The sequence below is a fragment of the Marinimicrobium sp. C6131 genome (genome assembly GCF_026153455.1).
In the GTDB taxonomy this organism is placed as follows: domain Bacteria; phylum Pseudomonadota; class Gammaproteobacteria; order Pseudomonadales; family Cellvibrionaceae; genus Marinimicrobium.
Genome location: NZ_CP110629.1, coordinates 403,701 through 459,699 on the forward strand (window position 1 = coordinate 403,701; position 55,999 = coordinate 459,699).

Consider the following 55,999-nt stretch of genomic DNA (forward strand, 5'->3'; position numbering starts at 1 on the left):
TTCAGCTATCGGCTGGCGTTATTGATGGCCAGTGCCGGCGCCCTCCATATGGTGTCTTTCGCCACTTGGCCGGGGGTCTACGTGATCATGGCGCTGCTCATGGGGGTGGGGATGGTGACCGTTCTGCTGTCCAGCGAGCCGGCGGTCGCCCGTCACTCGGATGCCGCCTTTCTGGAGCAGCGGGCGCAGGACTATCTGGCGCGCAGTGCCCATGTGGCGCGCCCCGTGCGCAACGCCATTGCCTGGTTTATCGGCGCGGTGGTGTGTCCTTTTGTGGACTTTCTCCAGCGCTATGGGGCCCAGGCGGTGCTGTTGCTACTGATCGTCGGCGCTTTCCGCATCACCGATATCAGCATGGCCTCAATGGCCATGCCCTTCTATCTGGAAACCGGCTATACCCGGGCCGAGGTGGCCAATATCAGTGGACTCTACGGTGCCGCCATGACCGTTTTGGGGGGCATTGTTGGCGGGGTTCTGGTGCCTCGCTTTGGCTTGGTGCGCGTTCTGCTGGCCGGGGCGGTTCTGGCGGCGGCGACCAATCTGCTGTATTCGGTCAACGCGCTGGTGGGGGCGGAGCTCTGGATGCTGGTGGTGACCATCAGTGGTGAAAATTTCTGCGGAGGATTGGCCATGGCGTCGCTGATCGCCTGGATGTCCAGCCTGGTCAGCAACGACTACACCGCGACCCAATATGCCCTGTTCAGTTCACTGATGACCCTGCCGGGCAAAGTCATCGGCGGCTTCAGCGGGGTAGTGGTAGAGCAGGTCGGTTTTTTCTGGTTCTTCGTCTATGCGGCGGGCCTTGGGGTTCCCGCCATCGTGTTGGTGCTCTGGCTGTTGCGCCAAACGCGAACCGGTTCGCTGTAGTCGGGCCGACCAAGTGTGGTAAAGTGCGCCTCCTTTGGACCAACTCCCGACGATGCATGCCGGTATACCTGACGACTCAACAGTGGCGATTGGTTCTGGTGGCGCTTCTGGCGCTGTCAGCCCCCGTATCCGCAGGAATGCTGGAGCTGAACAATGGCGATCGCATCGCCGGTGACTTTGTGTCGGCCAGCGAGGACAGCGTGGTCTGGCAGTCCGAGTCGCTGGGGCGGCTCACCATCGACAAGAGCAAAATCTACGACCTGCAGACCTCCAAACCGCTGAAAATCAATGGCGTGGGGGAACCCTGCATGGTGGAGGGCATGGAGGCCGAGCACCTGGTGTACCTGTGCGGCGATGACGCCGAGCCCCGCCGGGTGCCTCTGGTTTCCCTGGCCATGATCATTCCCTATCAGCAATTTCTCTCGGGAGACAGCAGTACGCTCAAAGGGCGGGTGAATGTCTCGGGCACCTACGCGCGCGGCAACGAAATCAAGGATGACTGGAAGATAAGCAGCGGCGTTGAGTACCGGCAGGTGGACTGGCGGCATAGCGGCAACTTTGAGTATGCCAGTTATTCGCGCGGCAAATCCGAACCCGACGTCCGTTGGGGAGGGCGTTACGTGCTGGACTGGTTCTTCCGGGAGCGCTGGTTCCTCAACAGTGACGTGCGGTACGGGCACGACGAGACCCGATCGATTGACCGCTACTACAACTTCGGTGCCGGTACCGGTTACCAGTTCTGGGAGAATTCCCGGACCGCGCTGGCGATGACGGGGGGCCTGGTGTCGGTCACAGAGCAATACGAGGTGCCCGAGAACCCCGCCCCGGATTTTGTCCGCAAAGAAGACCGGATTGCCTGGCGTCTGGGCACGGACTTCCGCTACAAGCTGCCCCTGGGGGTCTCATTTTTCCACCGCAACGAATACGTGCGCTCTTTCGAGCAGGACCGGGACTGGCAGCTCAACTCCACCACCGGTTTCAGCTCCATGCTGGTCTCTACGGTGTATTCAGAGGTCAAGCTCGATTATGAGGTGGACAATGACCCCCAGCCCGGCACCGAGCGGGAGGATATCCGTCTCGTGGTGGGGCTGACTTACGAGTGGTAGCGCGTCCCCGCCAAAATAAGCAAAAAAATCCTCGCCAAGCTGTTGAAATTCCTCTCCGGCATCCCCAATTACCTGTGACACACGCATTACGCCCGGCCGGCCTTGGCCGGCCGGGCACGCGGCTTCGGCTGCACACTAACGTCATCCGGGGCAACCCGGCTCATTTTCAGTGTTTAACACGCTAGTTGGAGATAAGAGTCCATGAAAATTCGTCCTTTACACGATCGTGTTGTGGTTCGCCGCAAGGAAGAAGAGGAAAAAACCGCGGGCGGTATCGTCCTGCCGGGTTCCGCCAAAGAAAAGCCCAATCAGGGCGAAGTGGTGGCTGTCGGTAATGGCCGCGTACTGGACAACGGCGAGGTCCGCCCGGTCGACGTCAAGGTTGGCGATGTGGTTGTGTTCGGCAAATACGCCGGTAGCGACACCATTGAGGTAGACGGCGAAGAGCTGGTCATCCTGAGCGAAAGCGACATCAAGGCTGTGCTGGCCTAAGCCCGGCACGGAATCTTTAACCGACTATTGTCTGAACAAGTTACTGGAAGGAAAGCACTATGTCTGCAAAAGAAGTTAAATTTGGCGACAGCGCCCGTCAGCGCATGCTCAAGGGCGTCAACGTACTGGCCGACGCTGTAAAAGCCACTCTGGGCCCGAAAGGTCGCAACGTGGTTCTGGAGAAGTCGTTCGGCGCCCCCACCGTCACCAAAGACGGTGTATCGGTGGCCAAGGAAATCACCCTGAAAGACAAGTTCGAGAACATGGGCGCCCAGATGGTGAAAGAAGTGGCGTCTCGTGCTTCAGATGAAGCCGGTGACGGTACCACCACCGCGACCGTTCTGGCCCAGTCCATCGTGACCGAAGGCCTCAAGTCCGTCGCCGCCGGCATGAACCCCATGGATCTCAAGCGCGGTATCGACAAAGCCGTCACCGCCGCTGTCGAGGAAATCCGCAAGCTGGCCAAGCCCTGTGAAGACAGCAAAGCCATCTCCCAGGTGGGTACCATCTCCGCCAACTCCGATCGCGACGTGGGCGAGCTGATCGCCAAGGCGATGGAGAAAGTCGGTAAAGAAGGTGTGATCACCGTTGAGGAAGGCTCCAGCCTCGAGAACGAGCTGGACGTGGTGGAAGGTATGCAGTTCGACCGCGGCTACCTGTCTCCCTATTTCATCACCAATCAGGACAACATGGCCGTCGAGCAGGACGATCCCTACATCCTGCTGGTGGACAAGAAGATCTCCAACATCCGCGAGCTGCTGCCGACGCTGGAAGCCGTGGCCAAGGCCAACAAGCCGCTGGTTATCGTCGCTGAAGACGTGGAAGGCGAAGCCTTGGCGACCCTGGTGGTCAACAACATGCGTGGCATCGTGAAAGTGGCCGCCTGTAAGGCGCCGGGCTTTGGTGATCGTCGCAAGGCCATGCTGCAGGATATCGCCATCCTGACCGGTGGTACCGTGATCTCTGAAGAAGTGGGTCTGGACCTGGAGAACGTCACTCTGGAGCACCTGGGCCGCGCCAAGCGCGTCACCATGTCCAAAGAGAACACCGTGATTGTCGATGGCGCAGGCAACAATGCCGACATCGAAGCGCGTGTGAATCAGATCCGTACCCAGATGGAAGACACTTCCTCTGACTATGATCGCGAAAAGTTGCAGGAACGCGTGGCCAAGCTGGCTGGCGGTGTGGCCGTGATCAAGGTGGGTGCTGCCACCGAGATGGAAATGAAAGAGAAGAAGGCTCGCGTTGAAGATGCACTGCACGCCACTCGCGCCGCCGTTGAGGAAGGTGTGGTTGCCGGTGGTGGTACCGCTCTGGTGCGCGCTGTGGCGGCCATTGCTGACCTGAAAGGCGAGAACGAAGACCAGAACGCCGGTATCGCGCTGGCCCGCCGCGCCATGGAAGCACCGCTGCGTCAGATCGTCACCAACGCTGGTGAAGAGGCCTCTGTGGTCGTGGATCGGGTCAAGAAAGGCGAAGGCGCCTATGGCTACAATGCCGCGACCGGCGAGTACGGCGATATGCTGGAAATGGGTATCCTGGACCCGGCCAAAGTGACCCGTACCGCACTGCAGGCTGCAGGCTCTGTTGCCGGCCTGATGATCACCACCGAAGCGATGGTGGCGGATGAGCCGGAAGACGAGAAGGCCGGTGGTGCCCCGGATATGGGCGGCATGGGCGGAATGGGTGGCATGGGCGGCATGATGTAAGCCGTCTCGAGCCCTGAAAGGGCGGGCCTTGGCCCGCCCTTTTGCTTTCAGTGATATACTGAGTGCTTTATTTTGTACCACCATACCAACAGCCAGGGGCCAAGCCCTAACTGGCGTTTCCCGGTCCGGATCCGGGCGACCCGTTCGGCCATCCGACTGTGCTAGGATTGAGCGGCTATTTCAGTGGGTTAACCCCGCCGCTACTCATTTTTTCAACCGTGTTCAGGAGAACGACTATGGCTTTTGAATTACCCCAGCTGCCTTACGCAAAAGATGCGTTGGAACCCCATATCTCCCAGGAAACCCTGGAATACCATTACGGTAAACACCACCAGACCTACGTTGACAAGCTGAATGCGGCCGTTGAAGGCAAGCCCGAAGCCAACAAGAGCCTGGAAGAAATCATCAATACCGCACCCAAAGGCCCGCTGTTCAACAACTCGGCTCAGGTGTGGAACCACACCTTCTACTGGCACTGCCTGAGCCCCAACGGCGGTGGCGAAGCCACTGGTGCGGTGGGCGAAGCCATCAACAAGGCTTTCGGCTCCTTTGACAAGTTCAAAGAAGAGTTCTCCACCAATGCGGCCAACAACTTCGGCTCCGGCTGGACCTGGCTGGTGAAGAAGTCTGACGGTTCCGTCGCCATCGTCAACACCAGCAATGCGGAAACGCCGCTGACCGACGAAAGCGTGACGGTTCTGCTGACCGTTGATGTGTGGGAGCACGCCTACTACATCGACTATCGCAACGCCCGTCCCAAGTACCTGGAAGCGTTCTGGAAGCTGGTCAACTGGGACTTCGTCAACGAAAACTTCGCCAAGTAAGTTTTATTGACGTAAGAACCCCGCCCGGCAAAGCCGGCGCGGGGTTTTTTTATACCCGGCCTAAATTCCCGTGATCAGACCCGTTCCCTTCTTTTTCGGGCCTAGAACTGCTATAAACGCTACCACGAAGTTCAGTGAATTCAGGTATGTCTATGGAACGCAAAGAGCCGACGATTTCCGGTACGATCAAGCCCGAGAAAGACGAAGTGGCGGCCCGCCAGGGGCGAGCATCGGCGACGCCGCCCAGCGGCAACGCCAATGGGCCCAAACGTCCGGGAGGCGGCGCGCCACCGCCGCCGCCACGTTCAACCAGTACGTCGCCCGGTGGTGGCCAGGGGCTGGCGATTGCCGCCCTGATCATTGCTGTGGCCGGAGTGGGGGCGAGCGGTTTTCTGGCCTGGAAGTGGACCGGCGCCGAACAGAACCTCTCCCAGGCCAATGAGCGGCTCGAAACCCTGGAACGACGCATCGCGATCACGTCCAGTGAGTCCAGCGAATACGTGGAGGAGATTCAGGAAAAGCTCGACTGGGCGGATTCAGAAATCCGCAAGCTGTGGGGTGTTTCCTATGACACCAACCGCAAGCGGATTGCCGCGAATGAGGAAGGCGTCGAGTCTCTGAAGCGGGAGCTTGCCACCGTGAAGGAATCGGCGTCCAGCGCCAGCCAGGGGTTGAGCAGCCTACGTTCTGCGTTTGATAAAACCGAGCAGCAGGTCAGCGAAGTCAGTTCGGCCATTGAGCGACTGCAAGCGGCGGCCGACTCGGTGGAAGAGCAGGGCCGACGCCTGCAGAACCTCTCGGAGGAAGTTGATCAGTTGGAGGAGGGGCTAGGGCGCTTGCGAGGGCTCGCGGACCGGGTAAGCACCAACGAGGAGGCCATCAAGGCCATCGACTCCTACCGGCGTAGCATCAACCGCGATATCCTGGCGATCAAAGAGCAGTTGTCCTCACCCTGATTGCCTCTTCAGCCGCGGGCCATGGAATAGCGAGGCCCGGTTCGGGCGGAGTCGGCGAGTGGTTCGCCTGCTGCTGTTTCCGATAGCGACGGGTCCCCAAGACGGACCGACGTCTCGTTCCAGAGACCGATGGCCCTCTCCAGGCTTTCCTGGTGAGGGCCTTTTGATTTGCAGCTCTGACAAACCACACAGTAATCCAAGCCACTGTGCGCCAGATGCAGGTGGGTGCTGTGGCAAAACGGACAGGGTTCTAGGGCCGTGGCCATAAGGCATACGCTCCAGTGCGTGAATCACTTGAAGGGTTTTGACGGGGGAGGGGGCTCTTGCCGGGCCGAGGGCTCAGCGGTGGTGGCGCGGATCTGAAGGCGCCGATTGGTAACCGGTCAGGACGGTAAAACCGTGATTGCCCGAACGGCTGATGGGCATCCAACATGATCGCTTAAACTCCAGAGGACCATATTCAGAGTGTAGCGCAGCGCACACCGATTGCAAACGGTTGCAGCGTCAAGAGGGAGCTGTACAACGGCCCTCTCCGGGCAAGTCTCCACCAATTCATGTAAAATTGCGGCCACATTGACAAGCTGTAGAGAGACTTCCATGACCACCGTGATTCGCCAGAACGACCTGATCGACAGCGTCGCCGACGCGCTGCAGTTCATCTCCTACTACCACCCCGTGGACTTTATCCAGGCGGTACACCGTGCCTACGAGCGCGAAGCCAACCCGGCGGCCAAGGATGCCATGGCCCAGATTCTGATCAACTCGCGCATGTGCGCCACCGGCCACCGCCCGATCTGTCAGGATACCGGTATTGTGACCGTCTTCGTCACGGTCGGCATGGACGTCCAGTGGGACGCGAACATGAGCCTCACCGACATGGTCAACGAGGGTGTGCGCCGGGCCTACAATCACCCGGATAACGTCCTGCGCGCGTCCATCCTGGATGACCCGGACGGCGCCCGGAAAAATACCGGCGATAATACCCCGGCCGTCATTCACTACAATATCGTTCCCGGGAATACCGTCGACGTTCATGTGGCGGCCAAGGGCGGCGGCAGTGAAGCCAAAACCAAATTTGCCATGCTCAACCCGTCGGATTCCGTGGTCGACTGGGTGCTGGACATGGTGCCCAAGATGGGGGCGGGCTGGTGCCCGCCCGGTATGCTCGGCATTGGCATTGGCGGCACCGCCGAAAAAGCCATGCAGATCGCCAAAGAGGCGCTGTTGGAACCGGTGGACATTCAGGAGCTGCAGGCGCGGGGCGCGAGCAACCGCAGCGAAGAACTGCGCCTGGAGCTGTACGAGAAAGTGAACCAACTGGGCATCGGCGCCCAGGGCCTGGGTGGTTTGACCACCGTGCTGGACGTCAAAGTGAAAGACTACCCGACCCATGCGGCCAACAAGGCGGTGGCCATCATCCCCAACTGCGCCGCCACCCGCCACGCCCATTTCACCTTGACCGGGGAGGGCCCGGCGCTGCAGACGCCCCCGAACCTGGACGATTGGCCGGAAGTGGCCTGGGAGGCCGGCGACAATGTGCGGCGGGTGAATCTGGATACCGTCACCAAAGAGGATGTGAAATCCTGGCAGCCCGGCGACACCATCCTGCTCTCCGGCAAAATGCTCACCGGCCGCGACGCCGCCCACAAGAAAATGGTGGACCTGATCGCCAAGGGTGAGGAGCTGCCGGTGGATATGACCGGCCGCTTTATTTATTACGTGGGACCGGTCGACCCGGTGCGCGACGAAGTCGTGGGGCCAGCGGGTCCGACCACTGCTACGCGCATGGACAAGTTCACCCGGACCATGTTGGAGCAGACTGGCCTGCTGGGCATGATCGGCAAAGCGGAACGCGGCCCGGCGGCGATCGAGGCGATTCGCGATAATGAGTCGGTTTACCTGATGGCGGTAGGCGGTGCGGCTTATCTGGTGTCCCAGGCGATCAAGTCGTCGAAGGTGCTGGGCTTCCCGGAGCTGGGCATGGAGGCGATTTACGAGTTCGAGGTGAAGGATATGCCGGTCACCGTGGCGGTGGACAGCAAAGGCGAATCCGTCCACCAGACCGGCCCGAAAATCTGGAAGGCCAAGATCAAAGACGAAGCGATCAAGGTCGTTTAAACCCTATCGTCTGTTGAGGTTTGGGCGCTCCGTACTGACTGCTGCGGCAGGGTAACCCCTTGTGAGACACGCCGTGAATACGTCCATGTAGGCTCATCACCCGCCGGTCCCCTTCGCGCTCCCGGCGCTTCGGGACACTTCCCACATCCATGTGGGGCGTCCAAGGCGGGTGACGGTCTCACAAGGGGTTACCCTGCCTCCGCTGTGCCAGCATTAAGTTCCGGGAACTAGCTAGTAAGAATCTATTTGATACCTCTGGGTCGTTTCCGTATGTCTCGACTAGAGGTGCTAGTTCCCGGTGCGAGACGTTAGCAGCGCGGAGGCTGGGTATACCGTTGTGAGACCGTAAGCGGAGGGACTCCGCGCGCCGAGCCCCCAGGGATGGGTTTACGGCGTGTCTCACAACGGTATACCCAGGCGTAGCACTCTAAGCGAAGTCGCCTTCGCAGACAGAATAGGTGAGCACAGAAAGGAGTTAAAGTCATGGCGCTGACCCAATACCAAGTCGATGCCTTCACCCGGCGTCCCTTCGAAGGCAATCCCGCCGCCGTCGTCCCTCTGGAACAATGGCTCGACGACGCCCTGATGCAGACCATTGCCAATGAGAACAACCTCTCGGAAACGGCGTTCTTTGTGCCCGAAGACGATGGCTTCGCGCTGCGCTGGTTTACCCCCGAGGCCGAAGTTGACCTCTGCGGGCACGCCACACTGGCCTCCGCCCACGTGCTGTTCGAACACATGAACTACCCGCAGCCGGGCATCCGCTTCAGCACCCGCAGCGGCGACCTTGTGGTCGAGCGAAGGGGTGACCGGCTGGCCATGGACTTTCCCGCGCAGCCGACTCAACCCGCTGAGTGCCCCGAAGCGCTCATCAAGGGCTTGGGGGTGACCCCGGTGGCCGTGGAAAAGAACGTGGATATCCTGGCAGTACTGGCCAGCGAAGATCAGGTTCGCGCCCTGCAGCCGGATTTGACCGAGCTGAAAAAACTCGATTGTCGCGGAATCATTGTGACGGCTCCCGGCGACAACAAGGATTTCGTCAGTCGTTTTTTTGCCCCGGCGGTGGGCATCGCGGAAGATCCGGTGACCGGATCGGCACACTGCGAGCTGGCGCCTTATTGGGCCAGGCAGTTGGGCAAAGATAACCTGTCCGCGCGGCAAATTTCCAGGCGCGGCGGTGATGTGGATTGCGAGTTGAAAGGAGACAGGGTGACGCTATTGGGGGCGGCGGTGACGGTGATCAAATCCGAGTGGATGGTATGATGTTGAGTTGATGGTGGATGACGGGGCAGTGCCCCTTATCCACCGTATCCCGGATTCGACATGCGCGGTGCTCTACGTCTCGGTAGTTTCCAACCCGTAATGACTCCCGCCCACCGCCTGCTCTTCCCGCCGGAACACAATCAGATGATCCGCCTCAATACGAATACCCACATGATCGCCGATGGCGTAGTCATGGTGACTGGGGAACGCGGACTGAATGCGGCTGCCGGTGGGCAACTGTAGCGTATACAGCGTGGCCGTTCCGGCAAATACCTTGGCAACCACCTCGGCGCGTTTGTCACTGCTGTCATCGTGAATGACATCGTCCGGGCGCAGCAGAATATCCACCGGGGTATTTTCCAGCCATTCGTAGCAGCGGTTGCCCTCGATATCGCCCAGTTCCGTGCGCACCGTATGTCGGTCCAACAGGTAGCCCGCGAGAAACACACCCTGCCCGACAAAGTTGGCCACAAAGCGTGTGGCTGGCTCATGATACAGATTGAACGGGGTATCCCATTGTTGTAATTGACCGGCATTCAGGACGCCGATCCGGTCGGCCATGGCAAAGGCTTCGGACTGGTCGTGGGTGACCATGATGGCGGTGATACCGCGCTCTTTCAGAATCGCCCGCACCTCGAGTGCGAGAGCCCGGCGCAGTTCCACATCCAGGCTGGAGAAGGGCTCGTCCATCAACAACAGTTTGGGCTCGGGCGCCAGAGCGCGGGCCAGGGCGATGCGCTGCTGCTGACCGCCGGAGAGCTCGTGGGGATAGCGGTGCCCCAGATCCTCGAGCTTGACCAACTGCAACAACTCGTCACAGATCCGGGCCTTCTCGCGGGCACTCTGGTTTTTCAGGCCAAAGGTCAGATTGTCCCTGACGTTCAGGTGGGGGAAGAGGGCGTAATCCTGAAACACCATACCCACCCGGCGCTGCTCCGGGGGAACCGATTGCTCCGCCGAGGCCAGCAGTTGTCCGGCCAGTTCGATGCGGCCCGCCGAGGGCTGCAGAAAGCCGGCGATGGCGCGCAGCACGGTGGTCTTGCCGCAACCGCTTGGGCCGAGCAGGCAACAGATGTCGCCTTCGGTCAACGACAGTGACAAGTCCTCGACGACCCGCTCGCCGTCGTAGCCACAACTGATTTTGTCGAGTTCCAGCAGCGCGGACATAAGTTACCGTGAGTGGTTGAACAGGAATTCGATCAGGGCCTTCTGAGCGTGCAGGCGGTTCTCTGCCTCCTCCCAGACCACGGACTCCGGAGAATCCAGCAGTTCGGCACTGATTTCCTTGCCGCGATAGGCGGGCAGGCAGTGCATGAACAGGGCCCGGTCGTGGGCGTGACTCATCAGCTCGGCATCAACCTGGTAGCCGGCGAAGGCCTGTTCGCGCAGTTTTTTCTCATCTTCCTGGCCCATGGAGGCCCAGGTGTCGGTGACCACCAGATCGCTGTCTTTCACCGCTTCTTCCGGCGTGCGGAAAATGCTCACCCGATCGCGCGCGGCATCGAGCAGGTCCTGGCGGGGTTCGAAGCCTTCCGGGCAGGCAATGCGCAGCTCAAAATCCCACTGCTGGGCGGCGTTAATATAGGACTGACACATGTTGTTGCCGTCACCGACCCAGGCGACCGTTTTGCCCTGGATGGGGCCGCGATGCTCAAGGAAGGTCTGCATGTCCGCCAGCAACTGGCAGGGATGGAAGTCATCGGTCAGGGCGTTGATGACCGGCACCCGGGAATACTCCGCGAAGCGCTCCACATTGGCATGCTCAAAGGTGCGGATCATCACCGCATCCACCATCCGCGAGAGTACCCGGGCCGAGTCCTCAATCGGCTCGCCGCGCCCCAATTGGGTATCGCGGGGCGAGAGGAACAGGGCGTGACCGCCCATCTGTGCCATGCCGGCTTCAAATGAAACGCGGGTGCGGGTGGAGGATTTTTCAAAAATCATCCCCAGCACCTTGTTCTTGAACAGCTCTTCGGACTCGCCGCGGGCCTGAATGGCCTTGAGCTCAATGGCGCGATCCAGCACCGCATTCAGTTCGGCGGGCTCGAGATCCATCAGGGTCAGAAAATGTCTTGGTTGGGCCATAACGGCAACTCGTTGTATTGCTTGGGGCCGGTTTCCGGCCTGTGAATTAAAAGGCGCGAATCAATTCCACCACACCGGTGACCAGCTGCTCGGCTTCCGCTTCCGTCAGAATAAACGGCGGCAGCAGACGCACGGTATTACCGGCGGTCACGTTGATCAGCAGCTCGCGCTCGCGGGCCTGTGCCACCAGTTCGGCGCAGGGGCGATCGAGTTCCAGGCCGATCATCAGCCCTTTACCGCGAATGTCCACCACCTTGGCATCGTTCTTCAGGCGCTCGCGGAACTGCTCCAGCAGCCAGTCGCCCATCTGGGCGGCACGGGCAATGAGGCCCTCATTGAGCAGGGTTTCCACCACGGCAATGCCGGCCCGGCAGGCGAGCGGGTTGCCACCAAAGGTGGAGCCGTGGCTGCCGGGCTGAAACACCTCGGCCGCCCGGCCGCGGGCCAGGCAGGCGCCAATGGGTACACCATTACCCAGGCCCTTGGCCGTGGTCAGCACATCCGGCTGGATACCGTTGTGTTGAAAGGCGAAGTAGCGGCCGGTGCGACCATTGCCGGTCTGTATTTCGTCCAGCATCAGCAGCCACTTGCGCTGATCGCAGATTTCCCGCAACTGGTTCAGGTAACCCGGCGCGGGCACCCGCACGCCCCCTTCGCCCTGCACCGGTTCGACCAGAATGGCGACGATATTGGCGTGTTGAGCGGCAGCGGCACGCACCGCTGCCGGGTCGTTGTATGGCACCCGGATGAAACCTTCCACCAGGGGCGCGAACCCCTCCTGGGCCTTTTTGTTCCCGGTCGCGCTGAGCGTCGCCAGAGTCCGGCCGTGAAAGCTGTTTTCCATGACCAGAATGGCCGGGCGCTCGACGCCCTGAGCGGCACCGTATTTACGGGCGAGCTTGATGGCCGCTTCGTTGGCTTCCGCCCCGGAATTGGAGAAAAACACCCGCTCCATACCGGTCTGCTCGCACAACAGATCCGCGAGTTGGCGCTGCGGCGGAATGTTGTACAGGTTGGAGACATGCAGCAGGGTGCCGGCCTGATCGCACAGGGCGCGGGTCACCGCCGGGTGGGAGTGTCCCAGCCCGCACACGGCGATACCGCTGATGGCATCGATATAGCTGTTGCCCTGATCATCCCACACACGGCTGCCCTCGCCCCGAACCAGGGTCAGAGCGCGGGTCCCGTAAGTGTTCATCAATGTGTCCATGGTTTACTCCACAGCCATCCGCTCCAGAGAGCCGGAAAACAGAATCAATAAAACCGCCAAAAGCCCGTTGTCGTGAACAGGCAGCCAGATCTCGATAAGGCGGGGATCAAACAGGGGGTTCGGAACGCTCCGAGTCGGCCTTGAGCTCGCCGTGTGTGGCCTGGTATGGGCGGACGGCATGAACCCGTAAATGGCAAAAAAGCAATACTATAGCCATTTTACGGCGTTGGCAAATGGCATCCATTCGCGTTGCCTGGCCGTACTCCTGGCCGTTTTGTGTGCGGTTACAACGCCGGCGCCGAACCCGGTATCATGGCCGCGGCCCGGTTTGGGTCCGAATTCTGACAACGACTCCCCAAGGTGGTAGTTCATGGCTCGACATTTTGTCTCTGTTTCAGCCCGAGCATTGCGCTCGGCGCTCCTCGTCCGCGCGGCTCCACTGTCCATCGCCGCCCTGATTGGCGCCGGCGCTCAGGCCCAGGGGCTGGAAACCCTGGTGGTGACTGGCGAGGCGAGTGAAGGAGATGCCTTACCCGGGGCGGCGTCCCTGGCCATGGATCGCCGGCAGCCCGGGATGCGTATCGACAGTGGCGAGTTGTTGCAGGGGTTGCCCGGCGTGCAGGCCGACAGTCGTTCCAATTACGCTCAGGATACCCGGGTGACCCTGCGCGGTTTTGGCGCCCGGTCGGCGTTCGGGGTGCGCGGTATTGATCTGCAGTTGGACGGTATTCCCCTGAGTACGCCGGACGGCCAGGGGCAGCTCTCCAGCGTGCCGGTGGATGAAGTGGATCGGGTACAGGTCCTGCGCGGCCCACTGGCGGTGTTGTATGGCAATGGCGCCGGCGGGGTGATCCAGTTTGACAGCGCTGCCCCCGAACAAAACCGCCTGAGTGGGCGGGTATTGGCCGGGGAGGGCGATCGGCAGCGCCAGGCGCTGACCGGCGAGTGGCGCGAGGGCGCCTGGGGCGCCCGGCTCCACGGTTCGCGGTTTACCAGCGATGGCGAGCGACCCCACGCGGAAGCCGAACGGCGTCAGGCCGGGGCCCAGCTGTATTATCAGGCCGACAGCGGTATCGAGACGGTGGTGCGTCTGGACACCAGCCACGATCCGCTATTGCAGGATCCGCTCGGTCTGTCTCCGGAGCGCTGGCGGGAGGATCCCCGAGCGGGTAACGAGCGCGCGGCGCTGTTCAATACCCGAAAGCGCATTCGCCATCAACAGGGCTCGGTCACGGTGCGCCAGGCGGAGGGCGAGCACCGCTGGCAGGCGGCGCTCTGGCAGGGCCAGCGCGAGGTGGATCAGTGGCTGCCGTTTCCCGGGGGCGACCTGACCAGCTCCGGCGCGGTGATTGATCTGACCCGGGATTTTTCGGGCCTCCGGGCCAGCTATACCCGCGATCTGTCACTGCTCGATCGCCCGCTGGAGGCGACCCTGGGCGCGAGTGTCGAGCGCCAGGAAGATCGGCGCCGTGGCTACGTCAATGATCAGGGCGAGACCGGGGCTCTGCGCCGCGACGAACTGGGTGAAGTCGACAGTCGGGATCTTTATGGCGTGCTGACCTGGCAACCCACCGATCGATGGGAAATCACCGGCGGTGTCCGCCACAGTGACCTGTCCTTTGCGGTGGATGACTATTTTGTGGTGCCGGCGGATGGCGACAGTCCGGGCAACCCGGATGACAGCGGTGGCCGGGATGATGACTTTGTCGCGCTGGCCCTGGGCACCACCGTTCGCCTGAACACCCAGTGGGAGGCGTTCGCCGGAGCCGGACGGGGCTATGAAACCGCGACCCTGACCGAGATGGCCTACCGCAACGAGGGCTCGGGCCTGAATACCGCGCTGTCGCCGGCGGAAAACCGTCAGGTTGAGGCGGGCCTGCGATGGGGGTTGGCGTCGCCGCATCGGGTGACGGTGAGTCTGTTCCGGATCGACAGTGACGATGAGCTGGTGGTGGATCAATCCGAGGGGGGACGCACCACTTACCGCAATGCGGCCGAGACCGAGCGTTGGGGTCTGGAGGCCTTTGGTGAGCTGGCCCTGGCGCCGGGCTGGTGGGCGCGGTTCAGTGCCAGTTATCTGGAAGCGGAGTACACGTCCGGGCCCGACGCGGGCAACCAGTTGCCGGGGATTGCGGATACCAATCTTTACGCGCAGCTGCGCTGGGAGCCGTTGCTGGATGACCGAGTGGGCACGGCACTGGTGGCCCGTTATCGCGGTGAGGTGGCGACCGGCGATGACAACGCGGTGTTTGCGCCCTCGGCGGTCACCTGGGACTGGAGTGTGGATTCGGCTTATCAGTGGGGCGATTGGTTGGCGTCGGGTTGGTTGAAGCTGGAGAATCTGACCGATGAGCAGTATGTTGGCTCGGTGATCGTCAATCAGGGCAATGGCCGCTCGTTCGAGCCCGCCCCCGGTCGGCAGGTGAGTGCCGGTTTAGACTTTGAATATCGGTGGCAATGAATATCCCAACCCTCCCCCTAAGCGACTACCACGCCGAATTCCTTAACGCGCTCGGCCGTGGCCCGCTCCTGCTGGAAGCCGAGCCGGGTGCGGGTAAATCCACTCTGGCGCCGCTGTGGGCGCTGGAGGCGGCGCCGGCGGGGCGGCAGGTCTGGTTGGTGCAGCCGCGCATTCTGGCGGCGCGGGGGGTGGCACGACGGCTCGCCTCGCTGTATGGGGAGTCGGTGGGCCAGACGGTGGGTTATCAGGTGCCGTTTGACCGGCAGGTGTCCGAGGCGACCCGGCTGGTGGTGATGACGCCGGGGATTGCCCTGCAGCGTCTGCTGGCCGACCCGGAGTTGGCCGGGGTGGCGACGGTGATGCTGGATGAGGTGCATGAGCGGGCACTGGATCAGGATACGGCCTGGGCCTGGCTGCAGGAGGTGGCGGTACTGCGGGAGGATCTGGCGCTGGTGTTGATGTCCGCTACACCCGATCCGGCGCTACAACAGCAGGTGGCTCAGCGGCTGTCGGCGCCGGGGCGATGTTTCCCGGTATCGGTGCAGAATCTTGCGCCCCGGCGGGATGCCCGGGGGGCTGCGGAGCGGCTGGATGAGCAGTTGCTACAGGCACTGTCCGGGGTGGCGGATTGGCAGGCGCAGACCGTGCTGGTGTTTCTGCCGGGCTGGCGGGCGATTGAAGATTGCGCTTCGGCTCTGGCGCGCTGGGCGCCGTCCGTCCGGCTGGCTCGCCTGCACAGTCGGGTGCCGGACCAAGAGCAGCAGGAGGCATTGGATCCGGCCAGTGGCCCGCGGGTGATTCTCGCCACCAATATTGCCGAAACCTCGCTGACCATTGCCGATGTCACCCTGGTGATTGACTCCGGTCAGGTGCGCCGTTCGGTGTATGAGCAGGGCACCGGCGTGAGCCGTCTGCAGACCCGGCGGATCAGTCAGGCCAGCGCCGAGCAGCGTCGCGGTCGGGCGGGGCGGGTTCAGGCCGGGCACTGTATCCGGCTCTGGTCCCAGGAGGAGGCGTTGGCGCCAGCGGAGCCGCCGGAGGTGCGCTCCACCGACTATGTGCCTCTGGCTCTTCGCTTGGCGCACTGGGGTTCCCCCGTGGAGGAGCTGTCGTGGCTGGAGGCGCCCAACGCGCTGGCCCTGGCACGGGCCCGCCAGCAATTGCAGGATTGGCAGTTGCTTGATGAGGCGGGGCAGGTGACCGACGCGGGGCGGCAGGTGGCGGCTCTGGGCACTCATCCGCGACTGGCTCGCCTGTTGCAGACTGCGCTTGAGACGGAATCAGCGGATCAGGGGAAAACCTTGCCGGAAGGCGCGCTGCTGCTGGCGTTGGCTCTCCACTTTGACGCGCTGGAAGCGTCGGATCAATGGCAGGAGGCGGCCGGGACGATGCGCGCCGGTCAGCGTACCTGGCAGCGGCAGGCCCGGCGCTGGCTCAGGGTGCTGGGCGCCGAGGAAAGTCGGGCCGAGCTGGACCCGGCCTGCCTCGCCGATGCCTTTCGGGACCGGATCGGGCACCGTCAGGATTCGGGCCGGTACCGGCTTAACAGCGGCATCAGCGTCGCGCCGGATCGGCCCATGGACAGCGAGTGGGCGGTATTTGCCGATGTGCAGGCCCGGGGCAAAGGGCATAGTGGCGTCGGCTGGCCGTTGACGTTGAACGCCGAGCAGCGGCGCGCCCTCAGTCAGTGTGAATCCCGTCTGAGCCATCGCAGCAAGGGCTGGATGATGCACACCACCTGGCGGATGGGGGGCTCGGTGACGGCGGAGGATCGACACCCGGTCACCGGCGAGGCGCTGGCCGAGGCTCTGGTGGCGGACCTGCGCGAGCGCGGGCTCAGTGCCTACCCCTGGTCCGAGGCGGCGTCAGGCCTGTACCGACGGGCCCGGCTGGCCAGTGAGTCGGGGGTATTGGACCTTCCGTCGCTGAATAAATCGGCGTTGTTATCGACACTCGATCAGTGGTTTGCGCCCTTCGTGACCGACAGCGTTCACCCCGACCGATTGCCCTGGCGCGAGGCGCTGACGTTTTATCTCGGCCACGATACCGTGCAGGCGCTGGACCAGTTGCTTCCACCTCAAGTGACGCTGCCCAGCGGCCGCTCGGTGTCGGTGGACTACCCCGAAAACGGGACGCCGACGGTGAGCGGCAAACTGCAGGAGTTTTTCGGCTGTGACCGGTTTGAGCTCGCCGACGGGCGGGTGCCACTGCGGCTGCACCTGGCCTCGCCCAACGGCAGCCCGCTGGCGATTACCGCCGATCTGGGGTCATTCTGGCAGGGTGCCTATGGGGAGGTACGCAAACAGATGCGGGGCCGCTACCCCAAACACCCCTGGCCGGAGGACCCGGCCAGCCATCCGCCCACCCGGCTGACCAAGAAGCGACTGGGCGCCTCCTGACTGGTTTCCGCGCGCCGGCTGCGTTAGAATGCGAATACTTGACTCGCCTGCTAGGTCTTTCCCGGGCGAGGGTAACCCACGAATTTTGTTCACCTTATTGGCACAAGAGAGGTCAGGCAGTCCTATGGACGAAGTACAGGCAACCATCAAGCAGCAGATCGAAGAAAACCCGGTGATTCTCTACATGAAGGGCTCGCCCAACGCGCCTCAGTGCGGTTTTTCCCAGCGCACCTCCCAGGCGGTCATGGCCTGTGGCCAGCGGTTTGCCTACGTCGACGTGCTGGCCAACCCTGAAATCCGCTCCGGTCTGCCCCTGTATGGCAACTGGCCGACCTTCCCGCAGTTGTGGGTCAATGGTGAGCTGATTGGCGGTTGCGACATTGTGCTGGAAATGTACGAAAGTGGTGAGCTCAAGCCGTTGCTGGAAGGCGCTGCCGCCAAAGAGTAAGGTTTGCATGCGCTGTGTTCCGGTGGCCACCCGGGCCGCCGGACTCCCCTTCTCGCAGGACACCATGCCTCAAAACCAGGCGAGGTAGACCAGTAAAATCCCCAACAAGACCACGCCACTGAACGCAATCAATGCCACGCCGAGTTTCTGGTAAAAGCGATCGCGCTTGTGCTGTTGCCGGGTCTGCTCACCGATATCATGTACTTGCCACACCAACTCACGGGAGCGTTCCAGTTTGGCTCGGGTTTCCATCAGTACCTGAATGTCCCGGTCGATGACCGCGACGGCGCCGGCTTCGCCCTCTACCCGTTGGCGCGCGGCCCGCAAATTGGCGAGCTGTTGCTCCAGGCGTTGCATTTTGTCATCGATATTGGCGGAGACTTCATTAATTTTCATTGGACACGGATCTTTAAGGGGCTATAGGTCGCAAGCCTCCACCATAGCAGATTCGGGCCCGGGACGTCTGTTGTATACTGTGTATAACACAGCGTTCAGATCACTGTGGTATTGTGGCCGGGCGACATACCCGAAGGATGACACGAGGAGAACGATCCATGCTGAGAATGTTTAATATCCGGGGCGCCACCCTGCGCGACCAACCCGTGGATGAAAACAACCTCAAAACCGCCCTGAACGACGCGGTCTGGATCGATGCACACGAACCCTCCGAAGACGAGCGCGAACTGCTCAACACCTTCCTGCGGGCCGAGCTGCCCGAATCCGACGATGTGGAAGAAATCGAGTTCTCCGCCCGCTACTTCCAGGACGCCGCCGGCCTGCACGTTCACTCCCTGTTTCTCTCACCGGGGGAAGGCCGTCACAGCACCGTCACCGTGGCCTTCATCCTTCAGGACAAACGCCTCATCACCCTGCGCGACGGCGACCTCGCGGACTTCCGCCTGCTGCGCATGCGCGCCCGGCGCGGCCAGGTCCAGGCCAGCTCGCCCCAGGACCTGATGATCACCATGTTCGAGCAGAAAGTTGAAAACCTCGCCGACGTCCTCGAAGACATTCACCGCAAACTCGAAGACGTCAGCCACATGGTCTTGGAAGACGACGACGCCGAACTCGAAGAAGCCATCGACCGGCTCGCCAAACTCGAAGACAGCAACGGCAAAATCCGCCTCTGCCTGATGGACACCCAGCGGTCCATCTCCTTCCTGCAGCGCCACCTGCGCGAGCACTTCGAGCTGCAGGAAACCGCCCGGGAAATCAAACGCGACGTGGACACATTGATGTCACACACGGCCTTCCTGTTCGACAAAATCAACTTCCTGATGGACTCCACCCAAGGTTTCATCAACATCGAACAGAGCCAGATCATCAAAACCTTCTCCATTGCCGCCGTGGTCTTTCTGCCCCCGACCGTGGTCGCCAGTATCTACGGCATGAACTTCGAACTCATGCCCGAACTCGACTGGCAATTCGGCTACGTCTGGGCCCTGGTCATCATGGTGCTATCGGGCATCGCACCCTATTGGTATTTCAAGCACAAGGATTGGTTGTAATTGACGCGCCTCATTATTTGATCGATCTACGTATCTTACGAAGTACTGAGGGCCGATTTGGGGTGCCCTGTTCCCAGACCGTGGAGCGGGGGACCCGCGATGCGAGCCTACAGGGATGTATTTACGGCGTGTCTGGGAACAGGGCACCCCAAGGCGGACCGGACTATCCGCATCCCCAAACATCAGTTTCAAGATTGTTTTCGCATTAAACCGAGGAAATCATTTTGTTTGAAGCAGTACTATTCGATTGTGACGGCGTTCTGGTCGACTCCGAAGTCCTGTCCACCCGCGCCTTGCATCGCTCGATTCAAAGCCTGGGCATGAACTACACCGAAGCCCAGGTCCACCGGGAATTCACCGGCCACAGCTGGCCCGACTGCGTCAAAATGGTCGAACAACGCCTCGGCAAACCCATCCCCGACATGCAACGCTTCCTCGACCAGAATCGCGAACACTCCGAGTACCTCATGCGCACCCAGCTCGAAACCATGCCCGGTATAAAAGACGCCCTCGAACGGCTCGAACACCCCTTCGCCGTCGTTACCAACTCGCGCACTTTCGAACTGCAACTCAAACTCAAAGTGACCGGCCTTGAAGACTACTTCCCGGTCGAGCGCCGCATCGACTGCCAGAAATTCGATGTTGCCAAACCCGACCCCGCCATCTACCGGAAAGCGGCTGAGCACCTCGGTGTCGATATCACCCGCTGCCTCGTCATCGAAGACAGCGTACCGGGGCTGACGGCCGCCACCGGCGCCGGCGCCACCGTCTGGGCCTACCGCCCGCACGCCAACGAGCAGCAACTCAAAGACTTCGGGGTCGATCGCGTCTTCCACGACTGGTCCGAATTTTCGGTTCCTCGCGTCAAAGCCTGATCCCGGCGAGGCTCCCGGTCGTATTCAGAGAGATACGACCGAGGAGTCCCCATGAAACCCTATGCCCTGGTTTTTGGCGCCAACAGCGCCATTGCCCAAGCCCTGATTCCGCACCTGTTGAGCGAATACCAGGTGCTTGCCGTCAGCCGACAAGCTCCCGCCCAGTTGCCCGAGGGGGTTCAACACTTTACCTGCGACTACAGTGAACCCGCGTTGGCGGAGTTGGCTGAACAGATCAAAGAAAATGGTGTGCCGGTGACTGCACTCTTCTGCGCGGTGGGGGTGTTGCATGGCACGGTGGAGGGTGAACACCGTTACCCGGAAAAAAAACTGGCGGAGCTCAACACCACTCAACTGACCGAGTATTTCACGGTCAACAGTATCGCGCCCGCGCTGATCATGAAGTACTTCATTCCGCTGATGCCCCGTTCAGAGCCGAGTAAAGCGGTGATGCTGAGCGCCAAAATCGCCGGTATCAGCGATAACCGGTTGGGTGGCTGGTATGGCTATCGCGCGTCCAAAGCCGCGCTCAACATGCTGGTGAAAACTGCTTCGGTGGAGTTGGCCCGGTCGCACCGCAAGCTGTGTCTGATCGCGTTGCACCCCGGTACCACCGATACGCCTCTGTCAAAGCCCTTCACCGCTTCTCTGGGGGCTGACAAGTTGTTCAGCCCGGCGATGACCGCCGAGCGGTTGTGGTCGGTGATCCAGACGTTGACGCCGGAGGACACCGGGCGCTTTGTGCACTGGGATGGTAGCGACCTGCCCTGGTAAGAGGGCGTTGAACGGCGAGCTCAGCCGTTCAACGCGGCTTCAGACAGTGTGTCCCGAATTTCCTTGAACAGTTTGCGGGCGCTGCTCGGCGCCTTGTTCTGACTGGCCTCTTTCTGCGCCTGGCGAAGCAGTTGACGCAGGTGTTGGATGTCGACACCGGGGTGTTGGTCGATAAATTCCTGCAGCGCGTCCGGCTCGGTCAGTAAGCGGTCGCGCCACTGCTCGGCCTGGTGATGAATCTGAATACTGGCCCGGCTCTGGTGGTTGAACTGGTCCAATACCGCCTGGATGCCTTCCTGATCGGCATCGCGCATCAACCGACCGATGAACTGCAATTGCCGGCGCCGCGCTTCGCGATGCCGAATGCGGCGCATCTCTACGACAGCGGCCTCAAGCTTGGGTTCGAGGGGCATACGGGCCAGTTGCTCATCGTTGAGTTCGACGAGCTGTTTGCCCAGCTCCTGCAGCGCGTGCATTTCCTTTTTGCGCTGGGTTTTGCTGACGAAGTCATCATCCTGTTCGCTGTCGTCTTCGAAAAACTTGCGGTCGGTCATAACATCAAAGCCTGTACTGAGCGGTGTGCTCTAGTGAAAAGAATGGTGCGGATGGCCGGGGCCATGGCGCTGGTCTTGTGCCGGAAGAGGCTCGCGCCACTGTCCATCGGGCGAGGTGTGTACACCAATTGCACTGGGGCTCAGGTTGGCACACCAACCCAGATTGTTGGTCATCGGTTCGGATTCCGGCAGTGACGCCAGATAGGGCTCGGTGTCACCGTGGTCCAGCAACAGGGGCAGGATCAACGCCAGGCGGGGCCGAATCTGTTCGCTGCCGACCCGACCGCGCTCGCCCCACCGGACGATGTAATCGTCGCAGAATACCTCGTCGCCCTCGGGCCGGTCGGTAAAGGCCACCTCGCGCGTGATGCCAAAATAGTGTTGCATCATCGCCTCCTCGAACAGCATCGCGGTATCTTCGAAAAACAGTTCCCGCTCGCCGCTGCTGACGTAGGCATAGGCATCGGTGGCAATATCGTCCGCGAACTCCAGGCCGACGTCCTGGGGCGTCAGTTGCTTCTCCGCCTCTGTGGCGTCCCGGCCCTGGAAACTCACTTCGGCCAGGTCCATCATCAACGTCGAACTCAGTGGGTAAGTGCTCGCGAGCGTCGCCGACACGCTGTCTGATTCCAGTTGCATCGCCGCGTCGGCAACCGTCCACTCGTCATTGAGATTGGCGTGCTCGGCGGGGGGAATGTAGTCGTTGGCGTGTGCCAGTTCGTGAAACAACAACGCCGACATCGGCGCCAGAATCTGTTCGAGGACCCGGTCGTCCCCGGGGCCACTCAAGGGTGCGCTGCTCCAGGCGTAGTCTCCGTCTTTGACGAAGCGGGCCAGGCTTTCGAAATTCAGTTCCCGGTCAAAGCCGCTGCGGAAGTCGGGTTCCCGGGAGATGGTATCCCGTTCTTCAATGGTCAGCCAGAGATAGGCCGGATCAAGGTATATCGCCCCGGTGGCCAGCCAGTAATAAGAGGGCCGGATGTCGGCGCCAATGACCACTGCGGTCACACCACTGAACAGTTGCAACAGGTCGTCGGGCAGGGCGTTCAATGCCTGCTCGAAGCGGTTGGCCATCCAGTCGTGGCTCACCAGTGTCCGGTCGAGTACGTCGTCGACCGTGACCTGATCCTGCTCCTGCCCCAACAGTGGCAGTCGCCCGAGACGGCAGGCGTTGAACTCATTATCGCCATCGCGGTTGAAGGGGCGGGCACAGTCGGCCAATACGGGCGCAAACTCGCTCCCGGCTCTCGCGGGGCGCAGAGCGGTGTTCAACGTTGGAGAATCATCAATCGGTGCGCGCAGGTCAAGACGAGCGCCCCCGGCACTGTCGCTGCCACACCCCGATAGCAGGGTGGCGGTGAGGGTCATCAGTGCGATGGTGACAATCTGTCTGATATGAATCATGGTCCGTGCTCTCCGTTTCATTCGCTCAGTAAGGCCTTTACCTGAGCTACTCGCCTTCGTCAAATCGATCGTTGATCAGGGCGCAAATGGCGTCCAATGCTTTATCCGCGTCATGTCCGTCGGCGTCCAGCTCCAGGTCGGTCCCGCAGGCCGCCGCCAGAAGCATCAGGGACATGACACTTTTGCCGTCAACCCAGGTGTCGCTGCCGTCGCACCGGACACGAACGTCACAATCAAACTGTCCGGCTGTGGTGGCCAGCTTGGCGGCGGCCCGGGCATGCAGGCCTTTTTGATTGATCAGGGTGATGGTGGATGACGGCATGGGGTCAGTGTGTGTCCGCTGTGTTGAGTTCCCGGTGACGAACCAGAACGTTGTCGTACTGCTGGGCAAAATGCTTCTTCAGCCGCTCGGCCAGATAGACGGAGCGATGCTGTCCGCCGGTGCAGCCAATGGCGATGGTAATGTAGCTGCGGCTGTTGGCCTGGTAGTGAGGTAGCCAGCGGGTCAGGTAGTTCTCGATGTCATGGTACATGGCCTGTACCTTTTCTTCCCCGTCGAGAAACGCCACCACATCGGCGTCCTGACCGGTCAGGGGGCGCAGGTTGGGTTTCCAGTGCGGGTTGGGCAGACAGCGCGCGTCAAATACCAGGTCGGCGTTCACCGGCACGCCGTGTTTGAACCCAAACGATTCGAACTGGATGGCCATGGTGGCTTCATGGGAGCCCACGACCCGGTCCTTGACCAGGTCACGCAGCTCGTGCAGGTTGAGGTGGCTGGTGTCCAGCACCTGGTCGGCGGTGTCCCGGATCGGCTCCAGCAAGCGCTGTTCTTCGCGAATCGACTCCTGCAGATTGGTGTCGCGGTTGCTCAACGGGTGCTTGCGGCGCGTCTCGCTGAAACGCTGCATGAGTACGGGAACGCCCGTGTCGAGAAACAGGACATAAATGGGGATGTGGGCATCTTTCAGGGTTTTGATCATGTCCGGAAAGATGTTCAGGTCCTGCCAGGCGTTGCGTACATCAATGCCGATGGCGAAGTTCTGGTCGTCACTGTCCCGATGGATCTGGATTTGCGCGACCAGCGCGGGCAAGAGACTCACGGGCAGGTTATCGATGCAGTTGTAGCCGACATCTTCCAATACGTGCAGTGCCGTACTTTTTCCGGAGCCGGAGAGGCCGCTGACAATGATCAAGTGCATGGGGCTGACAGTCCTGGTAATCGGTGCAGATATCGATCGGCGTTGGGGGCCGCCGCTCAGCTCGCGGCCGTCTCGCCAACGGCCACATCGTACAGTGACTCATTGGTGTCGGCGGCTCGCAGGCGAGCCCGGAACTCGGCGTCATTGAGCATGCTGGCGAGTGAGGCCAGAGTCTGCAGGTGCTCGCTGTGCGCGTTCTCCGGTACCAGCATGGCAAACAGCACATCCACCGGTTCGGCGTCGATGGCGTCGAAATCGATGGGCTCCTTGAGGGTAATGAGAGCACCGATGGTGCCCTCACAATTGCTCACCCGGCAGTGGGGAATGGCGATACCGTGGCCGATGCCGGTCGACCCCAGACGCTCCCGGCCAATCAGGCGCCGAAACAGGTCGTCGGCGTCAATGGCTGGTACGTCTTCGGCAATGGTGTTGGCCAGAATTTCCAGCGCCCGCTTTTTGCTGACGCCCTCAATGCCGCACAGAGTGCGGCTCGGAGTGATGATGGTTTTAATATCCATAGGTTCAACGATGGCTTCGTAGCTTCTCTTTATGTTTGATGAGTTGCCGGTCCAGTTTGTCAGTCAACTGGTCAATAGCGGCGTACATATCCTGATCGATGGCGTCGGCGAACAGGTCTTTTCCGCTGACGTGAACACGTGCCTCTGCTTTCTGCTCCAGCTTTTCCACGGACAGGATGACGTCGGTACTGGTGATTTTGTCGTGGTGGTGCGTCAGGCGTTCGAGCTTGTTGGAGACGTAGTCTTTCAACGCGTCAGTCAGATCCAGGTGGTGGCCGCTGATATTGATCTGCATAGCAACATCCTCTTTGGCGTGGCAATCACGTGATGGTTACGGGCCCGCAACCGACTGCTCCAACGTCCAGGTCGACAGCCGGGCCCCTCCTGCGAATACCGGCATTGGCTCCCGAGTCTCCGCCTAGCATAGCAGTGCCAGCCACGTGGCGTCACCTGCCCGTTGGGGCCTCAGGCAGGTCCCAGGGTCTTTCGCTCGTTCGATGGGGGGATGCCCAGCGACTCCCGGTATTTGGCGATGGTACGCCGGGCTACCTTGATGCCCTGTTCGGCCAACAGCGCGGTAATCTTACTGTCACTCAGTGGCTTTTGAGGTGACTCGGAGGCCACCAGTTTCTTAATGATAGCCCGGATTGCGGTGGAAGAGCACTCGCCGCCGGATTCCGTGCTGACATGACTCGAAAAAAAGTACTTGAGCTCAAAAATACCCTGAGGGGTATGCATGTATTTCTGCGTGGTCACCCGGGAGATGGTCGATTCATGCATATCCACCAGCTCGGCGATGTCGTGCAGTACCAGCGGGCGCATGGCTTCGGCGCCATGATCCAGAAAGCCGCGCTGCTTCTCAACAATACAGGTGGCCACCTTGAGCAGGGTTTCGTTGCGGCTTTGCAGACTTTTCAGGAACCAGCGGGCTTCCTGCAGGTTGTCCTTGAGGAAAGTGTTGTCGGTGCTGGAGTCGGCCCGTTTTACCATGGAAGCGTAGTCGGGATTGATTCTCAGGCGCGGCGCGATATCCGGGTTGAGTTCCACCACCCAGCGGCCCTCGCGCTTCTCGACAAAAACGTCCGGTACCACGTACTCCACGTCGCCGCTGGCAATCTGATCCCCGGGGCGGGGGTTCAGGCTCTGGATCAGGGTAATGGCATCGCGCAGTTCGTGCTCCTTCAATCGGGTGCGACGCATCAACTGGCGATAATCGCGACTGGCCAACTGGGGCAGGTACTGACGGACGATGGTCTTGGCCGCCTCGAGTAGCGGGGTGTCAGCCGGCATCTGCTGCAACTGGACCAGCAGGCACTCGGACAGGTTCTGACTGGCGACGCCGCAGGGATCAAACTGTTGGAGGCGGTGCTGGACCGCCACAATTTCGTCGTATTCAAGTTCTTCCCAGTCGTTCTGCAGACCTTCGAATATCTCTTCCAGAGAGATGGAGAGCATGCCGCTGGGTTCGACGGCGTCGATCAGGGTCATGGCAATGATCCGGTCCCGGTCGGACATGGGGGTCAGATTCAACTGCCACATCAAGTGATCATAGAGCGAGTCCGTGGTGCCCCGTCGGCTGTCATAATCGCTGTTTTCATCGCCCTCGTAAGAGCCTGAGGCGGCCGGGGTGGACTGGTAGACGTCGTCCCAACTGGTGTCAACGGGCAGGTCGTTGGGGATTTCGTCGTTCCAGTCGCTGTCGGTCTGGCCAAGATCGGCGCTGTCGCTATCCGTGCTGGCCGGGGTCTCTCCGTCCCGGGTGTCTTTGCCGTTGCGGGCATCCGACTCCCGATCATCGTTGCTTTTTTCCTCGGGGCCTTCATGCACTTCCTCCACTTCCAGCATGGGGTTGGAGTCCAGTGCTTCCTGGATTTCCTGCTGCAGGTCCAGAGTGGACAGTTGTAACAGGCGAATTGCCTGCTGCAACTGAGGCGTCATGGTCAGCTGTTGGCCGAGTTTGAGCTGTAGGGATTGTTTCATGGGTATGCTGCTGGGACCCCGGTCGAAACGAAATGTGGCGAATTACCCAGAGTTTAGTCAGACGGGACGCCACTGGCAACAAGGATAAGCAATCTTTGTGCCCAATGCGCAAGAAACAGGATTTGTCAAGAGCTGAGCGTACGGGCAAGGGCCGGCGCGTTACAGGTGAAAGTGCTCTCCGAGGTACACTTCCCGGACCCGCTCATTGGCCAATACATCGGCCGCCGTACCCTCGGCGATGATGTGGCCTTCGCTGACGATGTAGGCTTTCTCGCAGATATCCAGCGTTTCCCGCACGTTGTGGTCCGTGATCAGTACACCGATGCCGCGTTCCTTCAAGTGCCGGACAATCTGTTTGATGTCCGAGACGGAGATCGGATCCACGCCGGCAAAGGGTTCGTCCAGGAGGATGAATTGGGGTTCGGTGGCCAGGGCTCTGGCAATTTCCACCCGGCGGCGCTCGCCCCCGGACAGTGACATGCCCAGACTGTCCTTGATGTGGGTGATGTGAAACTCTCGCAGCAAGGCGTCGAGTTTGGCCAGGCGTTGCTTGCGGTTCAGTTCCTTGCGGGTCTCCAGGATGGCCATGATGTTGTCGGACACCGTGAGTTTGCGGAACACCGAGGCTTCCTGGGGCAGATAGCCGATTCCGGCGCGCGCCCGACCGTGGATGGGCAGGTGCGTAATGTCCATCTGGTCGATCAGCACCCGACCGTTGTCGGCGCCAATCAGCCCGGCGATCATGTAGAAGCAGGTGGTTTTGCCCGCCCCGTTGGGGCCGAGCAGCCCCACAATCTGTCCGGTGGCTACCGACAGGGAGACATCGAGCACCACTTTGCGGGTTTTGTAACTTTTGGCCAGGTTCAGGGCGTGCAAGCTGGGCATGGGTCAGTCCTGTTCGGCGCGGTCGCTTTGAGGCGGCAATACCATTTCGATACGCGGGCGATCGGTGTCCGTATCGCCTTCGGCTTTGAGAATTTCACTGGCCATATCGTAGTCGATCCGGTTACCGCTCATGGTGGCGCTGCCCTGTTCGATCCGGGCGTTGGTCAACAGCTCCAGGTGCTCGCTGGCTACGTCGTAGCGAATGGTGTGGGCCTGGGCCGCAACGGGTTGGTCATCCACATCGGGCTGCTGTTCAAAGTGGGCCGGCGTGCCTTCGGCCACGACCCGCTGCACCTGTTGATTGGTGTCGGTGTGCACGACCAGACGTTCGGCGCGAATGTTCAGGCTGCCCTGGCGCAGGCGAACGTCACCTTCGTAAAGCATGATGCCTTTCTGACCGTCTCGCTCAGCGCGATCGGACTCAATGTAAATCGGCTGTTGCTGGTCATCGGGCAGAGCGGCGACTGCCGGGGCCAGCAGGGCTCCCAGTAGCGTGAGCAGCGCAAGGTGCCGCGCTCGTCGGACGATGTCAGTTCCCTTGGGGTGGTTCATAGGTGCCGCGCACCTCCGATAACAATTCAATATGGTCTTCGGCCAGGTCGGCGCGCATACCTACGGCGTCGTGTCGGCCCTGAGGGGAGCGCATGGTAACAGCTTTGTCGGTCTGCGCGAATTGCCGGTTGGGTTCCACCTGAAGCTCCGGGGTGGTGATGTCCGTAATGCCGTTGGCATTCTGCTGCCAGGCCCGAACGTCTCCGGTAAAGACCAGCGTCTCTCCTGTAGCGTCGCTGCGACCGAGCCGGGCGGTCAGCTGCCAGGGCAGGGCGTCTTCGCCGAATACCGTCACATCAGGTGCCTGAATCAGCGAGTAGTCCCTTGGGCTGGAGCGATTGGGCAGGTGCTGGAAGTGGTCGGCCCGGGCGCTCAGCATCCGGTATTGCAACTGGCCTTCCGGGTCATAGCGTCGGGTCTCCGAGGCGATCATGAATGCCTGAGGGAATCGGGCCTGCGTCTCGGGCGGCGCCCGCAGCAGGTCTTCCGGTGAGTAGTCCCAGACCGCGACCAGTGCGATCAGCAGAAACAGGCCAACCCAGGTCAGTGGGTGCTTCCACATGTCAGGCCGTCCTCTCGTCGGGAGCGAGGTAGTCCGCCAGAAGCCGTTCGTAATCGCCCCGGGCTTTCAGCAGTGCATCGCACGCCGCCCGAACGGCTCCCTGGCCACCCCGAAGTTCGCTCTGCCAGTGGGATCTCTCAACGACAGCCGGGTGGGCGTTGGCGACCGTCAGGGCCAGGCCGACCCGGGTCATGATCGTGAGATCTGGCCAGTCATCTCCCATGAAGGCAATCTGCTCCAGTGGCACCGGGTTCCGTTCTCGCCATTCACTCAATGCCGCCCATTTGTCCTCCCGCCCCTGAATGACCAGATCGAGTCCCAGGCTTCGGGCGCGACGGGCGACCAGCTCGGTATTGCGGCCGCTGATGATGCCCACTTCGATATCGCTGCGTCGCAGCAGCTTGATACCCAAGCCGTCGAGGGTGCAGAAGGCCTTGAGCTCGTCGCCGGTTTCGGTGAAGTACAGGTTGCCGTCGGTCAACACGCCGTCAACGTCCAGAAGCAGCAGCGAAACGGCCCGGGCGCGCTGCTCAAAGTCTCTTGTTTTTTGCGGGTCAGGGTGAATCATGAGTGGATCACACAGGGTTCGGGATCTGGGTTCCGGGCATCAGATGATGCCCGCGCGAAGAATGTCGTGCATATGTACGACCCCCTGGGGTCGTCTTTGTTCGTCGAGAACAATCAGGGCGGTGATTTTTTTGTCTTCCATGATTTTCAGTGCCTCGGCCGCCAGAGTGTGGGCATCGATGGTTTTTGGCTGGGCGTTCATCAACTGGCCGATTTCGGCCCCGGCCAGATCGGCGCCCCGGTCAATGCTTCGGCGCAGATCGCCGTCGGTGTAGATCCCGAGCAACCGGTCCTGTTCGTCGACGATGGTGGTCATTCCAAAGCCCTTGCGGGTCATTTCCAGCAGTGCCTGGGACAGGCTGGTGTGAATGCCAACGCGGGGAATGGCGGCACCGCGGTGCATGATGTCCTCGGCGCGTAGCAGCAGTTTGCGGCCGAGAGTGCCCCCCGGGTGGGAAAAGGCGAAGTCTTCGGCGGTAAAGCCGCGGGCTTCGAGCAGGGCGATGGCGAGCGCATCGCCGATCACCAGGGTTGCGGTGGTGCTCGCCGTCGGCGCCAGCGCCAGCGGGCAGGCCTCCGTCGTGACACTGATGTCCAGATTGACGGCGGCTTCCTCGGCCAGTGGTGAGCGGGGGTTGCCGGTCATGCTGATGATGGGTACCCCGAGACGCTTGAGCAGCGGTAGCAGGGTGATGATTTCATCGGAATTGCCGGAGTAGGAAATGGCAATGACGGCGTCTTCCCGGGTGATCATGCCCAGATCGCCGTGGCTCGCTTCCCCGGGGTGGACAAAAAAAGCGGGTGTGCCGGTGCTGGCCAGTGTGGCGGCGATTTTTTTGGCGATGTGCCCGGATTTACCCATGCCGGTGACAATCACCCGTCCGGAGACTTCAAGCATCAGTTCGCAGGCCCGGGTGAAGCGGGCATCGATTCTCTCGCGCAAGGCCGCTACGGCCTGCTGCTCAATATCGATGGTGCGCTGTCCGGAGTGGATAAAATCGAAGTCAGTCATGGACGGTGCAAGTACTCGGCGTCGTAAAGCGCCCCATTATACGGCCTTGGGCCGGGGATGACGAATGCCGGCTTAGAGCGTGTTGAGCAACCACAGGTAATAGCCGATATAGGTCCCCAGCAACACGGTGCCGATCAGTCGTCCCAGGTGTCCCCGAGCCTCGCCCGGACCCGTATGGGCATTGCGGCGCATCCGGTAATCCACGCCGATCGCGATGGCGAGAGCCAGCGTCATCGCCGCCATGGCCAGATAGTCCCGGTGAAAGACCAACCGGTCCATGACCGGCTCCTGAATCAGGCCGGGTAGGGCCATAACCGCCAGCAGGTTGAACAGGTTGGAACCGATGATGTTGCCCAGAGCCATATCCTGGTGGCCCTTGAGGGCGCTGCCGACGGACGCGGCCAGTTCGGGAAGGCTGGTGCCCACCGCAACGACCGTCAGGCCCACGACCAGCGGGGAGACGCCGGCGGCCAGCGCCAGATTCCGTGCGCCCCACACCAGAAGTTCGGCGCTGATCACCAGGGTGACGAGTCCGATCAGGAACCAGAGCGCAGCGGCCACAGGAGTGCACTCGGGAATGTCGCTGTCCACCTCTTCCGGGTGGGCGCGCCGGGTCAGTGCGAGGGCCGCCAGAACGACTACCAGTGCCGCTACCAGCAGGAGGCCTTCGAGGCGGGTCAGTTGACCGTCGTACAGTGTGAAGCCGGCCAGCAGGGTGGTGAGCAACAGCGCCGGCAGCTCCCGGGTGAGCAGGTGAGGCTGAATGGGCAGGGCGACCAGCAGGGCCGTGATGGCCAGAACCAGTCCCATATTGGCGAGATTGGAGCCCAGAGCATTGCCCACGGCCAGCTCTCCCGCATCGCGCACAGAGGCGCTGAGGGAAACCATGATTTCCGGGGCGGAGGTGCCGAAGGCGACAATCGTCAGGCCGATCACCAGTTTTGAAACGCCCAGGCGATGGGCGAGGGCGGCGCTACCCTCAACAAAGCGATCGGCGCTCCAGATCAGGCCGGCGAAGCCGGCCAGCAGGGCGATGATGGACCAACCCCAAGGCGTCATTGGCGAATCTCGTCGTCTGCAGTCGTGGTGTTTGAGGGGAACACTAACATTCTTTTACGGTCAGAGCGTAGGTCGAGAGGCCGAGTCAATGTTATGATGTAGCCTTTTAATGGCCCAGCCTGAGCATTGACCGGGCGCCCGGGCTGGATGGCCCATTATCCGGAAGCTGGAATCTGTAAGGAACCCACATATGACCCAACCCGATATTGCAAAGATCTCGTTCCGATCGGTCGTAGCCCTGATGGCCGGTTGCCTTATGGCGGCAAACCTCTGGGCGGCAGAACCGGTGAATCCCAAGCAGGAGACGCCGCACGAATTGATTGAGGAGGTGACCGAAGTCCTGTTCGATGTGGTTCAGGAGTACAACGGTGGCAGTGAGAATGCCGAGCGCTATTACGATGAAATCCAGGGTATTCTGGAGCCGGTGGTGGATTTCGAATTCATTGCCAAGGCGGTCATGGGGTCGCATCGCTCTGAGGCCAGTGACGAGCAGGTGGATACGTTCGTTCAGGTCTTCAAGCGTGGGCTGGTTACCACGTACGCCAAGGGAATTGCCAACTATGTGGACAGTGAGATCAGCATTCGTCCGCCGTCCGAGGATATCGAAGGCAAGCGCCGGGTCAGTGTCGATCAGGAGGTGAAGCACGAAGGCTCCACCTACCGTCTGTCGTATACCATGGCGAAGAACCGCTCGGGCGAGTGGAAACTGATCAACCTGGTGCTGGATGGCGTGAATCTCGGTCGCTCGTTCCGCAGCCAGTTCGGTCAGGCCGCCAAGAAGTATGATGGTGACCTGGACAAGGTCATCGACAATTGGCTGGATGAGATGTAATCGCCGGTTTGGCCCCCATTCCTGTGCCGTCGCCTCCCGGGCGGCGGCATTGTCGTTTCTGGGGCAGGCGGACGGCTTTCGGGATGCGGCGGGCGGCGCATTCAGGTAAGATTCCGCTTTGGCCCATAAATCTCTGGCCCGTAACACTCTGGATAGTCTATGCAACCCGAACAAATCAAAGCGCTGGTAGAAGCCAAGGTTCCCGACAGCACCGTACAGGTGGGAATTGATGGCAGTCATATCAATCTCGTCGTCGTCAGCCCGGCCTTCGAAGGCATGACGCCGGTCAAGAAACAGCAACTGGTGTACTCGGCGCTGACGGACAGCATTGCGCAGGGCACCATTCACGCGGTGCACATGAAAACCTTCACGCCGGAACAGTGGCAGCAACAGCAGTAAGTGCATCGCGATGGCGGTGACCGACAAGTGATTCTCTATGGATAAATTGCAAATTCAAAGCGGGCCGCCACTCAACGGCGAGATTCGGATTTCTGGTTCGAAAAACTCGGCGCTGCCGATTCTGGCGGCAACGCTGCTGGCCGACGGTCCGGTGCATGTGTGCAACATGCCGCACCTGAATGACATTACCACCATGCTGGCCCTGCTTCGCTGCATGGGGGTGGGCGTCACGATCGACGAGAAGATGTGCGTCGAAGTCGACCCCACCAGTATCAGCGATCTCACCGCACCCTACGAGCTGGTCAAGACGATGCGTGCCTCGATCCTGGTGTTGGGACCGTTGTTGGCGCGCTTCGGAGAGGCCAACGTATCCTTCCCCGGTGGCTGTGCCATTGGCAGCCGCCCGGTGGATATCCACCTGCGTGGCCTCGAGGCTATGGGGGCGGAAATTGATGTGGACGAAGGGTATATCCGGGCCCGCAGCAAGGGGCGCCTGAAAGGGGCGCATATCCTGATGGATACGGTGACCGTTGGCGGCACCGAAAACCTGCTGATGGCCGCCGTGTTGGCCGAGGGTACCACGGTGCTGGAAAATGCCGCCCGGGAGCCCGAAGTGGTGGATCTGGCGTATTGCCTGGAAGCCATGGGCGCCCGGATCGAGGGTATCGGGACCCAGACGCTCACCGTTCACGGCGTCGAGCGTCTGCATTCGTGCACCTACAGCGTGATGCCGGACCGGATTGAAACCGGCACCTATCTGGTGGCGGCGGCGGCGACCCGCGGCCGGGTGCGCCTGAAGGACACGCGGGCCGACATTCTCGAAGCGGTACTGCTCAAGCTCGAAGAGGCGGGGGCGGAAATCACCATCGGCGATACCTGGATCGAGCTGGATATGAAAGGGAAGCGGCCGCGGGGCGTAAGCTTGCGTACCGCTCCCTATCCGGCCTTTCCCACGGATATGCAGGCCCAGTTTACCGCCATGAACGCGGTGGCCGAAGGCTCCAGCTCCGTGACCGAGACCATTTTTGAGAACCGCCTGATCCAGGTCCATGAGCTGAACCGGATGGGCGCGAAGATTACCCTCGAGGGCAACACCGCCCTGATTCAGGGGGTGGACAGACTCAAGGGGGCTCCCGTGATGGCCACGGACTTGCGCGCATCGGCGAGCCTGGTCATCGCCGGCTTGGTGGCGGACGGCACCACACTGGTGGACCGCATTTACCATATTGACCGCGGTTACGAGTGTATTGAAGAAAAACTGCAAATGCTGGGCGCGAACATTCGCCGGGTTCCGAACTGACGGACCGAGTGTTGAGGCCGGTGCGTTCCGCTTGTCCGACGCCCGGCCGCGTCCCCTGACTCCCAGATGAGACCCATGACCCAGACATTGACCATCGCCCTGACCAAGGGCCGTATTCTGAAAGAGACTCTGCCCCTGTTGGCCGCCGCCGGTATCGAACCGGCGGAAGATATCGACAAAAGCCGCAAGCTGGTGTTTGAGACCAGCCGTCCCGATGTGCGCCTGTTGGTACTGCGCGGTGCCGACGTGCCCACCTATGTGCAGTTCGGCGCAGCCGATATGGGGATTTCCGGCAAAGACACCCTGATGGAAAATGGGGCCGATGGGCTGTACGAGCCTTTGGACCTGGATATTGCCCGATGCCGACTCATGACCGCGGCAATCAAGGGCGCGCCGCCTCGGCAGGGGCGTTTGCGGGTGGCCACCAAGTATGTGAATGTCGCCAAACAGTACTATGCCAGTTGCGGCCGACAGACCGACATCATCAAGCTGTACGGCGCGATGGAACTGGCGCCGATCATGCATCTGGCGGATGAAATCGTGGATATTGTCGATACCGGCAATACGCTGCGTGCCAATGGCCTGGAGCCCCGGGAGCATATCGCCGATATCAGCTCCCGACTGATCGTAAACAAGGCGTCCATGAAGATGAAACACGTGCTGATTCAATCCGTGATCGATGCCATTGGCGAGGCTGTCGACGCGAAACGTCCGGCCTGATTGATTGACCTTTGCTGTAATTGACGAGATTTCCCCATGACTGAGAAGCCACCTCTGATTGCTCGCCTGGATGCCGCCGCGCCGGATTTCAGTACGCGACTCGATGCCCTGCTGGCCTGGGATAGTGTGTCCGATGCCGGGGTTGCCGAGGTGGTGGATGAGATTCTACGCGCGGTCAAGGCACGCGGAGATGCGGCGGTTGTTGAGTACACCAACCGTCTGGATCGCCGCGATGTCAGCGCCATGGCGGACCTGGTTGTGCCTGAGGCCAAGTTGCATGAGGCGCTTGCCGGCCTGCCCTCCGAGCAGCGTCAGGCTCTGGAGGTGGCGGCGGATCGTATCCGGCGTTACCACGAACATCAGCGTCAGCCCTCCTGGGACTATACCGAGGAGGACGGCACCCGGCTGGGACAGAAGGTGACACCCATGGCGCGGGTTGGGCTCTATGTGCCCGGAGGCAAAGCGTCCTATCCGTCGTCGGTGTTGATGAACGCGATTCCGGCCAAGGTTGCCGGTGTGGCGGAGCTGGTCATGGTCGTGCCGGCACCAGAGGGTGAATTGAATGCCATGGTGCTCGCGGCGGCGTCGGTAGCCGGCGTGGACAAAGTGGTGACGGTGGGCGGTGCCCAGGCCGTGGCGGCGCTGGCGTACGGGACCGAGAGCCTGCCGAAAGTGGACAAAATTGTCGGTCCGGGGAACATTTACGTGGCGACCGCCAAGCGCGCCGTGTTCGGGTTGGTGGACATCGACATGATTGCCGGTCCTTCGGAGATTCTGGTGATCTGCGATGGCCAGACGGATCCCGACTGGATTGCGATGGACCTGTTCAGCCAGGCTGAACACGACGAGCAGGCGCAGTCCATTCTGATCAGCCCCGATGCGGCGTTTCTCGATCGGGTCGAAGCGGCCATGGAACGCCTGCTGCCCAGCCTGAGTCGGGAGGCGATTGCCCGGACCTCGCTGGCCAATCGTGGCGCGCTGGTTCGGGTGTCGGATATGGATCAGGCGCTGGCCGTGAGCAACCGGATCGCGCCGGAGCACCTGGAGTTATCCGTGGCCGACCCCGATGCCCTGTTGCCCAAGGTTGAGCATGCCGGGGCGATTTTCATGGGCCGCTATACCCCCGAGGCGCTGGGAGACTATTGCGCGGGGCCGAATCATGTTCTGCCGACTTCGGGCACGGCGCGGTTTTCCTCACCCTTGGGAGTGTATGATTTCCAGAAGCGCAGCTCGATTATCCACTGCTCGGCGGAAGGCGCCTCGGAGTTGGCCAAAACCGCTTCTGTACTGGCCCGTGGTGAAGCGCTTGAGGCGCACGCGCGCTCCGCGGAGTATCGCATCAAGGTGTAACGGTTCTTTTGAAAAAGGCCGACACCCGGTACCGGGCGTCGGCCTTTTTTCTGTTTGGTGGGTGGCTTATTGTGGTTCAGCCGCTCAGGTGCTGGCTGGCAAGGGTCGTTCTCCGATGGTGGTCTCCAGCTCAATCGGCTCTCCGTTGCGCAGTATCCTCAGGGTCACCTCGCTGCCTGGCGCGGTGGCGGCAATCTGATTCATTCCACGCCGACCATTGCCGACGGATTCATCGTCGATGTGGGTGAGAATATCTCCCGGGGTGAGTCCGGCCCGCTCTGCCGGGCTACCGCTGTACACAGCGGTCACTACAACGCCCTGGGTCGAGTTCATGGCGAGCGCACTCGCCTGATCCTGGCTGAGGGGGCGAACTTCCAGGCCGAGCCAGCCCCGGACCACCCGTCCGTGTTCAATGATCTGGCGCAAAGCCCGCATGGCCGAGTCCGCCGGAATGGCGAAGCTGACCCCCACCGACGTGTTGCCCTCTCCGAGAATGGCGGTGTTGATGCCCAGTAGTTGCCCATGGATGTCCACCAGTGCTCCGCCGGAGTTGCCGACGTTGACCGCGGCATCGGTCTGCAGGAAGTTTTCATACTCGCTCAAATTCAGATTGTAGCGGCCGGTGGCGCTCAGGATACCCTGGGTTACGGTTTGTCCTACGCCAAAGGGATTGCCGATCGCCAGGACAATATCGCCGACGCGCGCCTGGGTGGGTTCCGGTACGTCGATGACTCTCAGATCGTCGAGATCTATTTTCAGTACGGCCAGGTCGCTTTCCGGGTCGGTGCCGACCAGGCGGGCACGGGTTTCCCGACCATCGTAGAGCAATACCAGAATCTCGTCGGCATCGTTGATGACATGCTCGTTGGTCAGCAGGTAACCGCGTGAGTCCACAATGACGCCGGAGCCCAACGCCGACTGCATCCTTTCCTGCTGTGGGCGGTCCCGAAAAAACCGGCGATAGAAAGGGTGATCGGCCAGCGGGTGGCGCCGTTGCTCCTGAACTTTGCGCGTGTAGATGCTGACCACGGCCGGCGCAGCCCGGTCGACGGCGTCTGCGTAGGACGTTGTGGCCGGACGAACCGGATCGGGCGTGCCGTTCGGGGTTCGCAGTTCGGGGAAGGCGAGCAGTGTTAACAGAGCAATGAGCAGTCCGGTGGCGACGGGCCAGCCGAGTGACTGAAGCAGACCTCGTGCGCTCATCTACAATCTCCGGTGTTGGGTGTTAAAGGACCAGCGGGCCAACAAGGCCCGCTGGTGGGTGTCCGTCCGGTGTCGTTGACGGAAGATCAGGCGTTTCCCCGATGGGGCTCCGTCGGGATGTCAGGCTCATCATCCCGGGTTTCATCCGCGTAAGCGTCCGAGGAGCCGTATTGATAGGGCGATTCGTACCCGCCGTCGTCGTGCAAACCGTACTCTTCGCTGAGCTGGCCCTTGCCATTCTTGGGGGCCCAGTCCCGGGGTGCTTCGATATGCTCTTCGCTCAGGTAGGTTTTTTCCGAGCCCAGCAACTGGGTGTTTGCCGAGTCCAGAATCTGCCGGCTCAAGGCCGGGGTGGTCAGTTTGAGCGCACTGTTTGCCAGGTGTTCGTAGACGTCGCGATAGCTCTGAGTCAGGTTGTTCACCAGCTCAGAGGTCTTGGCAAAGTGCTCGGACACATCCTGCTGGTATCGCTTGAGCTCGTCTTCAGCGCGCACAACCCGCTCTTCGAGTTCCTTGCTGCGGGAGCCCGAGTCAGTCAGCTTGTAAAGCACCGCGCCCAGGGCGCCACCGCCCAACAGACAGATCAGCGCGGTAATAATCAGGGTGCCGAATGAAAACACAAATTTCTCCTCTCGGTATGAAGCCGGAATGTGGCCTGCAAAACTGCGGTCGCTCGCGGTATTATACGGCTTTTTATTCGACCCGGGCGGAATTCCCTTAATCCGTCTCGGGCCTGAACCACCGCCTCGCATTCGTTGCAGGGCAGGCCATTGAGGTGATCGTGACAGTATTTTCGCAAACCGAGACCGCAATTACCATCAACGGGCCGGCGGGTGCGCTCGAAGCCCGCATTCAGGCCGGTGCCGAAACCGGGGCCCTCTCCGGACGGGCGTTGACGGCAATCGTCTGTCACCCGCATCCGCAGCACGGTGGCACGATGAGTAATAAGGTGGTGACGACGCTGGTGCGAACCTACCGGGACCTGGGGGTGGCGACGGTACGCTTCAATTTTCGGGGGGTAGGGGCCAGCGAGGGAACCTTCGACAACGCCGTTGGTGAGGTGGATGACCTGCTTGCCGTGCGTGACTGGCTCGCCAATCAGCGCCCGGATGGCGCTCTGCTGCTGGCGGGCTTTTCGTTCGGGTCGGCGGTTGCGGCCGGGGCGGTGTACCGGGCGGAGCCGGTCGAGCACCTGACGCTGATTGCGCCGCCCGTTGAGCGGTATGCCTATGACCGGGATGGGCGCTTTCCCTGCCCGGTCTGCATTGCTCAGGGGGAGCGGGATGATGTGGTGGTGCCCGAGGGGGTGATCCGGTGGAGCGAAACCCAACTGCAATCACCACACGTCTTATTGCGTTATCCGCAGGCCGGTCACTTCTTCCACGGCCAGTTGACCGTGCTCAAGACAGATCTGGCGTCCACCATACAGCGGCAGTTGGGTGCCGCATCATGAGCCGGCCGGAATTGGAACACGACACGCCGCGCCATCGCTATCAGCGTGATCTGGAGCAGCCCGGGTTCACTCAGGACCCGGCGCAGGCACGGGTGGTCGATGAGCTTCAGGCGCTGTTTGAGGTGCTGGTCGAGCGGGCCGCTCCCAATGCCGGTCTGTCGGGGGTGTGGTCGCGCCTGTGGCGCCTGCTCTCAAAAGCACCGATAACGCCGGTTACCGGGCTGTATATCTGGGGCGGCGTCGGGCGGGGCAAAACCTACCTGATGGACAACTTCTACGAAAGCCTGCCGTTCGAGCGGAAAATGCGCGCTCATTTCCACCGTTTTATGCGTCGGGTCCACGGTGATCTCAAGCAGCTCGACGGCCAGAAAAACCCGCTTGAGCAGGTGGCGGACCGGATCGCCGGGGAGGCGAGGGTGATCTGCTTTGATGAATTTTTTGTCTCGGACATCACCGATGCCATGATTCTGGGCACCCTGATGCAGGCGCTGTTTCGCCGCGGCGTCACCCTGGTGGCGACCTCCAATATTCCACCCGACAACCTCTATAAGGACGGTCTGCAGCGAAGCCGGTTTCTGCCCGCCATTGAGCAGATCAAGCGTCATACAAAGGTGTTGGAGCTGGACAGTCACAACGATTATCGCCTGCGCGCCCTGGAGCAGGCCGAGCTGTACCACAGCCCCCTTGATGAGCGGGCGGACGAGAGCCTGATGGCCAGTTTTCGCAGTCTGGTGCCCGCCGAGGACGAAATATGCGCCGACCAGGTGCTGGAAGTGGAGGGGCGCGCGATCCGGGCGCGCTATCTCGGTGAGGATGTCGCCTGGTTTGAGTTCCTGGCGCTGTGCGATGGGCCCCGCTCGCAGAATGACTACATTGAGCTGGCCCGGGAGTTTCATGCGGTGGTGGTGAGTAATGTGCCGCCGCTGGGGCGGGGCAACGACGATCAGGCCCGTCGTTTCATCAATCTGGTGGACGAGTTTTACGATCGCCGGGTGAAGCTGGTACTATCCGCCGCTCGGCCGCTGACGCAGATTTACGATGAGGGACGGCTGAGCTTCGAGTTCGAGCGTACCATCAGCCGCCTGCTGGAAATGCAGAGCCGCGATTACCTGGCCCAGCCCCACAAGCCCTGACGGGACGGCCGGGCTGGTGAAAAAATCATCAGTTTCCCCCTTGAAAACCCGCGACTATTTCTATAGTATTCGCGCTCTTTTGTGGGAAGCACCTCCTGAGGCAGGAAATAACATGAAGACTTATAGTGCTAAACCTGAAACGGTCTCTCGCGACTGGTTCGTCGTTGATGCCGAAGGCAAGACTCTGGGCCGTATGGCTACAGAGATTGCCCGTCGTCTGCGCGGCAAGCACAAGCCCGAGTACACACCTCATGTGGACACGGGTGACTACATTGTCGTGATCAACGCTGAAAAAGTTCGTGTGACCGGTAAGAAGGCCAGCGACAAGATTTACTACCATCACACCGGTTATATCGGCGGCATCAAGTCCATCAGCTTCGAAAAGCTGATCCAGAAAGCCCCCGAGCGCACCATCCAGAACGCCGTCAAGGGCATGCTGCCCCGCGGGCCCCTGGGTCGCGCCATGTTCAAAAAACTCAAGGTCTACGCAGGTAACGAGCATCCGCACACTGCGCAGCAACCTCAAGAACTGACTATCTAACCGGGAAGCTGATTATGGCAGTTACTCAATATTACGGTACGGGTCGCCGCAAGACCTCCACCGCCCGGGTGTTCATCGCCCAGGGTAGCGGAAACATCACCGTCAATGACCGTCCTCTGGACGAGTACTTTGGCCGTGAAGTGGCGCGCATGATCGTGCGTCAGCCGCTTGAAAATGTGGAAATGGCCGACAAGTTCGACGTGAAAGTCACCGTGAAAGGCGGTGGTAGCTTTGGTCAGGCGGGCGCCATTCGCCACGGTCTGACCCGTGCTCTGATGGAATACGACGAAACGCTGCGTGGCTCTCTGCGTGAAGCAGGTTACGTAACTCGCGACTCTCGCGCTGTCGAGCGTAAGAAAGTGGGTCTGCGTAAAGCCCGTAAGCGTCCGCAGTTCTCCAAGCGTTAATCTGGAGCTCGCCTCACGGTGTGGGGCGGCGGTACCTCCGAGCAAAAAAACGCCCAGGCCCCTCGCTGGCCTGGGCGTTTTTTTATGTCCGCCTGTCGTATCACCGGTTGGCCGAGGGCACCGAGCGCAGCTTATTCTTGTAAGCGGCGCGCAATTTCTTTAAGATTGGCCATTTTTTACGTCTCAATAACATCATTCTAAATCGTTGAAATTCAGTGATTTACTGGCCGTCGGAAGCTGTTAGGGGAGAAGATCGTCATGACCGATGACGTTGTCAATAAAACGCGCCGCCGTGTGCTGACCGCTGCCACCTCGGTGGTAGGGGCAGTGGGCGTAGTGGGTGCTGCGGTACCTTTTGTGGGTTCCTGGAACCCCAGCGCCAAGGCAAAAGCCGCCGGGGCACCGGTTCGGGCCAATATCGGCAAGATGGAGCCCGGGCAAATGATCACCGTCGAGTGGCGGGGTAAGCCGGTCTATATCGTGCGCCGGACACCGGAAGCCATCAAGGGCCTGAAAAAGGTCGTTGAGCGCGATCTGGTCCGGGATCCCAACTCGGAGCAACCCCAACAGCCCGAATACGCCCAGAATGAGACCCGCTCTATTCGGGATGAGTTCCTGGTGCTGCTGGGGTTGTGCACCCATCTTGGCTGTGCACCGCTGTTTCGCCCGGAAGTGGGTGCCGCCGACCTCGGTGGTGAAGACTGGCTGGGCGGTTTCTTCTGCCCCTGTCATGGTTCCAAGTTCGATATGGCCGGCCGCGTGTACACAGGCGTTCCCGCTCCGTTAAACCTGGAAGTTCCCCCACACCGTTACGAGGGCGATAACCTGCTCATCGTGGGCGAGGATCAGGAGGCATAAGAATGAATTGGTTAACTGGATTGTGGCAGTGGGTCGACCAGCGTCTCCCGGTACAGCGCGCCTGGGATACCCACATGGGCAACTATTATGCCCCCAAAAACTTCAACTTCTGGTATTTCTTCGGGGTTCTGTCCCTGCTGGTGCTGGTCAATCAGCTGGTCACCGGTATCTGGCTGACCATGAACTATACCCCGACCGCCGAGGGCGCCTTTGCTTCGGTTGAGTACATCATGCGCGATGTGGAGTACGGCTGGATTCTGCGCTACATGCATTCCACCGGTGCGTCTGCGTTTTTTGTGGTGGTCTATCTGCATATGTTCCGCGGCTTGATGTACGGCTCCTACAAGGCGCCTCGTGAGCTGGTGTGGATTTTCGGTATGACCATCTACCTGGTGCTCATGGCGGAAGCCTTTATGGGGTACGTATTGCCTTGGGGCCAGATGTCTTACTGGGGCGCCCAGGTGATTGTGTCTCTGTTCGGGGCCATCCCGGTGATCGGGGAAGACCTGGTGCAATGGATTCGCGGTGACTATCTGATTTCAGGTATTACGCTGAACCGGTTTTTTGCCCTCCATGTCGTGGCCCTGCCGATCGTGCTGCTCGGGCTGGTCGTGCTGCATATCCTGGCGCTGCATGAGGTGGGTTCCAATAACCCCGACGGCGTGGATATCAAAAAGAACAAAGATGAGAACGGTATCCCCAAAGATGGTGTTCAGTTCCATCCCTACTACACCGTGCACGACCTGGTTGGTATCACAGTATTCCTGTTTGCCTTCTGCTTCGTCATGTTTTTCATGCCGGAAATGGGCGGGTTCTTCCTTGAGTACGCCAATTTCGAAGAGGCCAACAATCTGAAGACACCGGAGCATATTGCCCCCGTCTGGTATTTCACGCCCTTTTACGCCATTTTGCGGGCGGTGACCATTGAGATTGGACCTCTGAGCGCCAAGTTTCTGGGTCTGATCGCCATGGGGGCGGCCATTGCCATCCTGTTTGTCCTGCCCTGGCTGGATCGGGCGAAGGCCCGCTCCATGCGCTACAAAGGCCATATCCCCCGCGTGATGTTGATGGTGTTTGCCGCCATGTTCGTTGTGCTCGGCTATCTGGGTGTGAAGTCGCCGACCACCGGCCGCACCGTACTGTCTCAGTTGGCGACGGTGTTCTACTTTGCCTACTTCATTACCATGCCGATCTGGACCAGCAATCGTCCACCGGAGCAGCGCTCCCAGATAGCCCGGATACTGTCGTTCGCGATCTGCTGGGTGTTTGCGTTGATCTTCCTTGCAATGGCGCTGAATGGCATCACCAAAGAGAGCGATGTGCCCGTCTTCCTGCGGCTGTTCGGCCTGGTTCTGACCGCCGTGTTCGTGGCGCTGCCTTGGTTGGCAGATCGCGACAGCGAGCACCCCGTGCCAGAGCGTGTACAGATGAAAGGCCTGCCGCTGCGCCTGGTGCTGGGTGGTCTGGCGCTGTTCGCGGTACTGGTGGTGGTCCCGATCAAAGCCGTCGGCGCGGGTGCGGGCGGTTGTGGTTCCATTCCCTGCGACATCATGGAACCTGACCTGGACAACAAAGAGTCCTTGCAGCGTGGCGCCAAGTACTTTGTGAACTACTGCATGGGCTGCCACTCCGCCAAGTTCTCCCGCTACGAGCGGGTGGCGGACGACCTCGGTATCCCCCATGATGTGGCTCGAAATAACCTCATTTTCGGGGATCAGGAGATCGGTAGTCTGATGACCACCGCCATGACCAAGGAGCAGGGCAAGCAGTGGTTCGGGGTTCAGCCACCGGACCTGACGCTGGTGGCGCGCTCACGCAACCCCGAGTGGCTGTATACTTACCTGCGTAACTTCTACAAGGATGACAGTCGCCCCTTCGGCGTGAATAACCGGGTGTTCGAAAACGTCGGTATGCCCCATGTCATGCTCGATCTGCAGGGGCTTCTGGAATGCTCGGCAGGCCCCGAACTCGATAGCCATGGTAATGTGGTGCGTGATAGCGCGGGCAATCCGGTCATGGATGAGGAGTGTGGTAGTCTGGTGGAGGGTGACATTGAAGGCAGTCTGTCACAGGAAGAGTTTGACCAGGTGATTTACGATCTGGTGAATTTTCTGGAGTATCTGGGCGAGCCCGCAGCAATGGATCGTGAGCGAATTGGTATTTTCGTGCTGCTGTTTCTGTCCGTTCTGTTTGTCTTTGCTTACCTGCTCAACCGCGAGTATTGGAAAGGAATTCACTAAATTCGAACAATGGTGGGGCGCCGCACGGCGCCCCGGCCTGATCACTGGGTAATTTGAGGTAATACACAATGGGTGTGGTGACCAAACGCTCATCCATGACGCTGTTTTCCGATGGCTCTGATCATTACAGCCATCGGGTTAGAATTGTGTTGTCGGAGAAAGGGGTATCGTCGGAAATCATTGACGTCGATCCCAAAAGCAAGCCGCAGGAATTGGCGGACCTCAATCCCTATAATAGTCTGCCCACATTGGTGGACCGGGATCTGGCCTTGTACGAATCCAAAGTGATCATGGAGTATCTGGATGAGCGCTTTCCGCATCCACCGCTCCTGCCTGTGTACCCGGTTGCCCGGGCTCAGAGTCGATTGTGGATGTACCGGCTTGAGCGCGACTGGGCGCCGCTGGTGGATACCATCCTCGCCAGCAAGAGCAAGGAAACTGTCCTCAAGGCGCGCAAGGCGTTGAGAGATAGCCTGTTGGCCATCTCCCCGATCTTTGCGGAAATGCCGTTCTTCATGAGCGAAGAGTTCACGATTGTGGACTGTTGCCTGGCGCCGATTCTCTGGCGGTTACCAATGCTGGAAATTGATCTTGGCAAGGGGCGCCAGGCGCAGCCTTTGCTGGCGTATCAGAAACGACTGTTCGAGCGCGAGGGATTCCGTAAGAGTCTTACAGAAGTCGAGCGCGACATGGAAGCTCATTAGTCGTTATATCGCGCGTTGTCTCGCCCCCACAAGGGGCCTTCATGCCCTTCGATACCCTATCGGGAGACCTTCTATGGCCATGACCTCAAGCCGTCCCTACATGATTCGAGCGCTCTATGAGTGGATTGTGGATAACGGCTGCACCCCCTATATCCTGGTGGATGCCCAGGGGCAAGGCGTTGAAGTGCCTCAACAGCATGTCAATAAAGACGGCCAGATTGTGCTCAATATCAATCCGACGGCGGTCAAGGATCTGTTTATTGGCCTGGAGCAGATCAGCTTCAATGCCCGGTTTGGAGGTATTCCGACAGATCTGGTGATTCCCTGTGCGTCGGTCCTGGGGATCTACGCCCGGGAGAACGGGCAGGGCATGGTGTTTGAGCATGAGCCTAATCCCGAGCCTCCCAAGCCGGATTCCGAGGCGAAAAAAGACGCCCAGAAACGGCCGAACCTGAAGGTCGTCAAGTAGCGGGCTGCAGGCGCTTTTATATAACCTAAGTTGATTAACAGTTTTCGTTTATCGCGAATACTTCTTTGCGGGCCCTGTCCCAAAGCTGGATACTGTACGTACTCTCTAATAACAAGCAGTAGCAGGAGTACGTAAATATGGCTATGTTGCAGCATACTCTGGGTATTTTTACCAACCCTGACCGCGAGTGGCAGCGGATACGCAGCGACAACGAATCCTTTCTTCGGGTTTATCTCAGACATGTGCCTTTGATGGCATTGATACCCTGTATTGCGGGATATTTCGGGGTAACGGAAGTGGGCTGGAGCGTGGGTAGCGGTAGTGTCGTCAAGCTGACCAGCCAAAGTGCGCTGCTGATGGCGATTGCGGCCTATTTTGCACAACTTGTGGCCATTTATGTCCTGGGTGAATACATTAACTGGATGTCTCGCAGCTTTGGTGTGGCCGATGAAGCCAATCGCCGCCACTATGAAGGTACTGCGCTGGCGGTATATTCCGCCATCCCCATGATGCTGGCCGGGGTTGCTCTGGTGTACCCGCAGTTGTGGCTGGTGGTATCGGTGTATATCCTCGCGGCGTGCTACTCCGTTTATCTGATCTACGAAGGCATTCCCATCCTGATGAACATCCCGAAAGAGCGTGGCTTCATCTATGCCAGCTCAGTGATTACCGTGGGTCTGGTTCTGGCGGTGGTGGTTATGGTGAGTACCGTGATTGTCTGGAGCGCCGGCGTGGGTCCGGTCTATATCAGTTAGTTTTCCGGCGAGACTGGTTCGCTCACCCGCCAAAAGGCAGCCTCAGGGCTGCCTTTTGTATTTGTTGCAGTAATTTGACAAATTTATGGCAGCTTGTCACAGGACTGTCATATTGGGTGAGTAGAGTGCGTCTCAGGTGGAAATGACCCATGTCGGGGCATTTCATGTCACTGATCGACAAGTCACTGATTCAGAGGAGCGCTCTATGAACGCCATCAAATTCTTCAAAGGTCTGGCTCTGGCCGGCTCAATGGCTTGTGCCATGGCGCAAGCGGACGTGGACCCCAATCTGCCGGAATACGAGGCGGTTTCTGGCGTATCCGGTAACGTAAACAGTATCGGTTCCGACACCCTGAACAACCTCATGACCCTCTGGGCCGAGGAGTTCGCCAAGTTTTACCCGAACGTCAATATCCAAATTCAGGGTGCCGGGTCGTCCACTGCGCCACCCGCACTGACTCAGAATACCGCCAATTTTGGTCCCATGAGCCGTGAGATGAAGGCGTCTGAAATCCGTGCCTTTGAGCAGGCTCACGGTTACAAGCCGACCGCTGTTCCGGTTGCGGTGGACGTTCTGGCCGTTTATGTGAACAAGGACAACCCGATTGAGGGACTGACCATTCCGCAAGTGGATGCCATGTTCTCCGTGACCCGCCGTTGTGGCTATTCAGAAGACATTACCCGTTGGGGCCAACTGGGGCTCGACGGTGAGTGGGGAAACCGCGATCTGGCGCTGTACAGCCGCAATGCGGTATCCGGTACCTACGGGTACTTCAAGGACAACGCCCTGTGTGGCGGTGACTACAAGCCGGGGATCAATGAGCAGCCGGGTTCAGCCTCGGTCGTTCAGGGTGTCAGTGAATCCCGTAACGGCATTGGCTACTCCGGTATCGGCTACATGACCTCTGGCGTGCGCGCGGTACCGCTCGCCCGTGCCGAAGGTGAAGAGTTTGCAGCCCCCAATGCCGAAAACGCTTCTAACGGCAGCTACCCCTTGGCCCGCTTCCTGTACGTTTACGTCAACAAGCACCCAAACCGCCCGCTGGACCCCATGCAGGCGGAGTTCCTGAAGATGGTGATTTCCAAGCAGGGTCAGGAAGTGGTGGTTCGCGATGGTTATATCCCGCTGCCCGCTTCAGTGGCCAAGCGGGTGACCGAAGAGCTGGGTTTGTAAGCACCACAGACTTGGGTGGGGCGGCGGCGCGTCGCTCCGACTGGCCCGGAAGGGATCTCGGGCCTTTGATCCGTAAACTGGTCTAGGGACAATCAAAAGGGACACCGCTGCGGGGCGGAGGGTCCCTTTTGTCATGTTACTGTAACAAAACTGTCATCTAGTGCTGTTAGCATGCACGCGCTTTCGTCGAAGTCCTCTGATTGGGCGTTCGACCGAGATTCTCCGGCTCAGGATTGATGCACTATGTCAGAGCGACCCTCCACCCCGGCACACCGGGGAAGCTTAATGCCCAATGCGGAGCAGCGCGCCCGTCTGCGCAAGGTACGCAAACTCAAAGACAGCCTGTCCCGCTACGGGGTGGGAACGGCCGGTATGATGGTGGTTGGCGCCCTGGCGTTGATCTTCATCTACCTGTTCTCGGAAGTGGCTCCATTGCTGCGCAGCAGTAGTATCGAGCCAACGGCCGATTACCCTTTTGCATTGACCAGCCCGGCCGATCCGTCGGCCCATCTGGTACTTGAGCGCTACGAGGAGATGGGGGCGTCGTTCAGCGAAGCCGGTCAAGTGCACTTCTTTAATGTCGACTCCGGGCTGGCGATCAAAACCTTCGAAGTTCCTCGCAATGAAGGCGTGGCGGCAACGGCGGTCGACACCAGTGTGCCCAACCAGCAACTGGTGGCTTACGGCTTCTCCGATGGATCGGTGTCTGTTGTTCAGGAGTCTTACAGCCTCAGCTATCCGAATGACCAACGACTGGTAACTCCGGGGATGGATTACCCGCTGGGTGAAGAGCCCGTCACTCTGGACGAGCAGGGCCGCGCATTGCGCGAGGTCGCCGTACAGAGCACGGATGCCGGCATTATGGTGGCGGGCGTCACTGAGGATAATCAGATCCTGGTGGGACGCTACCGGATGAACCAGGGGCTGTTCGGCAATGGGGGTAGTGTGTCCGGGGACAGCTATTCCGTGCCCTCATTACCCGGTGGTGCTCAGGTGAAGCATATGATAGCCGATGCCGCCGGCCGATTTTTGGTGGTCGCGGATGATCGGGAACAACTGCATTTTTATCATGTCGAGCGGGCCGAGGATGCCCGGTTGATCGAGACCCTGCCGACCGAGCGCGGACAGGTGACGGCGCTGGAATTTCTGGTTGGCACGCTGTCGGTGATCGTTGGCACTGAACAGGGTTCGGTCAGCCAATGGTTTATCATTCGGGACGATAACAATCAGTTCCACCTGGAGCCGGTGCGGGACTTTGGTTCCCTGTCGGGTTCGGTGACCGCTATCGCACCGGAATACACCCGAAAGGGGTTCGCGGCCGGTGACGATCAAGGCAATGTCGGCCTTTTCTACGGTACCTCGTCCAGCACACTGGTGATTGAGCCGGTCACGGATCAACCCATTTCGCAACTGGCATTGTCGCCCATTAATGGCCGCTTGCTGGCGCTGGACAATGACCAGCGGCTGCACATCGCCTCGGTCTGGAATGAGCACCCGGAAATCTCCATGAGCTCGCTCTGGCAGAAGGTCTGGTATGAAGGCCGGCAGCAACCCGAGTACGTCTGGCAGGCTTCCTCTGGTGCGGATGACTCCGAGGCGAAAATGAGTCTGGTGCCGTTGTCCATTGGCACGCTCAAGGCCGCTTTTTACGCGATGCTGTTTGCCATTCCCCTGGGTGTGATGGGCGCCATCTACACGGCCTATTTCATGACGCCCAAGCTGCGCGGCGTGGTTAAACCCACCATTGAGATCATGGAAGCCCTGCCGACGGTCATTCTGGGTTTTCTCGCCGGTTTATGGTTGGCGCCGTTTCTGGAAAATCACCTGCCAGCGGTGTTCAGTATTCTGATTTTCCTGCCTTTCACTATGTTGGCCGTAGGGTTGTTGTGGAGCCGGTTGCCGTCGGCGATTCGCAGCAACGTCCCGGAAGGTTGGGAGGCGGCCATTCTGATTGTCCCCATTCTGTTGACCGGATGGGCCTGTATCGCCATCAGCCCTCATGTCGAGGTGTGGTTCTTTGATGGCAGTATGCGCCAGTGGTTGACCAACAACAATATTGACTACGATCAGCGCAACGCCCTGATCGTGGGTATCGCCATGGGCTTCGCGGTGATTCCCACCATTTTCTCGATCGCCGAAGATGCGGTGTTCAACGTGCCCCGCCATTTGACTCAAGGATCCCTGGCGCTCGGGGCGACCCGATGGCAAACCGTGGTGGGCGTGATTCTGCCTACCGCCAGCCCGGGTATCTTCTCAGCCGTGATGATGGGCTTTGGTCGAGCGGTGGGGGAAACCATGATTGTGTTGATGGCCACCGGCAACAGCCCGGTGTTGAATTTCAACATTTTCGAGGGTATGCGCACGCTCTCCGCCAACGTCGCGGTGGAGCTGCCGGAAACCGCCATTGGCAGTACGCACTTCCGGGTGCTGTTCCTGGCCGCCCTGGTGTTGTTGGCCCTCACGTTCGTGGTCAACACCCTGGCCGAAGTCGTTCGCCAGCGTTTGCGTAAACGCTACAGCAACCTGTAACCATTGGGAGCCTGATTGATGAAAGCCTGGTTTAAAAGTGGTGCCCCCTGGGTATGGCTGAACGGCGGTGCCGTGGCGCTGTGTATGATTATGGTGGTGGGCTTGTTGGGGCTGATTGCCGTTCGAGGTTTTGGCCATTTCTGGCCCGCTGACCTGGTACAGATGTCGGTGCTGGATCGCGACGGCAAGCGGCAGGAAGTGTTGGGAGAACTGGTGCGTAAAGAAGTGATTCCCGCACGAGTGGCTCGCACCAACGGCTATACGGTCAGCGAAGATGTACCTCTGGTCACCCGTTACCTGATCAAGCAGGGAAATCGCGACCTCGGTAGCGATTTCCAGTGGTATCTGGATGTGGGCATGGGCGAGTGGCACTATCCGGAGAACGCCATTGTGGTCGAGCGCCGCGAGTGGGGTAACTTCTATGGCTTTCCGGTGGCATTGCGAGAGCACGGCGAGGTGATCAGTCAGCTGGGTGACGCCCATTTCTGGACTGAAGTGGAAGCCCGAGTCGAACGCAGTGTTGAGCTGCATAAAGAGATTCGCCGCAAAGAGAAAGTAGAGATTGGTAGCATCAACCACAAATTGGAGCGTCTGCGCCTCGAGCGCCGCCGTCTTGAGTTGCGGGGCGCCCCCCCGGAAGAGGTGGCCGAGGCGGAAGAACAGTTTGCAGTTGAACGTGAGGCGTTGAATGAGGAATACCGCCGGATCAAGGCGGAACGCGACGCGATCTATGAGCAGATCGAGCGGGACAGCTTTGATGTCGAGACCGTGAACGGGCAGGAGAAAACCATTCATCTGCACAACATCGTGCGCGTGACCCGTTCCAATCAACTGGGGGTGTTTGGCAAGCTGGCACACTACATGGACCGGTTCTGGGAATTCCTGACCGAAGAGCCCCGCGAAGCCAATACCGAGGGCGGTATTTTTCCGGCGATTTTCGGCACTGTCACCATGGTGATAGTGATGTCGATCATGGTTACCCCGCTGGGCGTTCTGGCCGCCATTTATCTGCGGGAGTACGCTCGCCAGGGTACCGTGCTGAAGCTGATCCGTATTTCGGTGTACAACCTGGCCGGTGTGCCCTCGATTGTTTACGGGGTCTTCGGTCTGGGCTTCTTTGTCTACTTCCTGGGGGGCAATATTGATGAGTTGTTCTTCCCCGCATCCTTACCGGCCCCGACCTTTGGTACGCCGGGTTTGTTCTGGGCGTCTCTGACCCTGGCGCTGCTGACTTTACCGGTGGTGATTGTCTCCACTGAAGAGGGGTTGGCGCGTATTCCCAGCACCATTCGCCAGGGTAGCCTGGCCCTGGGAGCAACCAAGTCGGAAACCCTGTGGAAGGTGGTGGTGCCTCTGGCCACACCGGGCATGATGACCGGGCTGATTCTGGCCATCGCCCGTGCCGCCGGTGAGGTGGCACCCTTGATGCTCGTCGGTGTCGTCAAACTGGCGCCGAGCCTGCCTATTGACGGCAACTACCCGTACCTGCACCTGGATCAGAAAATCATGCACCTCGGGTTCCATATTTACGATGTCGGGTTCCAGAGTCCGAACGTCGAAGCCGCTCGTCCGCTGGTTTACGCGACGGCGCTGACGCTGGTGTTGCTGATCGTCATACTGAACCTGACAGCCATCAAAATTCGCAACACGCTGCGCGAAAAGTATCGCAGCGCCTCCGATTGATCGCGGGAGCCTAGCATGTTAGAAGACACTATCAAGCAAAGCGGGTCATCAACGGCACCCGACCAACAAGCACACGTGGGCGCGCCCCGCCCTCAGACACAGGGTAATGCCATGGCATTCGAAGACGAGACCATCAAGCTCGAGGTCAATAACCTGAATTTGTACTATGGGGATAACCGTGCCCTGAAGGACATCAACCTGAAAATTCCCGAAAAGAAAGTGACCGCTTTCATCGGGCCGTCAGGCTGTGGTAAGTCGACGCTCCTGCGCTGCTTCAACCGGATGAATGATCTGGTGGATATCTGTCGTATTGAGGGCGAAATCCTCATGGATGGTAACAATATGTACGACAAAAACGTCGATGTTGCCGAGTTGCGTCGCCAGGTGGGCATGGTGTTCCAGAAGCCGAATCCCTTCCCGAAATCCATTTATGAAAATGTGGCGTACGGTCTGCGGTTGCAGGGCGTGAAATCCCGCCGGGTATTGGACGAAGTGGTGGAAAAGTCCCTGCGTGGTGCAGCCCTGTGGGAAGAAGTCAAAGACCGGCTGCACGACAACGCCTTTGGCCTGTCCGGTGGTCAGCAGCAGCGCCTGGTGATTGCCCGGGCCATTGCTATCGAGCCGGAAGTGATCCTGCTGGATGAGCCGGCTTCGGCGCTGGACCCCATTTCGACGCTCAAGATCGAAGAGCTGATTTACGAGCTCAAGGATCAGTACACCATTGTGATTGTGACCCACAACATGCAACAGGCCGCCCGGGTTTCGGACTATACTGCATTCATGTATATGGGCGATCTGATCGAGTTCGGTGACACCGATTCGCTGTTCACCAACCCGACCAACAAGCAAACCGAAGACTATATTACCGGCCGGTACGGCTAGGAGGAGCACCCATCATGGTCATGGATATCAAATCTCATACCCATCATATCTCCCAGCAGTACAATCTGGAGTTGGATGAAATCAAGACCAAGCTCTCAGAGATGGGTGGGTTGGCCCAACGTCAGGTAAACGACGCGATTCAGGCACTGATCGATGCCGATGCCGAGACTGCCGAGCGGGTGGTTCGGGAAGATGATGACGTCAATGATATGGAACTGGATATCGACGAGGATTGCGTGCGTATTCTGGCGCGTCGCCAGCCGGCCGCCAGTGATCTGCGACTGGTGATTGCGGTCACCAAGGCCATTACCGATCTGGAGCGGGTCGGTGATGAAGCGAGCAAGATCGCCAGGCAGGCTATCGCCTTGAGTGGAGACGGCTCTACACCCCGCGGCTACGTGGAAGTCCGCCATATCGGTGGTAACGTTTCGCGGATGCTGAGCGACGCTCTGGATGCGTTCGCCCGACTGGATCTTGATCTGGCACTGAGGGTGGTGGAAACGGATAACACTGTGGATATGGAATACAACTCCGCCATGCGTGAAATGCTCACTTTCATGATGGAGGATCCGCGTAACATTTCCCGTGCCCTGAACATCATGTGGAGTCTGCGGGCTTTGGAGCGGATTGGTGATCACGCCCGCAACCTGGCGCAGTATGTGGTGTATCTGGTGAAGGGTGAAGATGTGCGCCACGAATCCTATGACGAGATTCAGGAACAGATCCAGGACGACCACGAATAGTCCCTCAGGCGGTCAGGGCCTGAAGCACCCACAGGCCCAGCGTGACCGTCACCAACCCGAACACGGTGGACTGGACGATCATGGTGGCGGCCAACGAGGCATTGCCGCCCATCGCTCGCACCATGACAAAACTGGCGGTGGCCGTGGGCGATGCGGCCAGTAGAAAGACCACGGCCAACGCCTGTCCGTCCAAGCCCAGCGCCAACGCGAGCAAGACACCGACCAGAGGTGAAACAATCAGCTTCCAGGTGGTGGCCGCCAGGGCGCCGCCGCCCACTTGCCGTAAGGACTTCAGGTCCAGAGCGCCTCCTACACAGAGCAGAGCCAGCGGCAGGCTCATTTCTCCCAGATAGCGCCCCGCGCGCTGAGCTGGCTCCGGCATGGGCCCCTGAATCCATCCGTAAAACAGCCCGGCGACAATACCGATGATCAATGGGTTACGCACCACACCCGAAAACACGCCCCGCATGCCCCGGCGGCTGTCCAGATCCCGGTTCAGTGCAATCACCGAAAGCACGTTATAGAGCACAATCGTAATGGCGATGGGTAGGGCGGCCATGGCCACGCCACTTTCTCCGTAAGCATTGGCGCAGTAAGCCAGACCGATGATTACCAGGTTGCCCCGGAATGCCGCCTGGGCCAGAACGCCGCGGTCCCGCCGGTCACGCACAAAGCCATCGGCGGTCAGCAGGCTCAACAGGAAAATGATGACCGCCCCGGCCACCACCGCGAACAGAATTCGACCGTCGGCAGTGGCGCCGAAATCGGTAGTTGCGCTACTGAAAAACAGCAGGACCGGCAGGCCCACCGCAAACACCAGACGTGATGCCGTGTTGATGAAGGTTTCATCAATCATGCCGATGCGGCGCAAGGTCGCACCAAGAATCACCATCAGAAAAATCGGTGTCGTGACCGAGAGGGAGAACAGAAATGTCGATAGCAGATTGGTGCTGTCCAAGTGCACTCACCGGGTTGAGAGCGACAAAGCCCGACAGGGGTGCCGGGCTTTAAAGACTACCACGCTATCTCCCCGACTGGCTCACTTCGGGACGTCAAACGGGAAGTAGTCTTTCGCGTTGTTGAAACTGATATCCTGGATCATACCGCCCACCATTTTCAGGTCGTTGGGCACCGTACCGGCGGCCATATCGTGGCCGAGAATGCGGCACAGCAGACGCCGGAAATATTCGTGGCGGGAATAGCTCAGGAAACTGCGGCTATCGGTCAACATCCCGACAAAACGGCTCAACAGCCCCAACTGACTCAGGGCCTCAATCTGCCGCTTCATCCCATCGAGCTGGTCCAGGAACCACCAACCACTGCCAAACTGCATCTTTCCAGCGGAGGAACCATCCTGGAAGTTGCCGATCATGGTGGCGATCATCTCATTATCGCGCGGGTTCAGGTTGTACAGAATGGTTTTGGCCAGACGGTCGTCGTTGTCCAGACGGCCGAGGAATTTCGACAGCGGCTTGGCGTAGTTGTGGTCGCCAATCGAGTCGAAACCGGTATCCGGCCCCAGGTCGCGGAACAGGCGCGGGTTATTGTTGCGAATTGCCCCGATGTGATACTGCTGGACCCAGCCTTTTTCGTGATCCTGACGGGCGAACTCCACCAGCATGGCCGAGTAGAACTTGTCCAGCTCGGTCTGGTCGAGGTCCTTGCCGCCGCGCACTTTGGCGAAAATCGCTTTGATTTCGGCGTCAGTATAATCTTCGGCGTGGACGGTTTCCAGCCCGTGATCGGACAGCCGACACCCTTGTTCATGGAAGAAATCATGGCGCTTTTGCAGGGCGGTCATCAGATCGTCGTAATTATTGATCTGCACGTCAGCCACTTCGCCCAGCCGGTCCAGATAGGTATTGTAACTCTGGGTGTCTTCGGCGGCCATGGCCTTGTCCGGGCGCCAGGTGGGCAGCACATTGGTGTTGAAATTGCTGTCTGCGGCAATGGACTGGTGATGGCGCAGGTCATGGGTCGGGTCATCGGTGGTGCAGATGACCTTAACATTGGCCTGGGTGATCAGGCCCTTGGCACTGAATTCCGGCGTCGCCAGCAGTTCGTTACACTGGTCCCACACCTCGCGGGCATTCTCGCCGCTGAGCAGCTTGTCGGTGATGCCGAAGGGCTTCTTCAGTTCCAGGTGGGTCCAGTGATACAGCGGGTTGCGCAGGGTGTTCGGTACAGTTTCGGCCCAGGCCTGAAACTTCTCCCAGTCGCTGGCGTTACCGGTGCAGTACTTTTCACTGACACCATTGGAGCGCATCGCTCGCCATTTGTAATGGTCACCGGCGAGCCAGACCTCGGACAGGTTCCTGAACTGTTTGTTTTCGCCGATCTGATCCGGGGGAAGGTGACAGTGGTAGTCAATGATCGGCATGTCTTTGGCGTAATCGTGGTACAACGCCTTGGCCTGCTCGGTGTCGAGCAAAAAATCGTCGTGGATAAAAGTCATTCTCACAATTCCTCTCAACACACAAAAGCCGTCACCGGAGGCCGGGCAGACCCCAATGTCGGTTGTGCAGTCGGTTTAGGCAGCGCCCACAGCGAGAACCGGAATCCGGCCCCAAATTGCGCTGTACTGCGTGTTTACTGCCAGGGTTGATTATTGTGCGATGGTGTCCATCGCGTTTTGTCCCGGGATCACCCAGTGGGCCCGGCGCCGCTTATGATGCGGATCAGCGCCAGTTTACCTCCTGAGTAAGCAAATATAAACAGTCATTGTTCGGGGGGATGCGGGGCTGTAAGTGCCTGCTAACAATAGAGGCCAATTATATCAATGTTATGGTCATCGTGAAATAAAGCGGCGCTATTTCGCCGATAGCGAGATTCTTGTACCGTCTGTCCGGTTTCCGGCCCATCCTGAGATGATCTTCGTTGCCCGCTTTAACAGGGGCCGCTGCGAGGTATACAATGGAAAGTTAACCATCCAAGTGTCCGCTGTCCCGCCTATCCTGCGGGATAGGTGCTTAACAGGAGAGTCGAATTATGGCCCGTACCCCTTCCAACATGCTTCCTCTGGGCACTGAACTGCCCGATAGCACCTTGCCCGATCCCGCCGGGGAAACCTGGAAACTGAGCCAGCGCATGGGGGATAACGGACTGGTAGTGATGTTTATCTGCAATCACTGCCCCTTTGTCCTGCATATAGCGCCGTTCCTGGAAACACTCAATGATCGGCTCAATGAAATGGGTATCCGCTGTATCGCCATCAGCTCCAACGATGTGAAGGAGTAC

At 60.0% G+C, this 55,999-nt stretch carries 56 protein-coding genes (2 of these 56 only partly in view); 34 read left to right on the forward strand and 22 right to left on the reverse strand.

Going from position 1 to position 55,999, the window contains the following annotated elements:
- The 6 genes from OOT55_RS01720 to OOT55_RS01745 all read left to right on the forward strand — a co-directional run.
- On the forward strand, positions 1-867 hold the 3' portion of the coding sequence (locus OOT55_RS01720; protein WP_265367440.1) for an AmpG family muropeptide MFS transporter. The gene continues 489 nt to the left of window position 1, outside the view; 867 of the gene's 1,356 nt are visible here — the last part of the coding sequence; the start codon falls outside the window, past its left edge; it ends in the stop codon at positions 865-867.
- A gap of 56 nt (positions 868-923) precedes the next feature.
- Complete coding sequence (locus tag OOT55_RS01725) at positions 924-1,973, forward strand: DUF481 domain-containing protein (protein WP_265367441.1); 1,050 nt, start codon at positions 924-926, stop codon at positions 1,971-1,973.
- 201 nt (positions 1,974-2,174) lie between these two features.
- Complete coding sequence (gene groES, locus OOT55_RS01730; RefSeq protein WP_265367442.1) at positions 2,175-2,465, forward strand: co-chaperone GroES; 291 nt, start codon at positions 2,175-2,177, stop codon at positions 2,463-2,465.
- Between the two features lie 59 nt (positions 2,466-2,524).
- Entirely contained in the window at positions 2,525-4,174 is a 1,650-nt protein-coding gene (gene groL, locus OOT55_RS01735; RefSeq protein WP_265367443.1) for a chaperonin GroEL, read from the forward strand.
- 236 nt (positions 4,175-4,410) lie between these two features.
- Positions 4,411-4,998 (forward strand): superoxide dismutase, encoded by a 588-nt coding sequence (locus OOT55_RS01740; protein WP_265367444.1) that lies wholly within the window; start codon positions 4,411-4,413, stop codon positions 4,996-4,998.
- Positions 4,999-5,150: 152 nt separating this feature from the next.
- Positions 5,151-5,954 carry a hypothetical protein gene (locus OOT55_RS01745; protein WP_265367445.1) on the forward strand — a complete coding sequence of 268 codons (804 nt, stop codon included), beginning with the start codon at positions 5,151-5,153 and terminating at the stop codon, positions 5,952-5,954.
- A gap of 8 nt (positions 5,955-5,962) precedes the next feature.
- Here the strand turns inward: OOT55_RS01745 and OOT55_RS17810 are convergent, their stop codons facing one another.
- Positions 5,963-6,220 (reverse strand): Lar family restriction alleviation protein, encoded by a 258-nt coding sequence (locus OOT55_RS17810; protein WP_416140967.1) that lies wholly within the window; start codon positions 6,218-6,220, stop codon positions 5,963-5,965.
- A 331-nt stretch (positions 6,221-6,551) separates the two neighbouring features.
- Here OOT55_RS17810 and OOT55_RS01750 point away from each other — a divergent pair, with 331 nt between their 5' ends.
- Together OOT55_RS01750 and OOT55_RS01755 are read left to right on the forward strand one after the other, a co-directional pair.
- Positions 6,552-8,072: a fumarate hydratase gene (locus tag OOT55_RS01750; protein WP_265367446.1), complete on the forward strand. Its 1,521-nt coding sequence runs from the start codon at positions 6,552-6,554 to the stop codon at positions 8,070-8,072.
- Between the two features lie 483 nt (positions 8,073-8,555).
- Positions 8,556-9,335 (forward strand): PhzF family phenazine biosynthesis protein, encoded by a 780-nt coding sequence (locus tag OOT55_RS01755; RefSeq protein WP_265367447.1) that lies wholly within the window; start codon positions 8,556-8,558, stop codon positions 9,333-9,335.
- A 72-nt stretch (positions 9,336-9,407) separates the two neighbouring features.
- On the opposite strand, the gene OOT55_RS01760 is transcribed toward OOT55_RS01755, so the two are convergent.
- From OOT55_RS01760 to OOT55_RS01770, 3 genes are read right to left on the reverse strand one after another with little or no spacing between them, the layout of a single operon-like run.
- Positions 9,408-10,502 carry an ABC transporter ATP-binding protein gene (locus tag OOT55_RS01760; RefSeq protein WP_265367448.1) on the reverse strand — a complete coding sequence of 365 codons (1,095 nt, stop codon included), beginning with the start codon at positions 10,500-10,502 and terminating at the stop codon, positions 9,408-9,410.
- 3 nt (positions 10,503-10,505) lie between these two features.
- Positions 10,506-11,420 (reverse strand): ornithine carbamoyltransferase, encoded by a 915-nt coding sequence (gene argF / locus OOT55_RS01765; RefSeq protein WP_265367449.1) that lies wholly within the window; start codon positions 11,418-11,420, stop codon positions 10,506-10,508.
- A gap of 46 nt (positions 11,421-11,466) precedes the next feature.
- The gene (locus OOT55_RS01770; protein ID WP_265367450.1) at positions 11,467-12,630 is read right to left on the reverse strand and encodes an aspartate aminotransferase family protein; all 1,164 of its coding nucleotides are present in this window, start codon (positions 12,628-12,630) and stop codon (positions 11,467-11,469) included.
- 370 nt (positions 12,631-13,000) lie between these two features.
- Here OOT55_RS01770 and OOT55_RS01775 point away from each other — a divergent pair, with 370 nt between their 5' ends.
- The 3 genes from OOT55_RS01775 to grxD all read left to right on the forward strand — a co-directional run bounded on the left by OOT55_RS01775 (position 13,001) and on the right by grxD (position 17,938).
- On the forward strand, positions 13,001-15,091 hold the full coding sequence (locus OOT55_RS01775; protein WP_265367451.1) for a TonB-dependent receptor family protein: 2,091 nt from the start codon (positions 13,001-13,003) through the stop codon (positions 15,089-15,091).
- Entirely contained in the window at positions 15,088-17,490 is a 2,403-nt protein-coding gene (hrpB, locus tag OOT55_RS01780) for an ATP-dependent helicase HrpB (RefSeq protein WP_265367452.1), read from the forward strand. The genes OOT55_RS01775 and hrpB overlap by 4 nt, the downstream gene beginning before the upstream one ends.
- Positions 17,491-17,614: 124 nt before the next feature.
- Positions 17,615-17,938 carry a Grx4 family monothiol glutaredoxin gene (grxD, locus tag OOT55_RS01785; protein ID WP_265367453.1) on the forward strand — a complete coding sequence of 108 codons (324 nt, stop codon included), beginning with the start codon at positions 17,615-17,617 and terminating at the stop codon, positions 17,936-17,938.
- Between the two features lie 69 nt (positions 17,939-18,007).
- On the opposite strand, the gene OOT55_RS01790 is transcribed toward grxD, so the two are convergent.
- Complete coding sequence (locus OOT55_RS01790; protein ID WP_265367454.1) at positions 18,008-18,334, reverse strand: hypothetical protein; 327 nt, start codon at positions 18,332-18,334, stop codon at positions 18,008-18,010.
- Positions 18,335-18,492: 158 nt separating this feature from the next.
- Between OOT55_RS01790 and corA the strand changes: the two genes are divergently transcribed.
- The 3 genes from corA (at position 18,493) to OOT55_RS01805 (ending at position 21,095) form a co-directional block, all read left to right on the forward strand.
- A complete protein-coding gene (corA, locus tag OOT55_RS01795; protein ID WP_265367455.1) occupies positions 18,493-19,446 on the forward strand; it encodes a magnesium/cobalt transporter CorA in 954 nt (317 codons plus the stop codon).
- Positions 19,447-19,670: 224 nt separating this feature from the next.
- The gene (locus OOT55_RS01800) at positions 19,671-20,321 is read left to right on the forward strand and encodes an HAD family hydrolase (RefSeq protein WP_265367456.1); all 651 of its coding nucleotides are present in this window, start codon (positions 19,671-19,673) and stop codon (positions 20,319-20,321) included.
- A gap of 51 nt (positions 20,322-20,372) precedes the next feature.
- Entirely contained in the window at positions 20,373-21,095 is a 723-nt protein-coding gene (locus OOT55_RS01805; protein WP_265367457.1) for an SDR family NAD(P)-dependent oxidoreductase, read from the forward strand.
- Positions 21,096-21,115: 20 nt separating this feature from the next.
- Here the strand turns inward: OOT55_RS01805 and yjgA are convergent, their stop codons facing one another.
- The 13 genes from yjgA to OOT55_RS01870 form a co-directional block, all read right to left on the reverse strand.
- The gene (gene yjgA, locus OOT55_RS01810) at positions 21,116-21,649 is read right to left on the reverse strand and encodes a ribosome biogenesis factor YjgA (RefSeq protein ID WP_265367458.1); all 534 of its coding nucleotides are present in this window, start codon (positions 21,647-21,649) and stop codon (positions 21,116-21,118) included.
- 30 nt (positions 21,650-21,679) lie between these two features.
- A complete protein-coding gene (locus OOT55_RS01815; RefSeq protein WP_265367459.1) occupies positions 21,680-23,053 on the reverse strand; it encodes a hypothetical protein in 1,374 nt (457 codons plus the stop codon).
- A 46-nt stretch (positions 23,054-23,099) separates the two neighbouring features.
- Positions 23,100-23,375, reverse strand: a complete 276-nt coding sequence (locus OOT55_RS01820; RefSeq protein WP_265367460.1) for an HPr family phosphocarrier protein — start codon at positions 23,373-23,375, stop codon at positions 23,100-23,102.
- Between the two features lie 4 nt (positions 23,376-23,379).
- The gene (gene rapZ / locus OOT55_RS01825; RefSeq protein ID WP_265367461.1) at positions 23,380-24,252 is read right to left on the reverse strand and encodes an RNase adapter RapZ; all 873 of its coding nucleotides are present in this window, start codon (positions 24,250-24,252) and stop codon (positions 23,380-23,382) included.
- 56 nt (positions 24,253-24,308) lie between these two features.
- Positions 24,309-24,770, reverse strand: a complete 462-nt coding sequence (gene ptsN, locus OOT55_RS01830) for a PTS IIA-like nitrogen regulatory protein PtsN (protein WP_265367462.1) — start codon at positions 24,768-24,770, stop codon at positions 24,309-24,311.
- Positions 24,771-24,774: 4 nt separating this feature from the next.
- Positions 24,775-25,065: a ribosome hibernation-promoting factor, HPF/YfiA family gene (hpf, locus tag OOT55_RS01835; protein WP_265367463.1), complete on the reverse strand. Its 291-nt coding sequence runs from the start codon at positions 25,063-25,065 to the stop codon at positions 24,775-24,777.
- A 170-nt stretch (positions 25,066-25,235) separates the two neighbouring features.
- Positions 25,236-26,750, reverse strand: a complete 1,515-nt coding sequence (locus tag OOT55_RS01840) for an RNA polymerase factor sigma-54 (RefSeq protein ID WP_265367464.1) — start codon at positions 26,748-26,750, stop codon at positions 25,236-25,238.
- Between the two features lie 159 nt (positions 26,751-26,909).
- Positions 26,910-27,635 carry an LPS export ABC transporter ATP-binding protein gene (lptB, locus tag OOT55_RS01845; RefSeq protein ID WP_265367465.1) on the reverse strand — a complete coding sequence of 242 codons (726 nt, stop codon included), beginning with the start codon at positions 27,633-27,635 and terminating at the stop codon, positions 26,910-26,912.
- A 3-nt stretch (positions 27,636-27,638) separates the two neighbouring features.
- Positions 27,639-28,187, reverse strand: coding sequence for a lipopolysaccharide transport periplasmic protein LptA (gene lptA, locus OOT55_RS01850; protein WP_265367466.1), 549 nt, complete (start codon positions 28,185-28,187; stop codon positions 27,639-27,641).
- Positions 28,165-28,749 (reverse strand): LPS export ABC transporter periplasmic protein LptC, encoded by a 585-nt coding sequence (lptC, locus tag OOT55_RS01855; protein ID WP_265367467.1) that lies wholly within the window; start codon positions 28,747-28,749, stop codon positions 28,165-28,167. Before lptC ends, lptA begins: the two co-directional genes overlap by 23 nt.
- A 1-nt stretch (position 28,750) precedes the next feature.
- A complete protein-coding gene (locus tag OOT55_RS01860; RefSeq protein ID WP_265367468.1) occupies positions 28,751-29,317 on the reverse strand; it encodes a KdsC family phosphatase in 567 nt (188 codons plus the stop codon).
- A gap of 39 nt (positions 29,318-29,356) precedes the next feature.
- The gene (locus OOT55_RS01865) at positions 29,357-30,328 is read right to left on the reverse strand and encodes a KpsF/GutQ family sugar-phosphate isomerase (RefSeq protein ID WP_265367469.1); all 972 of its coding nucleotides are present in this window, start codon (positions 30,326-30,328) and stop codon (positions 29,357-29,359) included.
- A gap of 72 nt (positions 30,329-30,400) precedes the next feature.
- A complete protein-coding gene (locus OOT55_RS01870; protein WP_265367470.1) occupies positions 30,401-31,387 on the reverse strand; it encodes a calcium/sodium antiporter in 987 nt (328 codons plus the stop codon).
- A gap of 190 nt (positions 31,388-31,577) precedes the next feature.
- On the opposite strand from OOT55_RS01870, the gene OOT55_RS01875 reads away from it, so the two are divergent.
- The 5 genes from OOT55_RS01875 to hisD all read left to right on the forward strand — a co-directional run bounded on the left by OOT55_RS01875 (position 31,578) and on the right by hisD (position 35,988).
- A complete protein-coding gene (locus OOT55_RS01875) occupies positions 31,578-32,219 on the forward strand; it encodes an MlaC/ttg2D family ABC transporter substrate-binding protein (protein ID WP_265367471.1) in 642 nt (213 codons plus the stop codon).
- 159 nt (positions 32,220-32,378) lie between these two features.
- Positions 32,379-32,618, forward strand: a complete 240-nt coding sequence (locus tag OOT55_RS01880; protein ID WP_024459574.1) for a BolA family protein — start codon at positions 32,379-32,381, stop codon at positions 32,616-32,618.
- A 37-nt stretch (positions 32,619-32,655) separates the two neighbouring features.
- Entirely contained in the window at positions 32,656-33,918 is a 1,263-nt protein-coding gene (gene murA / locus OOT55_RS01885) for a UDP-N-acetylglucosamine 1-carboxyvinyltransferase (RefSeq protein WP_265367472.1), read from the forward strand.
- 75 nt (positions 33,919-33,993) lie between these two features.
- Positions 33,994-34,638 carry an ATP phosphoribosyltransferase gene (hisG, locus tag OOT55_RS01890; protein WP_265367473.1) on the forward strand — a complete coding sequence of 215 codons (645 nt, stop codon included), beginning with the start codon at positions 33,994-33,996 and terminating at the stop codon, positions 34,636-34,638.
- A gap of 36 nt (positions 34,639-34,674) precedes the next feature.
- Positions 34,675-35,988: a histidinol dehydrogenase gene (gene hisD, locus OOT55_RS01895; RefSeq protein WP_265367474.1), complete on the forward strand. Its 1,314-nt coding sequence runs from the start codon at positions 34,675-34,677 to the stop codon at positions 35,986-35,988.
- Positions 35,989-36,072: 84 nt separating this feature from the next.
- Here hisD and OOT55_RS01900 read toward each other — a convergent pair whose 3' ends face one another.
- Both OOT55_RS01900 and OOT55_RS01905 read right to left on the reverse strand, forming a co-directional pair.
- Positions 36,073-37,191, reverse strand: a complete 1,119-nt coding sequence (locus OOT55_RS01900) for a trypsin-like peptidase domain-containing protein (protein ID WP_265367475.1) — start codon at positions 37,189-37,191, stop codon at positions 36,073-36,075.
- 86 nt (positions 37,192-37,277) lie between these two features.
- A complete protein-coding gene (locus tag OOT55_RS01905) occupies positions 37,278-37,811 on the reverse strand; it encodes a YhcB family protein (protein ID WP_265367476.1) in 534 nt (177 codons plus the stop codon).
- Positions 37,812-37,972: 161 nt separating this feature from the next.
- Here OOT55_RS01905 and OOT55_RS01910 point away from each other — a divergent pair, with 161 nt between their 5' ends.
- From OOT55_RS01910 to phoU, 14 genes are all read left to right on the forward strand, one after another.
- Positions 37,973-38,644, forward strand: coding sequence for an alpha/beta hydrolase (locus OOT55_RS01910; RefSeq protein WP_265367477.1), 672 nt, complete (start codon positions 37,973-37,975; stop codon positions 38,642-38,644).
- Complete coding sequence (zapE, locus tag OOT55_RS01915) at positions 38,641-39,777, forward strand: cell division protein ZapE (RefSeq protein ID WP_265367478.1); 1,137 nt, start codon at positions 38,641-38,643, stop codon at positions 39,775-39,777. Before OOT55_RS01910 ends, zapE begins: the two co-directional genes overlap by 4 nt.
- 112 nt (positions 39,778-39,889) lie before the next feature.
- Entirely contained in the window at positions 39,890-40,318 is a 429-nt protein-coding gene (gene rplM / locus OOT55_RS01920) for a 50S ribosomal protein L13 (RefSeq protein WP_024459582.1), read from the forward strand.
- Positions 40,319-40,332: 14 nt separating this feature from the next.
- On the forward strand, positions 40,333-40,725 hold the full coding sequence (gene rpsI / locus OOT55_RS01925; RefSeq protein ID WP_265367479.1) for a 30S ribosomal protein S9: 393 nt from the start codon (positions 40,333-40,335) through the stop codon (positions 40,723-40,725).
- 258 nt (positions 40,726-40,983) lie between these two features.
- Entirely contained in the window at positions 40,984-41,583 is a 600-nt protein-coding gene (gene petA, locus OOT55_RS01930; protein WP_265367480.1) for a ubiquinol-cytochrome c reductase iron-sulfur subunit, read from the forward strand.
- Between the two features lie 2 nt (positions 41,584-41,585).
- Positions 41,586-43,823 carry a ubiquinol-cytochrome c reductase gene (locus OOT55_RS01935; protein ID WP_265367481.1) on the forward strand — a complete coding sequence of 746 codons (2,238 nt, stop codon included), beginning with the start codon at positions 41,586-41,588 and terminating at the stop codon, positions 43,821-43,823.
- Positions 43,824-43,891: 68 nt separating this feature from the next.
- Positions 43,892-44,527 (forward strand): glutathione S-transferase N-terminal domain-containing protein, encoded by a 636-nt coding sequence (locus tag OOT55_RS01940; protein ID WP_265367482.1) that lies wholly within the window; start codon positions 43,892-43,894, stop codon positions 44,525-44,527.
- A gap of 73 nt (positions 44,528-44,600) precedes the next feature.
- Positions 44,601-44,996: a ClpXP protease specificity-enhancing factor gene (locus OOT55_RS01945; protein ID WP_265367483.1), complete on the forward strand. Its 396-nt coding sequence runs from the start codon at positions 44,601-44,603 to the stop codon at positions 44,994-44,996.
- 137 nt (positions 44,997-45,133) lie between these two features.
- On the forward strand, positions 45,134-45,751 hold the full coding sequence (locus OOT55_RS01950; RefSeq protein WP_265367484.1) for a Yip1 family protein: 618 nt from the start codon (positions 45,134-45,136) through the stop codon (positions 45,749-45,751).
- Positions 45,752-45,956: 205 nt separating this feature from the next.
- Positions 45,957-46,925, forward strand: coding sequence for a PstS family phosphate ABC transporter substrate-binding protein (locus tag OOT55_RS01955; RefSeq protein WP_265367485.1), 969 nt, complete (start codon positions 45,957-45,959; stop codon positions 46,923-46,925).
- A 243-nt stretch (positions 46,926-47,168) separates the two neighbouring features.
- Positions 47,169-49,454 (forward strand): ABC transporter permease subunit, encoded by a 2,286-nt coding sequence (locus tag OOT55_RS01960; protein WP_265367486.1) that lies wholly within the window; start codon positions 47,169-47,171, stop codon positions 49,452-49,454.
- Between the two features lie 18 nt (positions 49,455-49,472).
- Positions 49,473-51,137, forward strand: a complete 1,665-nt coding sequence (pstA, locus tag OOT55_RS01965; protein ID WP_265367487.1) for a phosphate ABC transporter permease PstA — start codon at positions 49,473-49,475, stop codon at positions 51,135-51,137.
- A gap of 111 nt (positions 51,138-51,248) precedes the next feature.
- Positions 51,249-52,019 (forward strand): phosphate ABC transporter ATP-binding protein PstB, encoded by a 771-nt coding sequence (gene pstB, locus OOT55_RS01970; RefSeq protein ID WP_265368770.1) that lies wholly within the window; start codon positions 51,249-51,251, stop codon positions 52,017-52,019.
- 20 nt (positions 52,020-52,039) lie between these two features.
- Positions 52,040-52,762 (forward strand): phosphate signaling complex protein PhoU, encoded by a 723-nt coding sequence (gene phoU, locus OOT55_RS01975; RefSeq protein ID WP_265367488.1) that lies wholly within the window; start codon positions 52,040-52,042, stop codon positions 52,760-52,762.
- A 4-nt stretch (positions 52,763-52,766) separates the two neighbouring features.
- Here the strand turns inward: phoU and OOT55_RS01980 are convergent, their stop codons facing one another.
- Positions 52,767-53,720 carry an AEC family transporter gene (locus OOT55_RS01980; RefSeq protein ID WP_265367489.1) on the reverse strand — a complete coding sequence of 318 codons (954 nt, stop codon included), beginning with the start codon at positions 53,718-53,720 and terminating at the stop codon, positions 52,767-52,769.
- A gap of 81 nt (positions 53,721-53,801) precedes the next feature.
- Positions 53,802-55,217: a glucuronate isomerase gene (uxaC, locus tag OOT55_RS01985; protein WP_265367490.1), complete on the reverse strand. Its 1,416-nt coding sequence runs from the start codon at positions 55,215-55,217 to the stop codon at positions 53,802-53,804.
- Positions 55,218-55,750: 533 nt separating this feature from the next.
- On the opposite strand from uxaC, the gene OOT55_RS01990 reads away from it, so the two are divergent.
- Positions 55,751-55,999: the start of a thioredoxin family protein gene (locus tag OOT55_RS01990; RefSeq protein ID WP_265367491.1), read on the forward strand. The gene runs 309 nt beyond the window's last position; 249 of the gene's 558 nt are visible here — the first part of the coding sequence; the start codon lies at positions 55,751-55,753; the stop codon falls past the right edge of the window.

Excerpts from the sequence above, each read along its gene's own strand:
- OOT55_RS01755 (WP_265367447.1), top strand. The coding sequence starts at position 8,556 with ATGGCGCTGACCCAATACCAAGTCGATGCCTTCACCCGGCGTCCCTTC.
- rplM (WP_024459582.1), top strand. The coding sequence starts at position 39,890 with ATGAAGACTTATAGTGCTAAACCTGAAACGGTCTCTCGCGACTGGTTC.
- OOT55_RS01945 (WP_265367483.1), top strand. The coding sequence starts at position 44,601 with ATGGCCATGACCTCAAGCCGTCCCTACATGATTCGAGCGCTCTATGAG.
- lptA (WP_265367466.1), bottom strand. The coding sequence starts at position 28,187 with ATGAACCACCCCAAGGGAACTGACATCGTCCGACGAGCGCGGCACCTT.
- lptC (WP_265367467.1), bottom strand. The coding sequence starts at position 28,749 with ATGTGGAAGCACCCACTGACCTGGGTTGGCCTGTTTCTGCTGATCGCA.
- OOT55_RS01950 (WP_265367484.1), top strand. The coding sequence starts at position 45,134 with ATGGCTATGTTGCAGCATACTCTGGGTATTTTTACCAACCCTGACCGC.
- OOT55_RS01790 (WP_265367454.1), bottom strand. The coding sequence starts at position 18,334 with ATGAAAATTAATGAAGTCTCCGCCAATATCGATGACAAAATGCAACGC.
- OOT55_RS01745 (WP_265367445.1), top strand. The coding sequence starts at position 5,151 with ATGGAACGCAAAGAGCCGACGATTTCCGGTACGATCAAGCCCGAGAAA.
- argF (WP_265367449.1), bottom strand. The coding sequence starts at position 11,420 with ATGGCCCAACCAAGACATTTTCTGACCCTGATGGATCTCGAGCCCGCC.
- OOT55_RS01935 (WP_265367481.1), top strand. The coding sequence starts at position 41,586 with ATGAATTGGTTAACTGGATTGTGGCAGTGGGTCGACCAGCGTCTCCCG.
- petA (WP_265367480.1), top strand. The coding sequence starts at position 40,984 with ATGACCGATGACGTTGTCAATAAAACGCGCCGCCGTGTGCTGACCGCT.
- groL (WP_265367443.1), top strand. The coding sequence starts at position 2,525 with ATGTCTGCAAAAGAAGTTAAATTTGGCGACAGCGCCCGTCAGCGCATG.
- uxaC (WP_265367490.1), bottom strand. The coding sequence starts at position 55,217 with ATGACTTTTATCCACGACGATTTTTTGCTCGACACCGAGCAGGCCAAG.
- OOT55_RS01900 (WP_265367475.1), bottom strand. The coding sequence starts at position 37,191 with ATGAGCGCACGAGGTCTGCTTCAGTCACTCGGCTGGCCCGTCGCCACC.
- OOT55_RS01775 (WP_265367451.1), top strand. The coding sequence starts at position 13,001 with ATGGCTCGACATTTTGTCTCTGTTTCAGCCCGAGCATTGCGCTCGGCG.
- OOT55_RS01815 (WP_265367459.1), bottom strand. The coding sequence starts at position 23,053 with ATGATTCATATCAGACAGATTGTCACCATCGCACTGATGACCCTCACC.
- OOT55_RS01940 (WP_265367482.1), top strand. The coding sequence starts at position 43,892 with ATGGGTGTGGTGACCAAACGCTCATCCATGACGCTGTTTTCCGATGGC.
- hpf (WP_265367463.1), bottom strand. The coding sequence starts at position 25,065 with ATGCAGATCAATATCAGCGGCCACCACCTGGATCTGACTGACGCGTTG.
- ptsN (WP_265367462.1), bottom strand. The coding sequence starts at position 24,770 with ATGGATATTAAAACCATCATCACTCCGAGCCGCACTCTGTGCGGCATT.
- pstB (WP_265368770.1), top strand. The coding sequence starts at position 51,249 with ATGGCATTCGAAGACGAGACCATCAAGCTCGAGGTCAATAACCTGAAT.
- OOT55_RS01840 (WP_265367464.1), bottom strand. The coding sequence starts at position 26,750 with ATGAAACAATCCCTACAGCTCAAACTCGGCCAACAGCTGACCATGACG.
- OOT55_RS01820 (WP_265367460.1), bottom strand. The coding sequence starts at position 23,375 with ATGCCGTCATCCACCATCACCCTGATCAATCAAAAAGGCCTGCATGCC.
- lptB (WP_265367465.1), bottom strand. The coding sequence starts at position 27,635 with ATGCCCAGCTTGCACGCCCTGAACCTGGCCAAAAGTTACAAAACCCGC.
- OOT55_RS01955 (WP_265367485.1), top strand. The coding sequence starts at position 45,957 with ATGAACGCCATCAAATTCTTCAAAGGTCTGGCTCTGGCCGGCTCAATG.
- phoU (WP_265367488.1), top strand. The coding sequence starts at position 52,040 with ATGGATATCAAATCTCATACCCATCATATCTCCCAGCAGTACAATCTG.
- OOT55_RS01750 (WP_265367446.1), top strand. The coding sequence starts at position 6,552 with ATGACCACCGTGATTCGCCAGAACGACCTGATCGACAGCGTCGCCGAC.
- OOT55_RS01740 (WP_265367444.1), top strand. The coding sequence starts at position 4,411 with ATGGCTTTTGAATTACCCCAGCTGCCTTACGCAAAAGATGCGTTGGAA.
- corA (WP_265367455.1), top strand. The coding sequence starts at position 18,493 with ATGCTGAGAATGTTTAATATCCGGGGCGCCACCCTGCGCGACCAACCC.
- OOT55_RS01880 (WP_024459574.1), top strand. The coding sequence starts at position 32,379 with ATGCAACCCGAACAAATCAAAGCGCTGGTAGAAGCCAAGGTTCCCGAC.
- OOT55_RS01725 (WP_265367441.1), top strand. The coding sequence starts at position 924 with ATGCCGGTATACCTGACGACTCAACAGTGGCGATTGGTTCTGGTGGCG.
- OOT55_RS01870 (WP_265367470.1), bottom strand. The coding sequence starts at position 31,387 with ATGACGCCTTGGGGTTGGTCCATCATCGCCCTGCTGGCCGGCTTCGCC.
- pstA (WP_265367487.1), top strand. The coding sequence starts at position 49,473 with ATGAAAGCCTGGTTTAAAAGTGGTGCCCCCTGGGTATGGCTGAACGGC.
- rapZ (WP_265367461.1), bottom strand. The coding sequence starts at position 24,252 with ATGCACTTGATCATTGTCAGCGGCCTCTCCGGCTCCGGAAAAAGTACG.
- OOT55_RS01875 (WP_265367471.1), top strand. The coding sequence starts at position 31,578 with ATGACCCAACCCGATATTGCAAAGATCTCGTTCCGATCGGTCGTAGCC.
- grxD (WP_265367453.1), top strand. The coding sequence starts at position 17,615 with ATGGACGAAGTACAGGCAACCATCAAGCAGCAGATCGAAGAAAACCCG.
- hisD (WP_265367474.1), top strand. The coding sequence starts at position 34,675 with ATGACTGAGAAGCCACCTCTGATTGCTCGCCTGGATGCCGCCGCGCCG.
- hrpB (WP_265367452.1), top strand. The coding sequence starts at position 15,088 with ATGAATATCCCAACCCTCCCCCTAAGCGACTACCACGCCGAATTCCTT.
- hisG (WP_265367473.1), top strand. The coding sequence starts at position 33,994 with ATGACCCAGACATTGACCATCGCCCTGACCAAGGGCCGTATTCTGAAA.
- OOT55_RS01865 (WP_265367469.1), bottom strand. The coding sequence starts at position 30,328 with ATGACTGACTTCGATTTTATCCACTCCGGACAGCGCACCATCGATATT.
- OOT55_RS01960 (WP_265367486.1), top strand. The coding sequence starts at position 47,169 with ATGTCAGAGCGACCCTCCACCCCGGCACACCGGGGAAGCTTAATGCCC.
- OOT55_RS01770 (WP_265367450.1), bottom strand. The coding sequence starts at position 12,630 with ATGGACACATTGATGAACACTTACGGGACCCGCGCTCTGACCCTGGTT.
- OOT55_RS01860 (WP_265367468.1), bottom strand. The coding sequence starts at position 29,317 with ATGATTCACCCTGACCCGCAAAAAACAAGAGACTTTGAGCAGCGCGCC.
- zapE (WP_265367478.1), top strand. The coding sequence starts at position 38,641 with ATGAGCCGGCCGGAATTGGAACACGACACGCCGCGCCATCGCTATCAG.
- yjgA (WP_265367458.1), bottom strand. The coding sequence starts at position 21,649 with ATGACCGACCGCAAGTTTTTCGAAGACGACAGCGAACAGGATGATGAC.
- murA (WP_265367472.1), top strand. The coding sequence starts at position 32,656 with ATGGATAAATTGCAAATTCAAAGCGGGCCGCCACTCAACGGCGAGATT.
- OOT55_RS01760 (WP_265367448.1), bottom strand. The coding sequence starts at position 10,502 with ATGTCCGCGCTGCTGGAACTCGACAAAATCAGTTGTGGCTACGACGGC.
- OOT55_RS17810 (WP_416140967.1), bottom strand. The coding sequence starts at position 6,220 with ATGGCCACGGCCCTAGAACCCTGTCCGTTTTGCCACAGCACCCACCTG.
- OOT55_RS01805 (WP_265367457.1), top strand. The coding sequence starts at position 20,373 with ATGAAACCCTATGCCCTGGTTTTTGGCGCCAACAGCGCCATTGCCCAA.
- groES (WP_265367442.1), top strand. The coding sequence starts at position 2,175 with ATGAAAATTCGTCCTTTACACGATCGTGTTGTGGTTCGCCGCAAGGAA.
- rpsI (WP_265367479.1), top strand. The coding sequence starts at position 40,333 with ATGGCAGTTACTCAATATTACGGTACGGGTCGCCGCAAGACCTCCACC.